The organism is Yoonia rosea, from assembly GCF_900156505.1.
Lineage (GTDB): Bacteria > Pseudomonadota > Alphaproteobacteria > Rhodobacterales > Rhodobacteraceae > Yoonia > Yoonia rosea.
Genome location: NZ_FTPR01000001.1, coordinates 2,036,654 through 2,093,143 on the forward strand (window position 1 = coordinate 2,036,654; position 56,490 = coordinate 2,093,143).

Consider the following 56,490-nt stretch of genomic DNA (forward strand, 5'->3'; position numbering starts at 1 on the left):
CGACGATTACGCGCCCGAGCACCTGACCGTGCAGGCCGAAGATCTGGATTGGTGGCTGGATCGTCTTTCCTGCTATGGCTCGCTCTTCCTCGGCGAAGAAACGACCGTGTCCTATGGCGACAAAGCCTCTGGCACGAACCACGTCCTGCCGACGTCCGGTGCGGCGTCCTATACCGGTGGTTTGTCGGTGCATAAGTACATGAAGATCGTGACATGGCAGAAGGCCACACGTGAAGGGTCCAAGCGCGTGGCCGAAGCGACAGCACGGATTTCCCGCCTTGAGGGGATGGAAGGCCATGCCCGTGCAGCGGACGTACGTCTGGCCAAATACTTCCCCGGCGAAAACTTTGACCTGACGCCAGATGAGTGATCCCCGCGATCTCTTTGACCTGACCGGTCGTGTCGCTTGCGTTACCGGCGCAAGCGCGGGCCTCGGGCAGCGCGCCGCGATTGCACTGGCTGCGGCCGGTGCAAAGGTTGTCGGCGTGGCCCGCCGCGCGGATGCGCTGAACGGCTGGGCGGCTGAGACGGGGGCAAATGCCGCAGTCGTAGCCGCCGATCTGTCAAAACGGGACCAGATTGCCGATATCGCAGCGCAGGTCGCTGCACCCTTTGGCGCGCCTGACATCGTTGTCCATGCTGCAGGCATCAACACCCGCGAGGCTGCGGATGATGTGACGGACGCGGGCTGGGACGTGACGATGAACCTCAATCTGGCCGCACCCTTCTTTCTTTCTCAGGCCCTCGTCCCTGCGATGAAGGCCAAAGGCTGGGGCCGGATCGTGAATTTCGCCTCTCTCCAGACGACACGCGCCTTTCCGGGCGGGATTGCCTATGGCGCGTCCAAGGCCGGCATCGGCCAGTTGACCCGCGCAATGGCCGAAGCCTGGTCCAAGGATGGCGTCACAGCCAATGCAATAGGTCCGGGATTTTTCCCGACCGAATTGACGGGACCCGTCTTTGCCGACCCCGAACGCGCCGCCCGCAACGCGGCGCAAACATGTGTGGGCCGCAATGGTGCTTTGTCGGATATCGACGGCCCACTCTTATTTCTTTGCTCTGATGCGTCGTCCTATGTGACGGGTCAAATCTTGATGGTCGACGGAGGTTTCACAGCGAAATGAAAGCGCTTGTTTATGACGACGTGGAAACGCTTGTTTACCGCGTGATGCCTGATCCGGTGCCAGGCGCTGGCCAAAGCCTCATCAGCATTGAGGCTTCGGGCATTTGCGGCTCTGACATGCACGCCTTTCTGGGCCACGACGAACGGCGGCCCGCCCCGCTGATACTTGGTCACGAGGCCGCTGGCGTTGTCATGGGAGGTGCATTGGACGGCACACGGGTGACAATCAATCCGCTTGCGACCTGTGGTTTGTGTCGGGCCTGCAAATCCGGCCGTGACAACCTTTGCCCTGACCGCATGATTATTTCGATGCCCCCGCGCGAGGGTGCATTTAGCGACTATGTCGTGATGGCCAACAGAAACCTTGTGACGGTGCCGGATGACGTACCGCTCACCAAGGCAGCTTTGGCCGAACCCTTGGCATGCGGCTGGCATGCGGTCCGGCTCGGGGCTGCGGCGCTCGACATGCCGCTTGCCGATGCGAAATGCGTTGTGGTCGGCGGGGGCGCGATCGGTGTGGGGGCGGCCCTTTGCCTGCGGGCATTCGGGGCGACCGATATCAAAGTCATCGAACCCAATGAACTGCGTCGTGCCACGCTTGACCTGATCGACGGCTTTGATGCGGTCCCTCCCGGTGCCGTTGAACAGGCTGACCTTGTGATTGACGGCGTCGGCTATGCCGCAACGCGCGCCGATGCCACGGCCATTACACGCCCTGGCGGCGTGATCATGCATATCGGCCTCGGTGAAGCGACGGGTGGTCTTGATATCCGCCGCATGACCTTGCAGGAAATCACCTTCATCGGCACCTACACCTATACCGCCGAGGATTTCCGCCAGACCGCTGCAGCTATTTTTGACGGGCGTCTTGGCCCGCTCGATTGGACCGAGGAACGCGCGCTTGCTGACGGGCAACAGGCCTTTGCGGATATCCGTGCTGGCGTTGTCGCCGCACCCAAGATCATTTTACGACCCTGAGACAGACAGAACCCCAAGGAGGTTTGGCATGTATAAGAACATTCTGGTCCCGATGGCCCTTGATCACGGTGTCGGCGAAAACAGCGTCGCAATCGCCCGCCGCCTGCTGTCTGACGGCGGAAAGATTACTGCGCTCCACGTTTACGAAGCCCCGGACGGCACGGTTGGCGCCTATATCGACGCAGAAGTGGTCCAGAATGCCTTTGATCGGGCCAAAGCGCGGCTGGAAGAACGTATCACCGCGATGCCTGACGTTTCATCCATGATCGTCAAGGGCCACAGCGGGCGCAGCATCATTGATACCGCCACTGCTTTGAAAGCCGATTGCATCGTTATGGGCTCCCACAAACCCGGGCTGATCGACTATTTCCTCGGGTCAACCGCGGCGCGTGTGGTGCAACACGCCCCTTGCGCTGTTCACGTGGCGCGCGACATCAATTGACCCACCCCCATCACCCACCGCCCCACAGCGGGGCGCAAACAGGAGACGTAAGACCTTGAGTATCAGCAAGAAGATCGTGGATGACTTTGTCGCCAACGATGTATCCTTCATCACCACTGTGCCGTGCAAGCAGTTGGCCGGTGTGATCGACGAAGTCGAAGCACGTCCGGAAATTTTTCACATTCCGTCCAATAAAGAGGACGAAGGCATGGGCCTTTGTGCGGGTGCCTTTATGGGCGGCAAACGCCCGGCAATCATCATGCAGAACACAGCCATCGGCGTGACCATCAACACGCTGGCAACCCTGATCCAGTATTACCGCATGCCCTTGCCGATGCTGATCAGCTATCGCGGCGAGTTGCGTGAACCGGTGGCCTGTCAGGTGGAGATGGCCGTGCATACCAAGGCACTGCTGAACCAGATGAACATCCCGACTTACCACTTCCACAAGGAAAGCGACGCGGACGAACTCGACGCGATCCTTAAATACACCTTCATGTGCAACAAACCTGTGGCGATCCTCACGGATGCGTCCTTCTGGGGAGGCTACGGCGACCAATGATCCGTTCAGAAATCCTGCGCGACATCGCGCCCATCCTTCATGACCAACTGGTCGTCTGCAACATCGGTCTGCCCAGCCAAGAGCTGCATATGATCGACGACAATGCCAAGAACTTCTACATGTTGGGCACGATGGGTCTGTCATCCTCCATCGGTCTGGGCCTTGCCTTGGCACAAGATAAAACTGTCATCTCTATTGACGGTGACGGCTCGGTCCTGACCAACCTCGGGACCCTGCCGACCATCGCCAACAACGTGGCCGACAACTTTATCCTGTTGATCATCGACAATGGCTCTTACGGTTCAACCGGCGACCAACCGACCTATGCGGGCAAGAAGACCAAGCTCGAGGCGGTCGCCAAGGCCTGTGGTTGTGAAAACGTCGTGGTGTGCCAAGACGTGGACACCGGCAAAACCCTGCAAGCGGCCATCGACAGCAAGAAGATGACCATCATCGTCAGCAAGTGTGACAGCGGCAACATCAAGCTGCCAGTGATCACAATGGACCCTGTCGTGATCCGTGACCGCTTCATGAAGGCTGTGGCCAGCTAAATGGCACCGAAGATCCATTCCAGCGAAGACGCGCGGCGTCTGGCACGCAAGCGCCTTCCCTGGATGGTCTTTGACTATATCGACGGTGCCGCCGGCACCGAGACAGGGGCCGCACGCAACCGTGCGGCCTTTGACAATCTGGAACTTCGCCCGCGCATCCTGCGCGATGTGAGAGACCGTTCGCTGTCCGTGCCTGTCTGGGACAAACAGACGAAAGCCCCCTTCGGCATCAGCCCGATGGGCATGTGCAACCTGTCCGGCCCCGGTGCCGACATGATGCTGGCGCGGCTGGCCGCCCGGGAAAACGTGCCTTTGGGTGTGTCGACCGTGGCCTCAACCGCGATGGAGCCCCTGATCGAAGCAGCCGAAGGCAACGCATGGTTCCAGCTTTACTTCTCGGGCGATGGCACCGGCACCTTCAAGCTGGTCGAACGGGCCAAGGCTGCGGGCTATGAAACCATCGTGCTGACGGTGGATGTGGCCGAGGTGGGACGCCGCCCGCGCGAACTCCGCCACGGTTTCACCATGCCGTTCAAAATCGGGCCGAAACAATTCATCGACTTTGCCCTGCACCCGCGCTGGTCGCTCACCTCGCTTTACGCGGGCAAACCGCAGATGGCGAATTTCGCGATGGACGGCTATGCGTTTGACCGCACCGAAAGCCGTGCGCGCGCGGACTGGGATACACTGACGAAACTGCGGGATATGTGGCCGGGCAAGCTGGTGGTGAAAGGCGTGTTAGACGCCGAAGACTCCGTGGCTCTGAAAGCGGCGGGTGTTGATGCGATCCAGGTCTCCAGTCACGGCTCACGGCAACTCGACAGCGCGCCGCCGCCTATCTTGAAACTGGCCGAAATCCGAGACGCTCTCGGCCCAGACTACCCGCTGTTTTACGACACTGGCCTGCGCAGCGGCGAAGACGTGGTCAAAGCCTACGCCCAAGGCGCAAATTTCGCTTTTTTCGGCCGCGTCCTGCAATTTGCCATCGCCGCCGGGGGAGAGGACGGGCTGCACGAGCTCTGGAACGTCCTGAAAAGTGAGACCAGCATCACACTTGCCCAGATTGGTAAGCGGTCCCTGATCCCAGAGACCGCCACCAAAGGCTAACTAGGCCGCAAGCGCGCCTTCGGTTGCGCCACCATCAAATGCCACCCACTTGAGGTCACCGTCATAGCGCTGCGACATCGCGCCCTTCTCGTCCAGCGTGAACAAATGCAGCCAGCTGTTGTCAAACAGCGCGCGCACATTCGGGTGCTTCTCCAAAATCGCTGTGATCGCCTCGGCAGGCGCTTCGACACAAACCGACAACCGCAGCGGATCATGGGCGTAGCCTTCGCCATCATGGACCGATTGCCAAGGCAAGCCGCCGCGCAAGATGCCACCGTTGCCTTCAACCACACCGACGCCGCCGGTGACATTGTGCAATAGCTTGTTGCCCGCCCCAAAGACGTCAGGTGCCACGACGGAGCCGTAATATTGCAGGCTGATCCAGCTTGCGACGACGACGGGGGCGGTCAGGATCAACTCAAGAACACCGAAGCCCTCGTCCTTTTGCCAGTCATAGTCATGCAGGAACGCGCGCCCCGCCAGCCCTTTGCCTTTGGTCCGCGACCGGGGTGCCGCGATGAAAGCCTTGCACCCTGCCAGCGCCCACTCGGGCCGCGTTTCCGACCAGTCACGGCTACGCTTTGCCACGTCATCGCCATTGGCGGCACGCGGCAGGCGCAACGCACGTTCTGTCCGTGCCAGCTTGCCCGCCGAGGCCAGCCAATCCTGCGCTTTGGCAAGGTGGTGCGCGTGGTTATGACCGGCAAAATCACCGTCAAAGATCGTCACGGCATCGGTCGTGGTGACATGCAATCCGCCGACGAAAAGCGTGTCGTCCGGTATCGCAATCCCGTTCTTGGCCAGCCCATCCCGCACATCTTTGTCGTTCAGGATCCCCGCCAAGAGGCGCGCGTTCACGTCACCGCTATAGCCGCCACAGGCGCCGCAATGCAGGGCACTGGCATGTGGGTTGTTCACAACATTCGCGCCATGCCCCAACAGCAGAACCAACGGCGCAAAATTGCCAGTCAGGGACATCGCGCCAAGGATCGCAGTCGCGGCCCCGATCCGGTCTTCCAGCCCAAAACTTAGATTTAGAACGGGCACCTGTTTATCCGGTCCCTTTGCGTGGTCGCGCCCCAGGGCGTCACGCAGCAGTTTGCCCATGTAGACAGGTCCGCTTGCTTCCACGAAAGCAAAGGACGAGACCGCCGCAAGCTTGAACCGCCCCCACGCCCGTCCCGCACGCGCGGCAAAGCGCGCGTTCAGATCAGCGGTGGCGTCGGCCTCACTGCCTGCTTTGCTTGTCACACCGTGGTTCAGCAAAACCGGAAGGCGCTGTTCGGCCACATCAGAGGCAAAGCTTTGGTGTGATGCAGTCAGACCAAAGAAACCCGCAAACCCCAGCGTTTGAATAGAGGGATCGACGCTTTCCAGCGCCCGCCGGAAGACCTCGGACCGCACATCGATGCAGAATGCCGCCTGCAGCGCGGGCCGGCCCTCGTTCGTTGGTAACGGCGTGCTGGACAGTGTTTCGGCCAAGGCGCGCTGTCCGGCAAACTCTGCTGAGGCCTGCAGCGCCGCATCAATCAGGTGATCGGGTGACGGGGTTGCAGGTGTGGCGTGTGCCTTCGCAATCTCCCCCCACTTCTTTTCAATGTCTTTGGCGTACTTCAAATAAAGTGCCTGCTCCCAGACCACGCGGATTGTGAGCAAATCTGTCGTCGTCAGATCCGTTCCGCCTGCAAGCTCTGCCTGCCATAACCGATACCGCGCTACCTGCGACCACCCGCCAAGCCCCAGCAGCAATTGATGAAAATATGTCTCCGTTGCCTCGGCCGACAACCCAAGCACATCAACCGCTGCAACAAGTGCCGAGCGCGTCCGTGCAGGTGTATTCGCAACCAGTTCTCCAAAGCCACCAAGACCTGCAATTTCGGGCGTCAGATCACGGCTGGCAAAATCGCGCCACGCATCAAAGGCACGCCGCCCGGGTTTGTTCTGCCAGAGCGCCTGACCTGCATCAAAGTAACCTGCAGCCCAGCTGCCGAAACGGTCATTCACGATGCCCGGCCAGTCGATGCCTGAAACCTCATAGGCAAGGTCGGCGATAGTTGGGAGCGCATGGGGCGACGGTGCGTCCTGCGCGGCTGCCGCCTTCAGCGCCGCAATATCCTTGGCTGCCTCTGGGAGTTTTGCCAGTGCCGCCGTCAGATCGGCATCATTGATTGTCCCGACTTCGATTTTCGTCCGGTACCAGTCGCGTGGCATTGTCACCGCTGTTCCAGCGACCCTGTCCAACAGCGCCGCGACCTGCGATAAACTGTTCTCTGTCTGGCCCAGAAACGGGTTCACCGCGACAGAAGACGACAGCGGCCAAAGTGGTGGAATAGCGCGGCCTGCGGCTTCGGCCTTGGCGATCACTTCCAGATGCGCGCCGGAATAGCCTGCGTATGTTTCCGCTTTCATTGTTCTGCTCCTTTGCCGGATTGTGTTTGTTTCCAACCGCCGATCATCCGGTCAGAGATTGCGTTGATGTAAAGCCCGTTGGACAAGTGCACCCGAAGGCCCTGCGCGGCGGGATGGTAAGACCACAGCGGCAATGTTGCCTGCGCAAGGGCCACCAGACCAAAGCTGACCATTGCCAGCAGGATCAGCGCCCATTCCAGTGCGCTCGCCGGCGGTGTTGCAGGAAGTGTCCCCGCAGTGAGCCATTCGGAAACGCGCTGCAAGACAAGGTAGCTGACGGTCACAGCACCCGCATAAACCGCTGTCCGTTGCGTGAGCGCGCGCGGTGCCTCATCCGCAAAACCCTGGGCCAGAAGATAGGCGACACCGAAGATCAGGATTGCACCAAGGGCGATGGCCTGCGGTGACTTCCCGCCAAAATCAAAACCCAGCCCGAGGATTGCATACACCACGCCATAGATCACCAAGGCCACCACGAACGCCCGTGCCACCGCACCAAGATCAGGCACCGCGACGGGCCCCGGCTTGCGGATGGCCGCGATATTCTGCACGGCGTTGCCCGCGGACAGGAAAGCATGGGCCTTGTAAAGCGAGTGCGCCACGATGTGCAGTAGGGCCAGCGGGAAGAGCGCCAGACCGCATTGCAGGATCATAAAGCCCATCTGCGCAATCGTAGACCACGCAAGCGAGGTTTTGACGGTCGACTGCGTGAGCATCACCAAGCCGCCAAAGAGCGCTGTAAAACCGCCGATCAACACCAGAATGGCCAGCACCAAAGGTGACAGCAGCATCACATCGGCAAAACGGATCAGAAGAAAACCACCGGCGTTGACGACTCCCGCGTGCAGCAAGGCAGAGACAGGCGTTGGTGCCTCCATCACTTCGGTCAACCAGCCATGGGTCGGGAACTGCGCCGATTTCAGGATCGCGGCAAGCCCCAGCAGTGCAGCCGCCGCCAGTGCTAGCCCGCCACCTGTTCCTTCTGCAGCCGCGCTCAGGATGACCGAGATTTGCGTCGTGCCATATGTGCTGACAAGCATGAGCATCGCACCAAGCACCGCAGTATCCCCGATCCGTGCGATGATGTATTTCTTGCGCGCCGCACGCTGGGCCGCCACGCGCTCTGGATAGAAAAGCAAGAGCTTGTGCAGGAAGGCGCTCGTTGCGACCCATGCCGCGAAGAACTGGAACAGATTGCCTGCCTGAATGAGAAAAAGAACCGCTGCAAGCGTCGCCAAGAGCCAGAATGTGAAATCATCCTGCCGCGCTTCGCCATCCAGATAGGTCCGCGCGTACCGCACCACCACCCAGCCGATGAACGTGACCAGCAGCAGCAGCACAACACTGACGATATCGAGACGGACCGACAGCCCGATCTCAAAAAAGCCGATCAAGATACTGTCGCCGCTACCATTGCTGGCCAGCACGATCGCCGAAAGGACTGCGACCAAAACCGCGCCTAGGGTCGCGTATTCCGCCAGCCACGCACCCTTTTGTGCAGATACATCTTTCAAGAAGCGCGGCGCAAAGGCGGCACTGATCAAGATCAGAGGGGCCAGTAGCGGTAATGCGTTCAGCAGCATGTCGGTCTCCATCGTGTGAATTGGTTTCACAACCGGATAGAGCATCGCATTTCTGATATAAAATACATTGTTTGTGATTTATCGTTCTATTATACAGAACATATGTCCGACATGAATTACAACCACCTGCGCTATTTCTGGGCCGTCGCCCATGAAGGAAACCTGACGCGGACGGCAGAAAAGCTGAACCTGTCGCAATCCGCGCTCTCGGTGCAGATCCGGAAATTGGAGGATCGTTTGGGTCACGCGCTGTTTGAACGGCGCGGGCGGCAGTTGCACCTGACCGAGGCGGGACGGATCACGCTGGATTACGCGGATACGATTTTTGATGCGGGCAAGGACCTTCTGGGAACCCTCAGCCAACAGGGGCGGCCACGTCAGGTGCTGCGGGTCGGCGCGCTGGCGACACTCTCGCGGAACTTCCAGATTGAATTTCTGCGCCCCCTACTTGGCCTTGCCGATGTGGAATTGGTGCTGCGCTCGGGCACCTTGGTGGAATTGCTGCAAAGCCTTGAAACGCTGAACCTTGACGTGGTGCTGACCAACCGCGCACCCGCGCATGATGCGATGTCAAAATTCACCTCACAACCGATCTCAGAACAGGCGGTGAGCTTGATCGGTACGCCGGAACGCCTGCGCGCTGACCTGCCTCTGGCAACCCTTCTGCGCGACAACCCGATCATCGTACCAACCGAAGAAAGCCCTGTGCGGGCCGGATTTGACCGGCTTTGCGCCCGCGAAGGGATCACCCCGACGCTGGCCGCCGAGGTTGATGATATGGCGCTGATGCGCCTGCTCACGCGTGAGGATATCGGGCTTGGGGTATTGCCCTCGATTGCCGTGCAGAACGAACTGCGCAACGGTATGTTGATTGAATCCCGGCACCAAATGGGCCTGACCGAAAGTTTCCATGCGGTCACGGTGCCGCGGAAATTCCCGAACCCTTTGTTGGAAACACTGCTGCACAGCGCAGTTTAGCCCGCCAGCTCCTGTCCGACCTGTTGGACGATATTGGCAATCTGGCGCAATTGTCCGGCAAGCGGATTCGTCTTGCGCCATATCATCCCCACTGTGCGCTTCGGCTGCGGCTCTGCAAAACGGCTGATCACGACAGGGGCCGAACGGGTTTCAACCGGCACAGCCATCTGCGGGATTAACGTCACCCCGATCCCTGCCCCCACCATTTGTACCAGAGTAGACAGCGAACTGCCGTCCAGCCCTTCGCGCGCAGCGGCACTTTGGAGATTGCAAAACGACAGGGCCTGATCGCGAAAGCAATGCCCCTCTTCCAGCATCAAAAGACGCATCTGGCGCAGGTCCTCGGGGCTGGGGACTGGGCGCTCCGCATCCTTGATCGGGCGCACCAGCATCAGGCTTTCGTCAAAAAGCGCCACCTCTTCAAATCCCGGCTCGAACACCGGCAACGCGACAATCGCCGTGTCAATCTGCCCGTTGGTCAGTTCTTCAATAAGGCGCGGCGTGACGGTTTCGCGGATATGCACATCAAGGTCGGCATGCGCACTGGCCAGATGTCCGATCAGGCCGGGCAGCAAATACGGGGCAATCGTGGGAATCACCCCGATCCGCAAACGCCCCACCAGCCCCGCCTGCGCCGCACGGGCCATGTCGCCCAATTCATCCACAGCGCGCAAAATATCGCGCACGCGCAGCGCCCACTCCTCGCCAAAGGCGGTCAGGCGCACCTTGCGCGGGCCCCTTTCAAACAGAGGTGTGCCAAGGCTTTGCTCCAACTCTTTAATTTGCACGGACAAGGCAGGCTGGGAAATAGCACAGACATCGGCCGCACGGCCAAAATGGCCATGACGGGAAAGGGCCTCGAAATAACGCAGCTGTTTCAATGTGAGGTTCTTCATAACTTGAAGTTATGAGTCCAATCAAAAATTGCAACTTAAAATAATTCTAAATCACTGATATTCGTCATATTGGGACCGCCGCATCTCTGCTATCTCGGCGGCATATCGCAACCAACATCGGAGAAAAGACAATGGACGGTAACAACGCCGGAAAATGCCCAGTGATGCACGGGACCGCTATTCAGAGCACCAACAGCATACGCGGCAACAAGGACTGGTGGCCAAACCAGTTGAACCTGAAAATCCTGCACCAGAACGCCCCTGCCTCCAATCCGATGGGCGCAGATTTCAACTATGCCGAAGAATTCAAAAAGCTCGACCTGCAGGCGCTGAAAAAAGACCTGCATGCGTTGATGACCGACAGCCAGGATTGGTGGCCCGCCGATTATGGCCACTACGGTGGTCTGTTCATCCGTCTGGCATGGCACGCGGCAGGCACCTATCGCACAGCCGACGGTCGCGGTGGTGCCGGTGGCGGCCAACAGCGTTTTGCCCCGCTTAACAGCTGGCCCGACAACGGCAACCTTGATAAGGGCCGCCGCCTGCTTTGGCCGATCAAGCAGAAATATGGCAACCAGATTTCCTGGGCCGACCTTTTCGTGCTCTGCGGCAACGTCGCAATGGAATCGATGGGCCTGAAGATGTTCGGCTTTGGCGGCGGTCGCGCCGACACTTGGGAACCTGAGGAAGACGTGTACTGGGGCCGCGAGGACGAATGGCTCGCCACCAGCGATCACGAACTCGCCCGCTATTCCAACGACCGCGATCTGGAAAACCCGCTGGCCGCTGTGCAGATGGGTCTGATCTACGTCAACCCCGAAGGCCCCGACGGCAACCCCGATCCGCTGGCCTCGGCCCGCGATATCCGCGAAACATTTGCCCGCATGGCGATGAACGATTACGAAACCGTTGCCCTGACCGCAGGTGGCCACACCTTCGGCAAGACCCACGGCGCAGGCCCTGTAGAGCATGTCGGCCCAGAGCCGGAAGGCGCACCGATGGAGAACATGGGCTTTGGCTGGCTGTCGACCTACAAGTCCGGCAAAGGGCGCGATGCGATCACATCCGGCCTTGAGGGTGCATGGACATCCAACCCAACACAGTGGGACATGGGCTATTTTGATGTGCTGTTCAAATACGACTGGGAGCTGACGGAAAGCCCAGCAGGTGCAAAGCAGTGGACACCAAAGGACCTTCAGGAAGAGGATATGGCCCCCGATCCCGAGGACCCGTCCAAGAAAGTGCCGATCATCATGTCCACAGCGGATATGGCGATGAAGATGGACCCCGCCTATGCGAAAATCTCCAAGCACTTCCATGAAAACCCCGAAGAGTTCGCCGATGCCTATGCGCGCGCGTGGTTCAAACTGACCCACCGCGATATGGGACCAAAGGTGCTGTATCTGGGTAACGAAGTGCCGGATGAAGATCTGATCTGGCAAGACCCGATCCCAGCCGTCGATCACCCGCTGGTGGATGACGCGGATATCGCGGATCTGAAGGCGAAAATCCTCGCATCCGGCCTGTCGCTCTCGGAATTGGTGGCGACGGCTTGGGCGTCCGCCTCAACCTTCCGTGGTTCGGACAAGCGCGGTGGTGCCAATGGTGCCCGCATCCGTCTGGCCCCACAAAAGGACTGGGCGGCAAACGATCCGACACAACTGTCCCGCGTTCTGGCGACACTTGAAGGCATCCAGACCGACTTCAACGGTGCCGCAACAGGCGGCAAGAAGGTGTCTTTGGCCGATCTGATCGTGCTGGGTGGCTGTGCCGCGGTGGAGAAGGCTGCCAAAAACGGCGGTCATGACATCGCTGTGCCGTTCACACCGGGCCGCATGGACGCAACCGAAGAGCAGACAGACGCTGCCAGCTTTGAGCCGCTTGAGCCCGAAGCCGACGGTTTCCGCAACTTCCTGAAGGCTGACTATACCGTGCCTGCCGAAGCCATGCTGGTAGACCGCGCGCAGCTGCTGACCCTTTCTGCGCCGGAAATGACGGTGCTGGTGGGTGGTCTGCGCGTGCTGGGCGCAAACACAGGCGGCAGCAAGCACGGTGTCTTCACCGACAAGACCGACGCGCTGACCAACGACTTCTTTGTCAATGTCACCGATATGGCAACGACATGGCAGAAGGGCAGCGACGAGGGCACATATGAGGGCCGCGACCGCGCCACTGGCGAGGTCAAATGGACCGGCACACGTGTCGATCTGGTCTTCGGGTCCAACTCGCAACTGCGCGCCCTGTCCGAGCTTTACGCCCAGAGCGATGCCGGTGCGAAGTTCGCCAAAGACTTCGTTGCGGCATGGTCCAAGGTGATGGACCTTGACCGCTTCGACGTGAAATAATCCCAGTGGGCGCGGCCTTTCCTCGGCCGCGCCCACCCTTTATGGCAGACTGAAACCAAATGCAGAGGTCGCCATATGCACACCCCCACATTGATTATCGGCGGCGGCCTGTCTGGTCTGTCACTGGCCTATACGCTGGAACGTGCGGGTCAGAGTTACACGCTGGTTGAAGCACGAGAGCGCTTGGGTGGCCGCATCAAATCGCTGACGGTTGAAGGCGCAAACTTCGATCTTGGCCCGTCATGGGTCTGGCCCGGTCAGCACCGTGTCGCGCAGCTTGCTGATGCGCTTGATCTACATCTCTTCGAACAATGGTCTGATGGTGCGCAACTTTTTGAACAGGCCAGCGGTGACGTGGTCCAAGGCCAAGGTTTCATGTCAATGGCAGGCAGTTTGCGGATCGCAGGTGGCAGTAGCGCACTGACCGACGCGCTGGCTGCATGTCTTGAGCCCCAAAGCATTCGACTGGGTTGCACCGTCACCGCGATTGACGACAGCCCCGCAGCACAGCTCTCTGATGGCCAGGCCATCACTGCTGACCGGATTGCGCTCTGCATTCCACCGCGCCTTGCCGCAACGCTTTGTTTTACCCCTGCCCTGCCTGACAACGCGCAGGCGGCACTGAACGCGATCCCCACGTGGATGGGCGCACACGCGAAATTCGTGGCGGTTTACCCCACCCCGTTCTGGCGCAAAAACGGCCTATCAGGCGACGCCAGCAGCAGACGCGGACCCTTAGCGGAAATCCATGACGCCAGCCCTGCGGGCGGAAGCTTTGGCGCGCTCTTCGGCTTTGTCGGTTTACCTGCAGACATGCGTGCACAGGCAGGTGATGCGGTGCAAACCGCCGCGCTTGCGCAGCTGGAAAACCTCTTTGGGCCAAAGGCGGGCACACCGATTGCAGCAACATTGATGGATTGGTCACAAGACCCCTTCACCACCACAGCAGCCGACGCGACACCACCGCCGGGCCATCCGCCCTATACAATGCCCGCGCCGCTGCGCCGCATCTGGGAGGACAAGCTGATCTTCGCAGTCACGGAAATGGCCCCCGACAACGGCGGTTTAATCGAAGGCGCACTTGCCGCCGCCGAAGCGGCAGCACGGAAGATCATCGGCTAGTTACTCGGCTGGGACCATAGTCGGATCGCGGGCTTCGAACCGCTTTGCGCGCCTCTCACCCAGCATGAGCATCGCAGGGGTCAACAGCAGGGTCAGGATCGTCGCAAAGACCAACCCGCCGGCAATGGCGCTGGATAATTCTGTCCACCACTGGGTCGATGGCGCGCCATAAACGATTTCACGGGTGAAAAAGTTGATATTCAACCCGATCACCATCGGCATCAGCCCAAGCGCTGTCGTGGCCGAAGTCAGCACCACAGGGCGCAGACGCTGGGCACCTGTCCGCAACGCAGCCTCAAGAGAAGAGAACCCTTGGGCTTTCAGCTCATTGAACGTGTCGATCAGAACAATATTGTTGTTCACCACAATCCCCGCCAGCGCGATTACCCCGATCCCGCCCATGACGACACCAAACGGGCGGCCCGTGATCATCAGACCCAACAGCACACCCGCAACCGAGAACACAATCGCAGACATCACGATCCCTGCCTGCCAGAAGCTGTTGAACTGGGTCAGCAGGATCACGAACATCAAGCCGATTGCCGACAAGAAAGCCCCGATCAGGAAGGTCATCGATTCCGCCTGATCCTCGGCCTCGCCACCGAATTCCACCCGCACGCCCGCAGGCAGATCAAGGGTTTCAATTGCGGCCTGCAGTGCCACGGTCTGGTCATTGGCCAAGACACCCTCTGCAACATCCGCCGAGATTGTCAGCACCCGCTCTTGATCAATCCGAGTAATCACACCGCTGCGGGGCGCAGGATTGAACGACACGAAATTCGAGATCGGCACAAGGCCCGCATCCGTGGGAACGCGCAGCGCTTCAAGTTCGGCCAAGGTGCGATCACCCGCAGGAAAGCGCACAACGATATCAACTTCGCCGTCGCCATCTTCGGGACGGTAATCAGCCACCACAATACCGCGTGTCAGCAATTGCACCGCCTGGCCCAAGACGGCCACATTGGCACCACTGCGCGCGGCCTCTGAGCGGTCCACAGCAATCTGCCACTCCACACCGGGGCTGGGGCGCGAATCGACCACATCAATAAAGCCACCCATACGCTCCATCTGCGCAAGAATAGCCACAACCGCTGCTTCCTGATCGGCCTGCGCATTGCCAATAACCTCGAGATTGATCGGCTTGCCGCCGCCGGGGCCCCCGCTATCGGTCAGAACCTGCACATCAATCCCGGGTATTTCCGCCATATCGACGCGGATATCTTCGGCAATCTGCGCCACGGGCCGCCGCGTATCCCATTCGGCCAGTTCCAGTTGCAACGTGCCGATCATATCGCCGCCGTCCGTGGTGCCGCCCGAACGGGAATAGACGCTGGCGATTTCGTCGTAACCAGCCAAGCGCGCCTCGACCTGACGTACCAGCGCATCCTGCTCATAAACCGAGAAATTGTCTTTGGCGCGTACTTCGACCTGCGCATAATCCGGCTCGACACTCGGAAAGAAAGTCAGACCGTTGCCAAAGCTGCCGTAAGCCACAAATGAGGCAACCAGCGCGATCATCGCAAAGCTGAGCGTCGTCCATGGCCGCAAAATCGACCATTCCAGAACGCGCACATAACCACCCATGAAGCCCGTCATCTTACGCGGATCACCGTGTTCGGCGGCATAAAGCTGGGCCTTTGCCTTGGCGGTCTGCGATTGGCGCTTGCCGATCAGCCCCCCCATGACAGGGATAAAGATCAGGGCCATGACCAGCGATGCCGCAAGGGTAAAGATCACTGTGATCGGCAAAAACTTCATGAACTCGCCAACAACACCCGACCAGAACAACAGCGGGAAGAACACGCAAAGCGTGGTCGCGGTCGAGGCGATGATCGGCCACGCCATACGCTTGGCGGCACGGGCGTAGGCCTCTTTCGGGGATTGGCCTTCGTGCAGATAGCGGTCGGCCAGTTCCACCGTCACAATCGCCCCGTCCACCAGCATCCCAACCACAAGGATCAGCGAGAAGAGCACCACGATATTCATCGTGAACCCCATGAAATAAAGCCCCGCAACACCCGTGAGAAACGCACCCGGAATAGCGAGACCGACCAAAAGCGACGACCGCAGACCAAGCGCATAGACCACCACGATCATCACAAGGATGATCGCCGCGATGACATTCGCCTCAAGATCAGAGAGCATTGATACGACGGTTTCGCTTTCATCGAGCGTATAGCGCACCTGTACGGTGTCGGGCCATTCGGCCTGCGCCATCTCGACAACGCTGCGGACCTCGGCGACAGTTTCGATAATATTGGCACCCACCCGCTTTTTGATCTCAAGCGCGAGGGCAGGCTGGCCATCAATGCGCGCAAACCCTGTTGGGTCCTCAAACGTGCGGCGCACCGTCGCCACATCAGCAAAAGTCACAACGGTCTGGCCGCGCACAAGAATGGGCAGCTCCATAACATCTTCGATGTCTTCAATCAGCCCCGGCACCTTGAGCACAAGGCGTCCTGCCTCGCTTTCAATCGCACCTGCGGCAATCAACTGGTTGTTGTTGGTGATCGAGCTGATGAGTTCATTGAACGAGATATTATAGGTCTCGAACACCGTCGGGTCGATCAGCACTTCCATCAGTTCGGTCCGCTTCCCGCCGACATCCACTTCAAGCACACCGCTGAGCGCTTCGATATCATCTTGCAGATCTTCAGCCAATGCATTCAACGTGCGTTCCGGCACGGGACCGGACAGGATGACCGTCAGGATCGGGAAAAGTGCGGTGTTGATCTCGGTCACAATCACGGTGGCATCCGAGGGCAGTTCGCTCTCAACGGTGTCGGCACCTTCGCGCACCTGATCAAGTGCCTCTGCCGCATCAAATCCCGGCTCAAAATCAAGCTGGACTGCGCCGCGCCCTTCACTGGCCGTCGCGGTCATCGATTTAAGCCCCGTCAGCGAGGCAAACTCGGTTTCCAGAGGCCCGACAAGCACATCCTCCGCGTCTTCCGGTGAGATGCCGTCAACCGATGCCGACACAAAGATGATCGGAATCGGGATTTCTGGGTTACTCTCTTTCGGGATCGACGTGTACGACAAAGAGCCTACAGCCAAGAGCAAGACCAGCATTAGCAAGACAACCTTGCTGCGTTTGAAGGCCGCATCAATCAAGGTGTTCATTGCGCGATTTCCGCATTTTGATCCGCAGCAATCGGGCGCGGATCAACCAGATCACCCGCATTCACAAAGCCCTGCCCGACAGTGATGATCCGGGCATTCTCGGGCAGGCCCGTCACCCATACACCGTCAGTCTGGGCACGCGCGATCGCGACAGGCCTGAAAGACACGGTGTTGTCATCTTCTACTATCTTTATGCCCAACTCACCGTTGGTGCCCAATGACAGGATTGCCGGCGAAATAAAGTGCCCGCGCGCCTCACCGGTGGGCAACGCGATCCGCGCGCTCAGACCGGCGGGCATCACACTATCGGGGTTATCAACGGTCACCTCGACGCGGAAAGTTCGGGTCTGCTGGTCGGCGTTGGCGCCGATGAAGCTCACAACACCGGACCGCTGTTCACCTGTGATGAAATCCACCGTCGCAGACTGACCGGTCTGAATGCGCGACAACGCCTGCTGCGGCACCTGAATGACCACCGTCAGCGGATCATTGTCGATCACCTCCGCCACGACGCTGCCATTGCTGACGAACTCGCCCTCATCAAGGGTCAGATCGTTTAAACGGCCCGCAAAGGGGGCCCGGATGATCGTATTGGCCAACTGCTCTTCGGCAGCCGTGACAGCCGCATCCGCTGCCGCCTTGGCCGCGCGGGCGCTGCTGACGCGGTCTTCGGTGGCCACGCCACGCTCTTGCAGGGCCAGCGCATTGTTCAAATCGCGTGTCGCCTGCGCTTGCTGGGTCTGTGCCTGCAAAAGCTGTGCTTCAATGGTCGCGGCATCCAGCCTGCCGATCTCCTGCCCGGCACCGACCAGATCACCACGCGCGGCAGAGACCGAGATCACCTGACCTTCGGTTTCCGCCTGCACATCTGTTGCCCGATCAGGTTCGGACTGCCCCTCGGCCGAGAGAACCAGCTGCACATCCTGCGCCTGAGAGTCCATCACCGCCACAGTAATCGCACGTTTGTCGGGGGCTGTTGCCGTCTCGTTCTCGGGGTTTTGCGAGGGCAAGATGTAGCCACTCCCCATCCAGCCGATCAAGAGCAGGGCCAGAAAAACAGCAACCCACTTGGACCGCCCAGCGCCTTTATCACCGTCAAATGTCAGTTTTCCGGCCAAATCCGGTTGCGTATCCTGTGCCATAGGGCAGTCCTTAAATGTATTTCCACGCGCGCAGCTGGGCTGCGCGCGATATTAAGGCCTAAATAGGTCTCTCACACCACAGTTACTAGGGATAGCTGACCAATCCTGATCGTCACGATAGTGTTAGCGCCTATAACACGGGCGGTTTGTGCTCCGTCAAGTGCACGACAGGTACCACAAATACACCCTCCTTAGGCAGTTTCACGTCGACTATGAACAGGCAGAGGCTATGTTTGGTGGGGCACGGCTTGAAAGGCAAAGACATGACACGCACCGTCGATCTCAATTCCGACATGGGCGAAGGCTTTGGCGATTGGCGCATGGGCGATGACGCGGCGCTGTTGGATATCGTGTCCTCTGCCAATATCGCTTGCGGGTTTCACGCAGGTGACCCTGATGTGATGGACAGGACCATGCGTCGTGCGGTCGCCAATGGTGTCGGCATCGGCGCACACCCGGGGTTTGCGGACCTGAAGGGTTTCGGGCGGCGCAAGCTGCCGCTGCCACATGACGAGATTGCAAATGCCGTGGCCTATCAGTTGGGTGCCGCCCAAGCCATGGCGCGGCGCGCGGGTGGTAAAGTGCGTCATCTGAAACTGCACGGGGCGCTGTCAAATATGGCCTCTGTTGATCCTGCATTGGCCAAAGCCTGCTATAGCGCGGCCCTCGACGTGGACCCCGATATCGTCATCATGGTGCTTGCCGCCACTGCGATGGAGGACGTCGTGCGCGATCTGGGTTGCAACTGGGCCGGTGAGATTTTCGCCGACCGCGCCTATAACGACGATGCGACATTGGTCGACCGCAGCCTACCCGGAGCTGTCCTGCATGACGCCGCCACTGCCGCACCGCGTATCCTCAAAATGCTTGAGGCAGGTGCGATCATCGCCGAGAGCGGCAAACACATCCCCTGCCAGATCGACACGATCTGCCTGCACGGTGACACGCCGGGCGCCGTCGAGATGGCACGCGGCATCCGCCAGCATCTGACCGACGCAGGCATCACCATAACCCCGCTTTAAGGACACCCCATGGAACTCAACGCCGATTTCACCAAACGCGTCTTGTTGCATACCCAAGATATTCCTTGGAAAGCATCCCCCATGCCGGGTGTTGATCGCCGGATGCTCGACCGGATCGGGGATGAGGTCGCGCGCGCGACGTCAATCGTGCGCTATGCCCCGCACAGCAAGTTTTCCGCACATACCCATACAGGCGGCGAGGAATTCATCGTGCTCGACGGCGTGTTTCAGGACGAACATGGCGATTATCCTGCAGGGACTTACGTGCGCAACCCGCCGACCACATCACACACGCCGGGCGCAGAGGAAGGTTGCACGATTTTTGTGAAACTCTGGCAATTCGACCTCGACGACCGCACCCAGTTTCGCAAAGAGATGGGGGCAGCGCTTGCCGATCTGGGCGGCGGCGTAAGTGCGCAAATCTTGCACGAGGACGCGCAGGAAACCGTCCGTTTCATCACACTGGCCCCGGAAGCGGTCTTTGCAGAAACGCCCGAAGGTGGTGCCGAACTTCTGATGATCGACGGCAACGCGACCGAAGGCGCGGACACATTGACCAAGGGCAGTTGGCTGCGCTTGCCTGACGGGGACGCGATGCAGATCACAGGCGGCCAAGACGGTGCCAAATTCTGGATCAAGACAGGCCATCTGCCTTTCGCCAAAGCGCCCGTCGTCTAGGCGCGAAAACCGTCGGGGATTTGGTCGTCCCCGTCCAGTATCAGATCAGCCATTACAGCACCCACCTTGGGCGCCATGCCAAAGCCGATCTTGAAACCGCCGTTGGCGATATACTCATCGCGCCGCAAAGGATGCGCACCCAACACAGGCGCGCGGCTTTTGCTGCGCGGACGCACGCCCGCCCAGCGTTCCAGCACCGGCGCCCCCTCGAGCACCGGAAAGGCGGCATAGGCGCGGGTCAACACGTCCTCAAGCGCGTCATCCGTGCCGTAGGGATCATCGAATTCCCGCTCGGATGTGGAGCCGATCGCCACCGTGCCATCACCATGCGGGATGATATGCAGGGCATCGGCAAACAACTGTGGCTGTCCAGCCGCGTTGAAATCTAGCAGCGCCGCCTGCCCTTTCACACCATTGCCACCGATCTCTTGCATGCCATGCCAGCCAGTGGCCCAGACCACCTTGCCCTCAACGCGCCCGTCGGCCAGAACCTCGCCGCCCAGCGCCACCACAGCATCAGCCAAAGCACGGGTCGCACGGCGCGGATGGATCAGCGCTGATAACGTATCATGCACCACCATGCCGCTTGGTGATGGCGGCATCCACGGCGCATCTGTGACTGGGATCACATCCCAGCGCGCCTTGCCCTGCCAGAGCGTCGCTGCACTTTCCGCACGCTCCTGTGCCAGATTGACCGCACGCGCGTCCGCCAAAGGTTGCAGACGACCCGACCGCGCATAGCCTACGTCTTGACCGCTCAGGGCCGCGACATCAGCCCAAAACGCCTCTGCCATGATCAGGCTTTCGAACTGAAACGCCTTTTTGGCATTCCAGTTTTCCGGCACATGCGGCGCCAGGGCCCCGACCAATCCGCCACTTGCCCCCGCCGCCACGCCATACGGGTCAATCACGCGCACCAACGCCCCGCGCCGCGCGCAGGCATAGGCAACCGACAGTCCGAAAACACCCGCTCCCATAACCGTGATATCAGCCGTTGCCATTCGCTGTCCTTCCGCTCAAAGATGTGTGCAGTGGTAAGGCAAGGGCCGATGACAGACCAGAGAGCACGGATAGAATGGCGGGATGGCGTGCCCATCGCGCAGGCCTTCGATGATCCTTATTATTCACTCGACAATGGCGTGGCCGAAACCCGGCATGTTTTTCTGGCAGGCAACGACCTTCCCGCACGCTTCGGCGGGGATTTCCTGTTAGCCGAACTTGGCTTCGGGACAGGTCTGAATCTGCTGGTCACATGGGCCGCGTGGGACAAGGCGGGGCAGCCCGGCGCGCTGTCTTTCACGTCGTTCGAGGCCTTTCCGATGGCGGCGGACGATATGGCAGCGGCACTTGGCCATTTCACGGAGTTAAAGCCATATGCCGAGGCTCTTCTGGCGGCATGGACGCCAGAGAGCGGCAAAGTTGAACTGCCCGATGGCCCGACCTTGGAAGTCATCACAGGCGACGCGCGCGTGACAGTCCCTGCATGGGACAAATGTGCCGATGCCTGGTTTCTTGACGGATTTTCCCCCGCAAAGAACCCTGAACTCTGGGAACCCGCGTTGTTGGCTGCAGTCGCAAACCACACCAAACCGGGCGGCACCGCGGCGACCTATTCGGCGGCGGGTGCGGTACGGCAAGCTCTGTCAGAAGCCGGGTTCGATGTGACCCGTGTGCCGGGCTTTGGCCGCAAACGGCATATGACCCGCGCAAGGATGCCTGATGCAAAATAACCCCCGCCTTGGCATCATGCTGATGATTGCCACGACCTTTGTCTTTGCCGTGCAGGACGGAATTTCGCGGCATCTGGCAGGCGAATACAACGTCATCATGATCGTGATGATCCGGTATTGGTTTTTTGCCGCTTTCGTCATCAGCATCGCAACCAAGCAATCAGGATCCATCCGTGCGGCCGCTGCAACCAAGCAGCCGATCCTGCAAATCACGCGCGGCACGTTGCTGGCGCTTGAAATCTGCGTGATGGTCAGCGGCTTTGTTCTGCTCGGCCTTGTCGAAAGCCACGCTGTCTTTGCCTGTTATCCCCTGCTGATCGCAGCCCTTTCAGGTCCGGTACTGGGGGAACAGGTGGGCTGGCGCCGCTGGACCGCCATCGGCATCGGTTTCGTCGGTGTCCTTGTTATCCTGCAACCCGGCTACGCGGTCTTTGCCCCTGCCGCAGTGATACCGCTGGCGGCGGCTTTCATGTTCGCGCTCTATGGTCTGCTGACACGTTATGCGGCGCGCAAAGATACCACGGCCACGTCTTTCTTCTGGACCGGCACCGCCGGTGCCGTGGTCATGACCGTGGCAGGGGTCTGGTTCTGGGAACCCATGAGCGCCGCAGACTGGCGCTGGATGGCAGCACTTTGTGTGACAGGCGCGGGCGGTCATTGGCTCTTGATCAAAACCTACGAGGTCGCCGAGGCCAGCGAGGTCCAGCCCTTCGCCTATCTGCAACTGGTTTTCGCCAGCGCGATCGGGATCTTCCTTTTGGGCGAAACCCTGCGGCCCAACGTGGCACTCGGCGCGGCGATTGTCGTCGCTGCAGGGCTGTTTACACTCTGGCGGGCAAAGAAGGCCGCTTAGGGTCGCGCAACGGGGCGGACAACATCTGAGGCCGCGTTGCTGGCAACAGGTTCTGGCCGCGCGCGCGGGCGCAAGAGCGGCTTTTTCCCGATGAGCAGTTCGGTGAAACGTACAGGGCCGGTTTGCCCTGTCAGTCGGGCCTGATAGACGGGAATGCTTTCGGTCACGCGCATCACATAGTTGCGGGTTTCCCGAAAAGGAATGTGTTCGATCCAGTCGACGACATCCATCTCAAGCAGACGCGGATCGCCGCGTTCGTCAATCCACTGGCGCGGACGGCTGGGGCCGGCATTATAACCTGCCGCAATTATCACAGGGCTGGGCCCGAACTCTTCTTCCAGATAGGCCAGATAATGCGTCCCCAAGGTTGCGTTATACTGCCAGTCATTTGTGAGCCGCCCGCGCGAATAGGGTATCCCAAGATTGCCTGACACCTCTTCTGCCGTGGCGGGCATGACCTGCATCAGACCCAATGCCCCGACAGGACTGCCGATGGTTTCGTTGAACTCGCTCTCACGCCGCGCAATCGACAAGGCCAAGGCAGGCTCTGCCGGAAGGTCCAGCGCCGCCATGTCATGGATGGGGTAATAGACCGACGGGATGAGAATGCCCCGTTCGACGGCAGCTTTACCCAGCAGCAGCGTATAGAAGGGCTCGTCAATCTCGGTCAGATAAGCACCTAGAGTCGCGATCTCGTTCGCGCTGAGCGTCCTGCCAAGCTGGGCAAAAAAGGTGAAAGCCGCACCACGTTCACCGCTCGCAAGCAGGATCAACGCCGCCTGTACGATATCATCATCAAAGACAGGGGTATCTGCCCAATCAACGGGCGTTCCCGCAAGGGACGGATCCAGCGCACGCCCCACCTTTTCAGACGCCAACAAGCCATAAAAGCTCGTCTGATGGTCAGCCCCAGCACTATAGGCCTCTGCTGCCAGATCGACATTGCCTTTCACGACATGGGTGCGGCCAATCCAATAATGCATCCGCCCGAGTGATATCGGACCGCTTGAGGCGCGCAAGCCATTCTGGAAATGGGTCAGGGCCTGTGTCGGATCGCCAAGGTAGGTCAGGGAAAGATAACCCGCCAACCATTCCAGATCTGCATAGGATTCGCCCTCGGTCAGGTAATGGCGCGACGCAAGCTGATAGGCTTGCTCGGCACGTCCTTCGCGCATCTCCCAGCGCGCCAGCACGCGGCGCCAGCCCGACCAGCGAAACGGCTCGCCCAAGGCGGCGGCACTGGTGGAACGTTCGCGCAGCATCTGAACGGCATCGGTGCGCTCGCCGCGACTGGCAAGCCAGGAATAGCGGTCATAAGCAAGGCCGGGATCCTGACGCAGAGCTGCGGGAACTGCGGCTACGCGGGCAGGCAGATCATTGGCGCGTGTCATATAGCCGATACGCGCCGCCGCCAGCGCGGCTTGATCCGCAGATAGAAGGGGCAGCATACGCGTGGCATCCTCTGCACGCGACCGCCACAAAAGGGCATCGACACGGGCCGCATGAAAGGGCCTGAGCTCTTCAGCAAACGCAGCAAGCATGACGGCCTGTCCGTCTTCGGTCAGACGCTGTGTAATCCACGTCTCACGCAGCACATCACGCGCGGCCTCGGCCTGCCCCAGCGCCAGATGGGCCTGCCCCAGACGTACCGCACCCTCGCCGGTTTGCGGCGCCTCACCTGCAAACCAGGCAACGACCTCTGCAGGCCCCATGGTATCATCAATCATCAGCTCTGCTTCAGCGCGCAAACGGTCGAGCCCCGGCCAGTCTGCGCGGCGGTTCAGAAAATCTCGGTAGGCGGCAAATGGGGCATCCCCTGCCCGCAATCGCAGCCACATCAGCGTGTCCTGCGTCACCAGCCCGACACTTTGCGCGATCTCCGCCGCCACGTCCCAATCAGTCTGGGCCGCATCAATCGCCGCAATGCTTCTGGCGTCTACCGACTGGGCCTGCACGGGGCCAGTGGCGACCATATAGGCCAGACTTAGGATGACGAATTTTCGGACGTTCACAGGACACCTCTTTGGGTGTGAAACTAGCCTGTGATGCAGCAATAACAACTCACAAACGCGGCAATGGGCGCAAATCCCCACGGGCGGTTCACCAAAACGAAGGGCTTGTAGGATTTGCCGTCTGCGCCTAGTGTCCGCGCGATTTTACTGCGGCCAATGTCGGCTGCCACAAGAAGGAAGCGTGCCATGTTCAAGGGATCACTCCCCGCCCTCGTCACGCCGTTTACGAACGGCAAAGTCGATGTGGACGCGCTGAAAAAACTTGTGAACTGGCATGTGGATCAGGGCAGCCATGGTTTGGTGCCCGTCGGGACAACAGGCGAAAGCCCCACCCTGACGCATGCGGAACACGATATGGTCGTGGAAATAGTGATTGCGGAAGCCGCCGGACGTATCCCCGTGATCGCCGGTGCAGGGTCAAACAACACAATTGAAACGGTCCGTCTGGTGCAAGCCGCGAAAAAAGCGGGCGCGGATGCGGCGCTGGTTGTAACGCCCTATTACAACAAGCCCACCCAAGCCGGTCTGATCGCGCATTTCGAGGCGGCTGCCGATTGCGGGCTGCCGATCGTGATCTACAATATTCCCGGTCGCTCAGTAGTCGATATGACACCCGCAACGATGGGTGCGCTGGCCAAACACGAGATGATCATCGGCGTCAAAGACGCCACCGGTGATCTGTCACGTGTGCCCAAGCAACGGATGACCTGTGGACCAGATTTCGTCCAGCTTTCGGGTGAGGACGCGACAGCGCTCGGGTTCAATGCCCATGGCGGCGTCGGGTGCATTTCGGTAACAGCGAACGTCGCACCTGCGCTCTGTGCCGCTTTTCAGGAAAGCACGCTCGCGGGCGATTATGCCAAAGCACTGACACAGCTGGACCAACTGATGCCATTGCACGAAGCCATCTTTACCGAGCCGGGTGTGGCGGGTGCAAAATACGGGATGTCCTTGCTGGGCATGTGCAGTGACGAGGTGCGCTTGCCGCTGGTCGGGTTGACCGATGAGACCAAGGCGAAAATGCGTGCGGCGATGCAACATGCGGGGTTGCTGTAAGGTGGGTTTTACCCACCTTACGTTTCACATCTCTACCGCGTGCTGGCAGGTGACAGCGGCTTGAACCACGCATTGTTCAACCGCCACAGCCCAAAGGCCAAGGGGATCGCGGCCAGCCCGCCGATCACATAAGCCAGTGGTTCGTCATAGAAGCTTTCAAACATCTGCGTATAGGCGTGGATGCCCGCAAAGGTCATCGCTGCGTTGAACATACCCCGACGGTTGGACATCGCAGCCCAGATGATGAGTGCGCCAAGCAACAGTGCCCAGATCATCGCATAAACCCCTTCACTGATCTCAAGTGCTTGCGCGCGGTAGACATCGCGTGCGGCGTCATAGGCCTGCCAATCGCCAGTAAAGTCACTGTAAACCGGACCCCACAGGCTTTCACCCACAACATCGCCCCAGATGCTGCCCACCAGAAAACACAGGTTGGCCACGATAAACGCCATAATCATCAAGACACCCGCTTGCCGCCCCATTTTTGCATCGCCGCGACTGATGGCCCACAAACAGGCCCCGATCAGCAAGCCCATTTGCAAAATACTGAGCGTCGTTTCAGGCGAATAGAAGACATAGGCTGCCGTGAAATAGTAGGTGCCGGTGTCCAGCATCTGGCCAAAAGGAATGATCGCCAGCGCGGTGATAAAACGTATGTCCAGTGTCAGGCCCAGCGCTGCAATGGCCGCAAAGACGTAAAAATGGATCAGCGGCATCGGCCAGCCAGAAAGCGCAAATTGATCGGCGGCACCGTAGACACCGACCACATGCAGTGCGGCGGCCATCACCAGCACAGCGCCATAGGCAAAGCGCAATTGGACCAACCCTGCCCTGAAGCGCCAGAAGAACAGCGCCGCCAGCACGGACCCAATGAGTGCAAGCAAGATGCCCGCACGGTCTGGTATCTTGTCGATCAATTCAAACGCCGTACCGGAAATCAACATCCCCGCCCCGATCAACGCACTGGCATTACCGAACATTCGGTAAAGCGCCGCACCTTTACGCAGGATCAACAAACCGGCACCCAGAAAAAGACCGCCGCAGACAGCCACGCTCGCAGCACTCGCCAAGAGAAACACCAATCCCAGCGTCGCCGCCAGAATACCTGCGATCAGCAGGCTATTGACGCAAAGCGCGATCATCGCGGACCGCGCACGCGATTTGATCTCATCCGCCTGCACCGGGTTGATGACACCGTCCGCAACCAATTGGTCTGTTTGGGCAACGTAATACATGACGCCTCCTGACTATGCTTCGCAATCGGGATACATCATTTTTGAACGTTGTTCAATATTTTATTTTACCCGCATCCAATTCTCTGTAAAGGCGATATCGTCACAGCCCCCAAAGACCGCAGCACGATCCAGCTCTCTGCGCAGCGCCGCGATGCGCCCCGCACCCATACGGACACCCGGTTCGGGCCAGAACGCCCGGACTGCAAGAACACTGCCTTCCCGTTTCATATCGATGCGGCCAATGATACGGTCGCCCTCTAGCAACGGAAAAACATAATAGCCGTATTTGCGTTGGGGGGCCGGCACGAAAATCTCGATACGGTAGAAGAAACCGAAAAGCCGCTCTGCCCGTTTGCGGTCCCGCAAAGCGGGATCAAACGGTGAGAGAATACGCACACGCGGCACAGGTGCTAATGGCAAGCTGTCCATCACATCGGGCCGCGCAAAGGACCGGCGCAATTTGCCATCCACGCCTTCCACATCAATCTCGATCAAACGACCCTCGGCCAGAGCGGTCGCGCACCAAACCTTTGCCTCGGCGGGGCTCACGTGATCCCAGAACGCGGCCAATTCGCCGCTGGTGGCAAACCCGAGCCGGTCGAGTGCGCCGGAACAGCACCAGTCGATCGTCTCGTCCGGATGATGGCGGCGGTTGAGGTGTTCGGCAGGAATCACCCGTTCGGTCAGATCATAGACCTTGGTAAACCCGTCGCGGCGGAGCACGGATATCTGGCCTGAGCGCCACAGATACTCAAGCGCCGTCTTGGAGGGATGCCAATCCCACCAGCCGCCCGACCCACGGCTTTCCCCCTCTCCCACCTGCCCTGAAGTGCAGGCCCCATGATCAGAAATCTGGCGCAGGACCGCATCGATCTTGCTGTGAAAATCATCGCGGCGCTGGTCTTGCCAGCGACTGGCCAGACGCGCCTCATCACGGGCAAAGCGCAGCCGCCAGTGGGCAAAGCTTTCGATCGGAATGATGGCGGCATCATGGGTCCAATGCTCGAACATCTGACGGTCGCGGTGCAGCAGGTGCTGCAGCCCGCGAGGCCGATATTGCTGGCGACGCGACCACAGGATGAGGTCATGGGCACGGGCAAACGTGTTGACGCTATCAAGCTGCACAAAGCCCAGCTGATCTATGACGCCCGTGAGATCGGCCCCTTTCCCTGCACCGGATGGCCGGCCCTGCAAGCCGTGCCGCGCCAGAAAAAGATGGCGGGCGGCGGAATTGCGCAACACCGGAACTGTCATGTGTCACGATCCTGGATCGCGATTTGTTGCAGGCGCAACTGGCGCAACGTCTCGACCATTGCCGCAGTCACAAGTCCGATGTTCAGCAAGCCATTCAACGCAGCCATACCGCCAAGCAGGCGCCATTCAACCGGCAAGAGGATGTCACCAAAGCCAAGGGTCGTGAAGGCGACCAGCGCGAAATAGACCGAAGTTTCCAGCGCATCAAAAACGCCCAAGGCCATGAACGTAAAGGCCCAAGTCCAGACTGCGATGGTCATCTGCAACAGGACCCAAAGCGCTGTCACACACAGAACAAGCATTAGTTTCGGCGCATGTGGTGCCCTGACCAGCCAAGGCCGCAAACGGCCCAGCCGTCTTTCCAGCACCCAAAAAGTGATCGCTGCTGTCATGATCGAAAACACAAGCAACGTGCTTCCAATGGCGATCTGAACAAACATCTTCACTCTCCTGCGCGGGCTGACCATCGGCACACCTTGTGCCACAGCGCGCCATCGCCTATTTGTGCCCAACTATGGCCAAGAAACCCGAAAACAAAAACTACAAAGTCATCGCCGACAACCGGCGTGCGCGCTATGACTATGCCATCGAGGATGATCTCGAGGTCGGGATCATTCTGACCGGTTCCGAGGTGAAATCCCTGCGCACAGGCCAATCCAATATCGCCGACAGCTATGCCAGCGTCGATGATGGCGAACTGTGGCTGACCAACGCCTATATCGCACCCTATGAGCGCGCGATGTTTACCCACGAGGAACGGCGCAAGCGCAAGCTCTTGGTGAGCAAGCGTGAATTGGCCCGCCTGTGGAACGCCACCAAGCGCGAAGGCATGACGCTTGTGCCGCTGGTGATGTATTTCAACGATCGCGGTCTGGTAAAGCTCAAGATCGCAACCGCCAAGGGTAAGAAGAACCACGACAAGCGCCAGACCGAGGCCAAGCGCGACTGGGGCCGCCAGAAGCAGCGGTTACTGCGCCACGGCGATTGATCCCCACGTGCCGGATTGCACCGGCAGGATGCCTCCGGCGGGGATACTTTCGGGCCAATAATAACATAGATGGTGCTTATCTGGTGGCTTGTCTTGCGCCGCGCTGCGCGGTAGGCCGTTTATGACTTGTGATTAAGGGGTATGCGATGACATCGGCCATGACTGACGATCCAAAAACGCTTGTCAGCACCGGATGGCTGGCGGCGCATATCAGGGATCCGGATCTGCGGATTTTTGACGCCTCATGGTATTTGCCCGATGCCGGACGCGATCCGAAGGCCGAATATGCGGCTGGCCATATCCCGGGTGCGCGGTTCTTTGATATTGATGAAATCAGCGATGCCCGCTCGGAACTGCCACACATGGCCCCGCCGGTTGAGAAATTCATGTCGCGGATGCGGGCAATGGGCGTGGGTGATGGCCATCAGGTCGTTGTTTATGACGGCATGGGTGTGTTTTCCGCCGCACGTGTCTGGTGGCTGTTCCGCCTGATGGGCCAAAAGAATATTGCCGTGCTGGACGGCGGACTGCCCAAATGGCTTGCCGACGGTTATCGGACCACCACAGCCACACCCACGATCCGTGACCGGCACATGACAGTGAAATACGAAGGTTTCCGCGTCCGTGATGTGACCGAGGTTGCGCGGGCGGCCAAGCTTGGCGATCACAGCATCATTGACGCGCGCCCACCCGGGCGGTTTCAGGGCACACAGCCCGAACCGCGTGAAGGAATGCGCTCGGGGCATATTCCGGGCGCGCAGAATGTCTTTTATCAGGACCTTCTCAACCCCGATGGCACGATGAAACCACCCGCAGCCCTGCGCGCCGTTTTCGAGGCCGCTGGCGTTGATCTGAGCAAACCTGCAATCACGACCTGTGGGTCAGGCTTGACCGCAGCAATCCTTTCACTTGCGCTTGAACGGATCGGCAAAATCGACCATGCGCTTTACGACGGGTCATGGTCCGAATGGGGCATGTACGCCGACCTTCCAATTGCGACCGGAGCAAACTGATGCTGGAAAACCTTTCCGCCCAACCCGCTGATAAAATTCTGGCCCTGATGGCCACCTACAAAGCAGACCCACGCACCGACAAGGTCGATCTTGGCGTCGGCGTCTACAAGGACGCGACAGGCAACACCCCCGTCATGCGTGCCGTAAAAGAGGCCGAGCGACGCATTATCGCGGATCAGACCACCAAAGCCTACACAGGGCTCGCGGGGGACCCGGAATTCAGCGCCGTGATGAAGGACCTGGTGCTGGGCGATAGTGTACCGAACGAACGCGTTGCGGCCATTGCAACCCCCGGCGGCACCGGTGCTATTCGTCAGGCGCTCGAACTGATCCGCCTTGCTGCACCCAAAGCTACGGTCTGGCTGTCCAACCCCACGTGGCCGAACCACCCGTCGATTATCAAATACCTTGGCATGAAAATGGCCGAGTACCGCTATTTCGACAATGACACGCGCGGTGTCGATTTCAACGGCATGATCGCGGACCTTGAAAAGGTGGCGGAAGGTGATGTCGTGCTTTTGCACGGCTGCTGTCACAACCCCACTGGCGCGAACCTCACCTATGGCCAGATGGAGCAAGTCATCGGCCTGATGCGCAAGAAAGGTGCCGTGCCTTTCGTCGACATTGCCTATCAGGGTTTTGGCGACGGGCTTGCCGATGATGCGAAGGCCACACGCCAGATTGCCAGCAGCTTTGAGAACTGCCTGATTGCGGCGAGTTGTTCAAAGAATTTCGGCATCTACCGCGAAAGGACAGGCATTTTGATGGCGGTCACCAAGGACGCCGATCAGCAGGCCCTGACGCAGCAGAACCTGTCCTTTCTGAACCGCCAAAACTATTCCTTTCCGCCGGATCACGGGGCGCGGGTGGTCACGACGATCCTGAAAGACCCTGCGCTGCGCGCCGAATGGGAAGCAGAACTGGAGCAGACCCGCAACGGGATGCTCGCCCTGCGTCAGCAGTTGGCAGATGAGCTCAAGCGCCTCACCAACAGCGACCGTTTTGATTTCCTCGCGCACCACCGCGGCATGTTCAGCCGTCTTGGTACGACACCCGAAGTGGTCGAAAAGCTACGCGCGGATCACGGCATCTACATGGTCAGTGACAGCCGTATGAATATCGCCGGTCTGAATGCCGAGACCGTGCCTGTGCTGGCCCGCGCGATTGTGGCGGCAGGCGTATAGACACCGTTCTGAATCTTGCAGGCGCAGCATGACTTGCTGCGCCTGCAAATTACGCTTGTGAGCCGCTACGCAATAATATACCGAACAGAGCAACCTTTAGGTAATATTCATTCGTCGAGGATCCGCCATGTCATTCCGCCTGCAACCCACACCGCCCGCACGTCCGAACCGCTGCCAGTTGTTCGGCCCTGGTTCGAACACCAAGCTTTTCGAAAAGATGGCGGCAAGTGCGGCGGATGTGATCAACCTTGACCTTGAGGACAGCGTGTCCCCCTCGGACAAGGACGCAGCGCGGGCCAATGTGATCAAGGCCATCAACGAGGTCGACTGGAACACAAAATACCTCTCGGTGCGGATCAACGGCCTTGATACGCCTTACTGGTACAAAGACGTCGTCGATGTGCTGGAACAGGCCGGTGACCGGCTTGACCAGATCATGATCCCGAAGGTCGGCTGTGCTGCGGATGTTTACGCCGTCGATGCACTTGTCACCGCAATCGAGGCTGCAAAGGGACGCGCCAAGCGGATCAGCTTTGAGGTGATCATCGAATCAGCGGCTGGTATCGCCCATGTTGAAGAGATTGCCGCCAGTTCGCCGCGCATGGCCGCGATGAGCCTTGGGGCCGCTGATTTTGCGGCCTCGATGGGGATGCAGACAACAGGCATTGGTGGCACACAGGAAAATTATTACATGCTCCATGGCGACACGCGGCATTATTCCGACCCGTGGCACTGGGCGCAGACGGCCATCGTCGCGGCCTGCCGCACACATGGTGTGTTGCCCGTCGATGGACCATTCGGTGATTTCAGCGATGACGAGGGCTACCGCGCACAGGCGCAGCGGTCGGCGACGCTGGGCATGGTCGGCAAATGGGCGATTCACCCCAAACAGATCGCATTGGCAAATGAAGTGTTTACGCCGTCGGACGAAGCCGTGGCCGAGGCGCGCGAAATCCTTGCCGCGATGGAAGACGCCAAAGCACGTGGTGAAGGCGCGACCGTCTATAAAGGCCGACTTGTCGATATAGCCTCGATCAAACAAGCCGAAGTGATTGTGCGCCAGTCCGAGATGATCGCGGGCTGACGCGTTTCTTTACTGCCCGGCCAGTTTCAGCTGACCTGCTTCAAAGGCGCGGCGGCAATCTGTGGCATCGCGCATGATGTCGTCTTGCAGCAGGGGTGTCGTCGTCATGCCGGGACCTTCGAAACGCATGTCATCGCATTCGTTGTCATTCGACCATTCGCCGGCATCATTCCCAAAATCAATGGTGCCGTCAGATGACACACCTGCAAGCCGCAAATTGCCGGCCTCATATGCCGTCCGACAATCTGTGGCGTCTGCCAAAACGTCCTCTTGCAAAAGAGGGGTCGAGGTCAGACCAGGACCAGTAAAGCGCCCGTCATCACATTCGCCATCATTGGCCCATTGGCTGCTGTCATCGCCAAAGTTGATTGATTGGGCCTGCGCTGGTGCAGTCAAACCAAGCAAGACGGCGGCCGTTACGGTCAAAATTCGCATTGTATATCCTCTTGTGCGACAAATTGGCACAATGATGCGATGACCCTCCGCGTATTGCAAATGGCAATATTATGGCAATCCGCTGCCGTTGCACTTGATCAAACCATGCGCCATATAACGATAACCGCATGCACAAGGCTTGGATTTCATGACGCAATACCTCGATTTTGAAAAACCGCTCGCAGAGATTGAAGGCAAAGCCGAAGAGCTGCGCGCGATGGCCCGCGAAAATCCCGAGATGGACGTCCAGAAAGAAGCCTCTGCGCTGGACAAAAAGGCCAATGACCTGCTGAAATCCCTTTATGCGGACCTGACACCATGGCGGAAATGTCAGGTCGCCCGTCACCCCGAACGGCCGCATTGCAAAGACTATATCGAGGCGCTTTTCACCGAATACACCCCGCTGGCCGGTGACCGCAACTTTGCCGACGATCTGTCCGTGATGGGCGGTTTGGCGCGTCTGAATGGCATTCCAGTCATGGTGATCGGCCATGAAAAAGGCAACGACACCAAATCACGCATCGAACGCAATTTTGGCATGGCACGCCCAGAAGGGTACCGCAAAGCGATCCGTCTGATGTCCTTGGCAGACCGTTTCGGCCTGCCTGTCATTACACTGGTCGATACCCCCGGTGCCTACCCCGGCAAAGGCGCGGAAGAACGCGGCCAGTCCGAGGCGATTGCGCGGTCAACAGAGAAGTGTCTGGAACTGAAAGTACCGCTGATCAGCGTCGTGATCGGCGAAGGCGGGTCTGGCGGTGCGGTCGCATTTGCCTCGGCCAACCGTGTCGCGATGTTGCAGCATTCGATCTACTCGGTCATCAGCCCCGAAGGCTGTGCGTCAATCCTTTGGAAAGACGCCGACAAAATGCGTGAGGCAGCCGAGGCGCTGCGCCTGACGTCCGAAGACCTGCACGAATTGGGCATCTGCGACCGGATCATCCCCGAACCTTCGGGCGGCGCGCATCGCCACCGCGATGAGGCGATTGCGGCCGTTGGCGAGGCGCTGATCACCATGCTGAACGAATTGCGCAGTCTGTCGGGCGATAAACTCCGCGCAGACCGTCGCAACAAGTACCTCGCCTTGGGTGCAAAGGGTCTTGCTGCATAAGTGGCTTTGCTGCGTGGACATTGGCAGCTTCTGGCGCTGACCGCAGCGGTGTTTGTGTTGTGGCAAACGCCGGCGGTTGTGCCTTTGAAAGTGCTGATCGTCTTTTTTCACGAGGCATCACACGCGATTGCAACGCTCCTGACCGGTGGCGATGTTGTCAGCCTCTCGGTATCGCCTGACCAAGGCGGCCTTGTGATCAGCCGAGGCGGCAACCGATTCGTCACGCTGACGGCGGGATATCTGGGTTCACTGGTCATTGGTGTTGCCCTTTTGCTGGCTGCAACGCGCACAGCGGCAGACCGTAAGGTCATGGCGCTTTGCGGCGTGGTCACGCTAGTCATCGCAGGCCTTTATGTCCGCGACCTGTTCGCACTGGCGTTTTGCGTGGGCATGGGGGCCGCCATGCTGCTGATGGCACGGTTTCTGGGCCACAATGCGAATGACCTGGCACTGCGTGTCATCGGTTTGACCAGCATGATCTACGTGCCCTACGACATCTTCAGCGATACGATTGCCCGCGCGAACCTGCGCTCTGATGCGCGGATGCTGGCAGAAGAATTCGGCGGCACCACGATGATGTGGGGCGGGCTTTGGTTGATCGTCAGTCTTGCGGTGATCGCGTGGTGTCTACGCAGAGGCTTGGGCCGCAACAGCAATCTTAAATTGCGCTGACTACCACATGGTATCAGCGGCACGTGCGGACCAGCCAGCATCATAATCCGCACCGTCAAAACCGGCTTCCTGCTCGGCCAGTAGATCGCCAACGCTGGGCAAACCCGCACTCTCATCATCCGCCGTCCACAGACGCGCACGCATCAGGGCCCGCGCGCATTGGCTATAGACCTCGGCAACAGTAATCACGACTGCGCTGCGCGGCTGGTGGGTCTTTTGGTTAAACCGGCCAATCAAGTCAGGATCAACCGAGACAACCGCCGTGCCATTCACGCGGATCACATTGTTTGAACCGGGCACCATGAACAACAGACTGATCCGTCCGTCTGCCACGATATTGCGGAGCGTATCTATCCGGTTGTTGCCGCGCCAATCCGGCAGCAACAGCGTCTTGCTGTCCAAGACCTGCACCACCGGGCCATCATCGCCACGGGGGCTGCCATCCGTGCCCTCCGGCCCGACGGTGGAAACAATGCATAGACGCGATGCCATGATCCACTTGCGATAAAGAGGGGTCAGCTGTGGGGCGACCTTGATCAGCGAGGCCTTGCCGGGTGTGCCATAGAGCGCCTCAAGTGCGGCCACATCCGCGACGACATGATCAGCCATCAAATCCGGCTTCTTTATTCAGCCGGTCAGAGGCCGTCTCGATCTCATCCTCAAGGCGGCGCATGAATTCCGCCACCTCCAACCCCGGTTCAATCCGCGGCAAAAATTCAAAGACTGCCGTCCCCTGTTTGCGCATGACCCCACGCTTGGGCCAGAACACGCCGACGTTGGTCGCAACCGGCACCACCGGTTGGCCCAATTCACGGTAGAGCGCGCCGGTCCCGATTTTGTAAGGCGCTTTCACCCCCGGGGCGATGCGCGTTCCTTGGGGGTAGATAATCAGCTGACCGGCGCGCGCACGGCCAGCCTGCACATCGGCCACCATCTGCTTGATCGCCACACCACGTTTGCCGCGGTCGACAGGAATACAGCCGATCCGCAGACCGAATTGGCCGATAATCGGTGCATATTTCAGGATGGCCTTGAAAATGAATTTGCCGCGCGGCATCGCGCCATAGATCATGAGCACATCCAGAAAAGACTGGTGCTTGGGGGCGACCATGACCTCGTCACTGGGCGGTTCACCCCTGATTTCGCATTTCAGACCGATCATCCAGCCTGCGCTCCAGCGAATGTAGCGGCAATAGGCATGACAGGCCGCGACAGCACCGTCTGCCGATATGATCGCCGCGGGTGTATAGATGACCCCGACGACCAGCATCGCCACATACATCTGAATATTGAAGATCAGCGAGCGGACCCACTGGATAGCATTGCTCATGTTTGCTCCCTCAATCTGCGGAACGCCGCCGCGCGGGTCGCAAAGAAGGCAACAATTGCAGCCAGAACAGGGATCAGCAAGGGCCAAACCCATTCAGCACCTTCAAAGCCGACACCCAGCAGAAGGCTACTGGTCGCATCGCCTTGCGGCATCAGGGACACAACGCCCAACCCGATCAGCATCCCCACCAATGCGCCCCCGGCCGCCCGCAGCGTGAAACGGCGGACAAAGGCGCGAGCGATATAGGCATCCTTGGCCCCCACCAACCGCAAAACCGCGATGATCCGCGCATTGGCAGCCAGTGCGGCTTGCGCGGCGAGGGTAATCATTGCCGCCACAGTCCCGCCGATCAGCACGATGACCGCCCAACCGATCAGCCGCACACGTGCCGCCGCATCCAGCAACGGCGCACGCCAAGCGGTATGGTCATCAAGGATTGCGCCAGGCACTTGCGCGGACAGACGCGCACGCAAACCTTCAACATCAAAGTCGTCCCTATCAGTCACGATCTCGATCAACTGTGGCACAGGCAGCGCATCAAGCGGCAGGTCGGGCCCGAACCAGGGTTCAAGCAGGGCCAGTTGTTCATCCTGCGACAAGGCCCGCACACGCCTGACCCCCGGTGTCGTCTCCAGCACATCCAGCGCCGAAAGCAAAAGCGCATCCGCCGTGGCGGGATCAGCGGGCAAACGCAACGTTGCCGACTGGGCCAGATCGGCGGCCCAGAGGCTTGCCACACGATTGGTGGTGAAAGACACAGCAAGCGTGATCACCGCAAGAAACGCCATCACCGCCGCCACGAAAACCGTCAATCGCACAGTCATGCCGGTCTGCGGCACCGCGCGGTCCGCCTGCGGATCGCCCAACATCAATTCCAGCAGGGCCTTCATAGCTCGGCCCCTGCCTGCACAAGCTGGCCATCCTTAAGACGCAATACACGTGCGCTGATATCGGACTTGGCCGCGCGGATCATCGCCAGATCATGGGTCGCAATCAGGATTGTCTTTCCCATTTTGTTGAGTTCGATCAGCAGGCTCAGCAAGCGCTGCGACATTTCCCAATCAACATTGCCCGTGGGCTCGTCCGCAATAATCACATCGGGCGACACAATCACCGCCCGCGCAAGTGCCGCGCGCTGGCGTTCTCCGCCTGAGAGCTCGGGTGGCCGCTGGTTGGCCTGTGGCCCCAACCCCACCCAATTCAATAGCTCCGGCAGGTTCTGCGCGGCTTCATGCCCACGTCCCGACACGGTCAGAGGCAATGCGATATTCTCGGCAATGCTCAGATGATCCAGAAACTGGCAGTCCTGATGCACCACGCCGATGCGCCGGCGGGACATTGCCACCTCATCACGGTTCAGGGCGCCGGCGTCTTGGCCGAAAACGCGAACTTTGCCTTTGTTTGCCCGCAAATCCGCATAGCAGAGACGCAACAATGTAGTTTTTCCCGCACCTGACGGTCCCGTCAAAAAATGGAATGAACCGGGCGCAAGTGTCAGGGATATATGGGAAAAAAGCGTCTGACCACCATATCCGTATGAGACGTTCTCTAATTCGATCACGGTTCTTCCTCTGGCACTACACAGCTCTTCTGCCCAAATCTGCAACAGGTTTCAATGACCGCGCACACCTGCATGCGCAAAACCTTTGCGTTTGGCGCAGTGGTTGATAAATTGAGGTCGGTGACAACAATAAGCTCTTAAACCACCGGGCAGGCAAAAGGAATTTAACATGAGGCTGATTTGCCCCAATTGCGAAGCGCAGTACGAGGTCTCGGATGATGCGATTCCTCCGGGCGGGCGCGATGTCCAATGTTCGAATTGCCAACTGTCGTGGTTCCAGACTGAAAAACCAACCGTGCCGGGGCGCACGCCACTGAGGCTGAGCAACGACCAAGAGCCTGAAGATGCCGCGCCCAATTCGGTGGCAGAGCCAGAACCCGAAGCGACGGCAGAAATGCCCGAAGACTACGCGCAAAGCTTTGTTGACGAAATCGCTTCGGAAGTCCCACAAACTGCGCAAGAGCCAAAGCCCGCCCCGAAAACATCGACTGCGCCGCCCGAGCCGATGCGCCGACAACTTGACAATGCTGTCGCAAATATACTGCGCGAAGAGGCGGCGCTTGGCACGGCTGCAATTGCAGCTACCCCAAAGGCGCAAAGCCCTGTCGCAAACCCGCCGGCAACCGAAACGCCCAAACCTGCGGCGCCTGTTGCAGCTGACGAAACCCGTCAGCGCATCGCCATGATGACCGCTGAAGAGGGTGGCATCCGCAGCGGAACAAAAACTAGCACGGCAAAAGGCGACACAGCGAATGCCGACGAAGCGCACCTGCGGACGGTCCCCTCGATCAACGAGATCAACGCCACTCTGCGCGCCCGTGCACAGGCAAATGATGCGTCAGGGCTGACCGAGGCAGAAAAGATCGAAGCCGTTGAGCGAAAAGGTTTCCGGCGCGGGTTCTTCTGGGTGCTACTCTTGATGATCCTCGCGATCCTGCCTTACGTCTTTGCGGATCAAATCACCGAGCACCTGCCGCAGACAACCGAGTTTATGGCATCATATGTGATGACCGTCGATCAACTGCGCCTGTCGCTTAGCGAAACGGTGGAAGGTTTTATGGCAGAGTAACCTGCCACGCCACACCTTTTATACAGATGAATGCTGGTTGCTGATCTAGAACTGATCCAGCAAACGCCGCAGATAGTCCCGTTCAATTTCGGGTCTGTCCTGCTCTGCCGAGCGGCGACGGATTTCGCCCAGCAGTTCTTCGGCGCGGCGATTGATATCGCCGTTACCCAAAAGCTCTTGATCGGTGCCAAGCTGACCTGTGTTGCCCATTTCGCGCCCCAAAGGATCACGCTGACCCGGTGTTGGCCGGCCATTCGCCTCGCCCTGTTCTGAACCCTGCCCAGGCTCTGCATTCTGGTTTTCGGCCATCGCCTGCCCCAGTTCACGCATCCCGTTGCGCAATGCATCCATCGCTTCGGCCTGCTGGTCGATCGCCTCTGCAAGATCACCTTCACGCAGTGCCTCTTCGGCGCCTTCCATCGCACCCTCTGCGCGCTCAAGGGACCGGCGGGCCTGCTCGCCCGCGTCACCGCCGAGGTTTGGAAGGCCTTCACGCTGGCGCTGCAATTCTTCGCGCAGCGCACGCTGACGTTCCGCTAGACTGCGCTGATCGCCTTCGCCACCGGCACCGCTCCCGCTTTGTTCGCCACTCTCGCTATTCTCGCCGACGCCCTGACCTTCGCCTTGCTGGCCGCCCTGGCCCGGTTCAGTGCCTTGATTGCCCTGTTGTCCAGGCTGCGCGCCGGGTTCCTGACCGTCCTGGCCCTGTTGGCCTTGCTGCCCCTGCTGGCCTTGGTCGCCCGGGTTAAACTGGTCTTGCAGATCGCTGAAACTATCGTCCGAGAGTTCCTCCTGCTCGCGCAGCGTATCAGACAGGTCTTGCATAGACTGCTCGCCCGGACTTGGCGGGCCATCACCACCCTCGCCTTGGGTCACGCGCATGTTTTCCATCATCTGGTTGAGCTGTTCCATCAGCTCTTGCGCCTCGGCCATGCGCCCCTCTTGCATCAGCTCTTCGATGCGGTCCATCAGGGCCTGCAACTCATCCATGCCCATTTGCTGGCCCTGCTGGCCACTGTCCGCCTGATCGGTCCCATCAGAAGGTTCTGATTCTTCCGCCAGCATGCGCAGATAATCATTCGTTGCCTCGCGCAACTCTTGCATCAATTCGGCGATTTCCTCGTCCGAGGCACCATTGCGCATCGCCTCGGCCAGCCGTTCTTGCGCACGGCGCAGACGTTCACGGGCGTCGGCCAGACGGCCATCCTCCAACTGGATCGCCAGATCCCACAGTGCTTCGACGATCTCTGCCTGCCCCTCATCGGTCAGGCCGGTTTCGGCAAAACTATCCAGCCTGCGAATGATGGTCCGCAGGCGCAGATATGTTGTCTCGTTCGAGAAAAGCCCTTCGGGGCGATGCGACACAGCACGCAAGATCTGGTTCACGCGGCGCGCATTGGCCTTGGACCACATCAGGTCACGCCGCTGTTCAATCACGGCACGGGCAAAAGGCTGAAAGAACCGCCGCCCGGGCATGATCATGGGTTCCGGCGCGGTTGTTCCGGTCTGCTCTGCGGCGTCGGTCACCTCAAGCGTGAGAGTGACCGGCAGGTTTGCCAAAGGATGCTCGCTCAGGTTATCGACCAGAAATTCGTCAAAGTCAGCGCGGTCGCCGGTGAAAGGCATTGGCAAATCCAAGACCAAAGGATCGATAGGGTCGGGATCAATCGTCAGACCGTGCTGGCGCACGACCTCTGTGAGATCAAGGGTGAAGGTGGCTGTGCCAAACTCGACGCCATAGTCATCCACCGCACTGAACGGCTGGGATAATTCGCCCATTGCATCCACTTCGATCGGCCCTAACAGATCGACGGTCGGTGCCTGATCTTCAATCGCGGTGATTTCCCACGTCGTTTCCCTGCCGCCAAGGATTGAAAGGGTGCCGGATTGGGCCACCGTGAACTGCTGCTGCGCCGCAGCCGCCGAGCCCAAATCCTCAACGCGCCCCGAGACCGTCTCGGCAACCGTCAGTGCGCCCACTTCGCCATAAAGGCGCAGCGTCACCTGACTGCCCACTGCCACCCGCAACGGACCGGCGGGCACGTCATTGAGATAGATTGACGGTTTACCCGTATAAGCGGGCGCTTCGACCCAACCCTCCCAGACAGGACCGGTCGCCAAACTCTGCTCGCCGCGCGTGACCATGTCACCCACCGAACCGACGCGCAGGAATGATCCGAATAGCAAAGCCGCAACAAAGAACAACAGCGCAATAAACCGCAGACCATAGGGATCGCGATCCGAGATGCGTAAATCAGGCTCAATCGCCCGTGCCTCTTTCGTGCGCGCGGACATACGTTCCATATGTGCACGCCACACCGCCTCAGAGGCTGCATCCCCGCTGCCAATCGCCTGCGTATCTGCTATCGCAGCAATTGGCCTGCCCGGTATGGCCGCATCGACACGGCGCAGCGCCTCGGCCGCGGATGGCATGCGGAAACGCCAAATACCCCAAACCAGTGTTGCAACAAACGCGATAACGGCAACAACGGCACCGCCCCAGATTACCTCGAGTGGCAGCACATCCTGCCAGCCCATCATCAAGGGCGCGAGGATCAGAAAGACAGCAGTCCAGAACGGCCAGAACGCGCGCACAACCTGTTCGGCCACCATACCCAGCCGGGTGGCGGCAACCGGAAAGCGCAGGTGGCGCATCGGGTCGTTGTGATCTTTCAGCGGGCCTCTCCCTTTCTCGTGACGCGCGGCGGGAGGCTCTGATTCATTCAAGCCATGCCGGAACGTTATCGCGTGCAATCATATCTTCATAGGTAGGGCGTGGACGGATAACTGCAAATTGATCACCATCCACCAGAACCTCGGGGATCAGTGGACGCGAATTATATTCAGACGACATCACCGCACCATAAGCCCCGGCCGAACGGAAGGCGACCAGATCATCGGCTTTTACGGGGGGCATCTCACGGCCTTTTGCAAAGGTATCACCGCTTTCACAGACCGGACCCACGATATCGTATCTTGCTGGGGAAGTGCCCGCAGGTGCTTCATTTACAGGGATAATATCGTGCCATGCATCATACATCGCCGGACGGATCAGATCGTTCATCGCACCGTCAAGGATCAGGAATTCACGATCTTCGCCGGATTTGACGTAGATCACCTTGGACACCATCAAGCCGGCATTGCCCGAAATCAGACGCCCCGGTTCGATCTCGATCTCGCAGCCCAGATGGCCAACGGTGCGCTGAATGAGCGCACCATAATCGGTCGGCAATGGCGGCGCTTCGTTCGACCGCGCATAGGGAATGCCCAGGCCACCGCCCAGATCAAGGCGGGTGATCTCATGGCCATCTGCGCGCAGCTGTTCGGTCAGTTCGGCCACCTTGTTATAGGCTGCCTCGAACGGCGCCAGTTCGGTCAGCTGTGACCCGATATGCACGTCGATCCCGATAACCTTCAGGCCCGGCATCTTCGCGGCCATCGCATAAACCTCGCGGGCGCGGCTGATCGGGATTCCGAATTTGTTCTCTGACTTGCCTGTGGCGATCTTGGCATGGGTCTTGGCGTCAACATCCGGATTCACGCGGATCGTGATCGGGGCCACGGCCCCCAGCGACTGGGCCACCTGATCCAGCACGATCATCTCGGGCTCGCTTTCGACGTTGAACTGGCGGATGCCCCCCTCAATCGCGAGGCGCATTTCATCGGCGGTTTTACCGACACCGGAAAACACGATGCGATCCCCGGGCACACCCGCCGCTTTCGCGCGCAGGTATTCACCGCCCGACACCACATCCATGCCTGCACCGGCATTGCCCAAAAGCTTGATCACCGCCTGATTGGACAGCGATTTCATTGCAAAGCAGACGAGGTGGTCACCCCAAGCCAAGGCATCATCAAAAAGCTGAAAATGCCGCTTTAGCGTGGCTGTCGAATACACGTAAAACGGCGTGCCAACAGCCGCCGCGATTTCCGAAACAGGCACATCTTCTGCGTAGAGCGCGCCATCACGATAGAGAAAATGATCCAAGCCTGAGATCCTTGTCCAAAACTAGGCCTTGGACATAGCAGATCACAGGCAAAGACCAACCCTGATTTACGCCACTTAAACGCGAACTTTATGTTTGTCGCGGCGATAAACGATCCGGTCCCGCAGATAGAGATAGAGCGGCAAACCACAGCTCACCCCGATGCAATAGGTGGCGGGAATCGCCAGCAGGCTGAGCCAGTTCTTCCTCTTGATTGCCTCGGCAATAATCCAGACCGTCAGCGAAATCGCAGCAATCGTCAAATCCCAGACAAGCCCGCTGGTCGCCGCATTCACATGCCACGCGTCCACCATCGCCATGATGCTCCACCCTTCGGCCTGAAACCACGAGATGAAGTAATACATCGGATGTATCGCACCCCAGATCGCAAGCACAAGAAAGATATTTCGCATTAGAAACCAACCCCTACTGAAAACGTGCCGTTTGATGCGCCGACACTCGCACCCGTGCTGACGCCATCACTTCCCACGCTCAGGCCGACAGCGGCCGAGGGCTTCATCGGTGGGCCATCGGCCCCACATGCGGCCAGCATGGCGACGGTCAAAATCAATGAAATCCGCTTCATTTCAAAACCTCTTTCCCCAAGACCTCTTTCCAGTGCGCCACCTGCGCGCGGACCTGTACGGGCGCGGTGCCACCAAAGCTGGTGCGCGACGCAACCGAGTTTTCAACACCCAGCACATCAAAGACATCTGCACGGATGCCATCGTGAACCGCTTGCATGTCGGCCAGCGTCAGATCAGGCAGATCACAGCCTTTTCCTTCCGCCAACGCCACGAGCGAGCCAGTCACATGATGCGCCTCACGGAAGGGTAACCCAAGTTCACGCACCAGCCAATCGGCCAGATCGGTCGCGGTCGAAAATCCGCTTGATGCGGCAGCCTTCAGATTGTCCCGCTGCGCGGTCATATCGCCGACCATGCCCGTCATCGCAGCCAAGGCCAGCATCAGGTTATCAGCGGCATCAAAGGTCTGTTCCTTGTCTTCTTGCATGTCCTTGGAATAGGCTAGCGGCAGCCCCTTCATCACCGTCATAAGCGCAACATTCGCGCCAAAAATCCGGCCAATCTTGGCACGGATCAATTCCGCCGCATCAGGATTGCGCTTTTGTGGCATGATCGATGAACCCGTCGACCATTTGTCCGACATCTTCACAAAGCGGAACTGGGCCGAGGACCAGATCACGAGCTCTTCAGCCAAACGGCTCAGGTGCATGGCGCAGATGCTGGCAGATGCCAGAAACTCGAGCGCGAAATCACGGTCTGATACCGCATCAAGCGAATTGGCCATCGGGCGGTCAAAGCCCAGTGCCTTGGCCGTCATATCGCGGTCAATCGGAAAGGATGTACCCGCAAGTGCGGCAGCGCCCAAAGGTGAGGTATTCATCCGCTTGCGTGCATCCGCAAAGCGCGACCGGTCGCGCGCAAACATTTCCACATAGGCCAGCATATGGTGCCCCCATGTGACAGGCTGGGCTGTCTGCAAATGGGTAAACCCGGGCATCACCCAATCGGCCCCGGCCTCGGCCTGCCCCAAGAGGGCTGCTTGCAACGCGGCCAAAGCCTCATCCGCCTGATCGCATTGATCACGCACCCAAAGGCGGAAATCGACCGCCACCTGATCGTTACGCGACCGTGCCGTGTGCAAACGTCCTGCGGCCTCGCCAATGGTATCGCGCAAACGCGCCTCGACATTCATGTGAATGTCTTCAAGCGCGGCCGAAAAAGGAAAATCCCCCGTTTCAATCTCTGACAATACGGTGAGCAGGCCTTCCCGTATCGCCTCGGCATCGGTATCTATAATGATGCCTGTGGCGGCCAACATGGCGGCATGGGCGCGTGAACCTGCGATGTCTTGCGGTGCAAGTCGGCGGTCATACCCGATTGAGGCATTGATCGCCTCCATAATCGCGTCTGGTCCGGCGGCGAAACGCCCGCCCCACATTGTGTTTGCAGATTTGGTCATAAAGGAAGTCGCCCGTGCGCAAGTTGATATCAGCCCTGCTTTATACGGCCCTTATGGGTCTTGCAAACACTGGCCATGCCGATGTGGCCATGGCAGAGGCCTTGCGGGAAGGCGATATGCGCAAACTGAACTTTCACAGCACCCCTGTTGCAGCGTCAGATGTGCCGTTTACGGGTGCCGATGGCAGCGAAATGACACTGGCGGATTTCAGTGGGAAATATGTGGTCCTCAACTTCTGGGCCACATGGTGCGCGCCCTGCCGCGTAGAGATGCCCCATCTGTCAGCGCTGCAGACCGCGATGGGCGGTGACCGGATGGAAGTCGTCACCATTGCCACAGGTCGGAACCCTCTGCCTGTCATGCAGCGGTTCTTCGAGGAGATAGACGTCGACAATCTGCCACTTCATACCGATCCGCGCCAAAGCCTTGCCCGCGGGATGGGCGTTTTGGGTCTGCCGGTCACCGTCATCCTTGATCCTGACGGCTATGAAGTCGCGCGGATGCAGGGCGAGGCGGACTGGTCCAGTGAAAACGCGATGGCGATCATGCAGGCCTTGATCGGGCCGGAGAGCTGAACAGAGCTACATCCATCCAGCCTCGCTAGGCCCGTCCGGCTGTCGCCGACAATAGCAACGGGTCAACCCCCAGCAACTTCAGCGCCGCCGCCCATTTGCCGGCATTGTCGGCCCCAAAGAGGATCTCATCAGTGGGCGCACAGGTCAGCCAGCCATTCTGGCGGATTTCGTATTCCAACTGCCCCGGCCCCCAACCGGCATAGCCCAGCGCCATCATCGCGACATCAGGGCCTTCGCCTTTTGCCAGATCTTCCAGCACCTCAAGCGTTGCTGTCATGCGGTAGTTATCATCAACGTCCAGCGTGCCGGTATCCGATGCATAATCACTCGAGTGCAGGACGAACCCGCGCTGATAATCCACAGGCCCACCGTAATGCACGCGCAAATCACGCGCGTTGGAAGACACGGGAATTTCCATCTGCGCAAGGAGTTTGGAGAAACGAATACCCTTTTCCGGCTTGTTGACGATCAACCCCATGCCGCCTTCTTCGGAATGGGCGCACATATAAACCACGGTCTTTGCAAAACGCGGGTCCGACATATCGGGCATCGCGATCAAAAGCTTACCGACAAGGGACGAATCTGGGCGGGTCATGGCCATAAGATGTGAAACCATGCCCTGTGACGCAAGCGCCATCATTGCAAACGCTGATGTAATCGTGACTTCCCATTGCAGCCGTGATGCATAAGTAAGGATTCATGCGCAAAAACCTGCTTACTGCCCTCGCCCTTGCCACCTTGCCGACCCTCGCGGTCGCCGAGAGCTATAGCGATATGGCCAGCATCGAAATCCTGCCGGGCTGGCGCACAGCCTCGGGCGATCATGTTGCAGCTATCAAGATCACGCTCGAACCCGGATGGATCACCTATTGGCGTGCGCCGGGCGAGGCCGGAATTCCACCGTATTTCCGTTTTGCCAGCCACAGCACCATCAACAGCATCACGCAGCATTGGCCGGTCCCAGAGGTCTTTGATGACGCGGGGCTGTTGTCGATCGGATATCATGACAGCGTGATCTTTCCCCTCACCATCTCCGCCCCAGAGGCGGCTGGTGAAATGGCAATATCCGGCGAACTGACCATTGGTGTCTGCGAGGAAATCTGCATCCCCGTTACTTTCACATTTGACACGCTCTTGCCTGAAGTCGGCGCCCGTGATGAAAACATCGTCGCGGCCATCGCGGATGCGCCCCTGAGTGCTGATGCGGCAAATGTCGGGTCTGTGACCTGCACAATTGACCCAATTCCGGACGGTCTGCGCATGACCTCAAAGATCAATGTGGCTCAAGTCAGCGGGTCAGAGTTTGTCGTGGTCGAACCAAGCGATCCGCAAATCTGGGTCTCTCAGGCAGACGTCAGCCGTGTGGGTGATACGCTGAGCGCGACCGTCGATATGGTCCACCCCAGCGGTCAGCCCTTTGCGTTTGATCGTTCTGCTGTGCGAATCACCATCTTGGGCGACAACGGGCAGGCTATTGACCTGCGTGGCTGTACCGGCGGTTAGCGCCGCGCGCCGCGCCACCCCTGACCGAACACTGCAGCGACATAGATCGTCAAAAACATCGCCATCAGACCCAAGATATAAAGACCCATCGCAGCCCCGACGCCGCCGTTCAATAGCGGCAGGATTGCCGCCATCGCGGGTAAAGGCGCGCCCGTCAGCAGAACCGGTGCAACGGTCAGCGCAAACAGCCCCACCGCCAAAACGGCCCCCAGACCCGCAGGAATAAACATCGCAGCCCGACGCCCGCGCAAGGCGCGTTTCGCAGACTGGATTTGTCGCTGCACATCAGCCTGCATCGCCATGACCGACGGCACAACCAGAAGCACAAGCACCATGCCGAAGGCCAAGCCGAAAACAAGCGTCACGACGGTGGGCTTCAAAAACTCGGCCTGATTGGACCCTTCATAAAGCAGCGGGGCGAGACCCAGCACTGTCGTCAAAGTCGTCAACATCACAGGGCGCAAGCGGTCCACTGTGCCGTCAATGATGGCGGGCACCAGCCCGCGATCCTGCGCGTATTCATCGACTGTCGTGACCAGAACAATACTGTCATTGATAATGATCCCCACCATCCCGATCAGGCCCACAACGGTAAACATGCTCATCGGAATGTCCCAAACGTGGTGGCCAAAAATCGTCCCTACCAGCGCAAAAGGAATGATCGACATCACGACAATCGGCCGCGTCCAACTGCTGAAAATCCACGACAGTGTCAGGTAAATCCCCAGCAAGACCAGAATCAGACCCGTCCTTGCATCGCTCAGGAAACGGTCTTCCTGCTCGCTCTGCCCCGAAAGCTGTGTTTCGATCCCGAAATCACTCTCGATGCGAGGCAGGATATCCTCGTCGATGATCTGCTGGATTTCGGTTGCCCGCGCTGCATCCTCGCCATCCAGATCACCGATTACCGAGATCAACTGGATGCCGTTTTCTCGGCGCACGGTGGAAAACCCGGTCCGGCTCTGCACTGTCACAACATCCGCCAGCGGCAGATAGAAGCCCTCCGCAGTCCTGATCTGTGTCCGGTCAAGGAAGTCTGATGATAACTCATTGGGCGGCAATTCCACGCGGATCGTCGCAGACCGCGACCCGTCAGGGAAACTCGCCGCCTCGATCCCGCCCAGCCGGTTGCGCAGCACGCGACCCAGACCATCAATGCTCAGCCCCAGCGCCTCACCCTGCGGGGTTAGTTCAAGGATCAGCTCTTCCTTGTCATAGGCCAATGTATCTTCAAGCCCCGAGATTTCGGGAAACCGCGCCAGTTCGGTTTTCAATGCCTCGGCGGCAGCTTTGAGCGTATCGCTATCAGCACCAAACATCTGCACATCCAGACTATCCCCACCGGGGCCTGAGCCCCACCGGCGGAAGCTGACGGTCTCGGCCATCGGGTGCTGCACGATGGCGTCTTGCAGGGCACTCACAAAGGCAAAGCTGGTATAAGGGCGGCTGTCGGCATCAATCAATTCAATCGTGATTGCGCCCAACTGGTCTGCATCCTTGGTATCCGATCCGGCAATCGCACGGCCCGAATTTCCGCCAATCTCGGCCACCACATAGTTCAGCGGGTTCACGCCATACTCGGCCTCATATTCCGCACCCAGCGCCTCGGTCGCACGCTGCATTTCGCGCATCATCTCAAGCGTGTCGTCACGCGTGGCCCCCGGCAACATAGCGAAATTACCGGTGACCTGGCTTTGCTCTGGCGAGTTGAAGAAGCGCCAACTGACGTCGCCTTTGATGAAAAGTGCAATCTGGCTGGCCAGCAGCACCAACGCCATTGCAAAGACCGGATAGCGCGCCTTGATCACGAGCGCCATAAACGGCCGGAACAGCGTTTCCTTGAACCAGTCAAAGCCGCGGTTCACGGTGCGCGATGGCCAGTCATACCAGTGATCCTTGGCCGAATGGGCAATGGCATGGGACAGGTGGTTTGGCAGAATGAGGAAGCATTCGACCAGACTGGCTGCCAGCACAACGATCACCGTGAATGGAATATCCGAGATCAGATCGCCAAAACGCCCGCCGATAATGACAAGCCCGAAGAAGGCGATGATCGTCGTCAGCGTCGCCGAAAACACCGGGCTGAACATCCGCTTCGCCGCCCGCTCTGCTGCAACTGTGGGGTCCTCGCCCAGATGCCTGACGCGGTAATCTGCGTGTTCGCCCACCACAATCGCATCATCCACAACGATCCCCAGCGTGATGATCAGCGCAAAAAGCGAGATCATGTTGATGGTGATCCCGACCGCGTACATCAGGGCAATCGCAGCCAGCATCGCCACCGGAATTCCAAAAGCGACCCAGAACGCCGTCCGCGCATTCAGGAACAGGAACAGCAATGCAACGACAAGCATGAGCCCCGTCAGACCATTATCAAGCAGGATATCCAAACGCGCCTGGATCAACTCGGCCCGCCCGTTCGTCAGCGAAATCGACACACCTGCAGGCAAAGACGCGGTCAGTTCTTGTGCCACCTCTTCCACTGTGGCCTGCATGCCGATTGCATCACCTGTGGCCGACCGTGCGACACGTACCTTAATCGCCGGATCGTCGCCTACGAAATAGGCGCGTTCACGGTCAGCACCTTCCACACGTACCGTGGCAACATCCGCAATCGTCAACTGCGATCCGTCGGGGTTGGAACGCAGGACAATCGCGCCGATCTCTTCGGCGCTGCGTTTTGCAACACCGGTGCGCACCCGCGCGTTGGCCGAGACCTCGCCTGCGGGATCGGCGGCGGCTTCTTCGGCGATGCGCGCAGAGATATCGGCAAGGCCGATGTCATACTGCACCAGCGAAATCGACGGCACCTCGACAATGGTCGAAGGTGCCGCAACACCTTGCACGGTCACGCTGGTGACACCCTGCGCGAAAAGCCGCGTTGAGAACTCATCGGCAAAGCGGCCCAACTGATCCACGCCCACAGGGCCGGTGATGATCACATCAGTGACACGATCCGACCAGCCGCCACGTCGCACGTTGGGCTCTTCGGCGTCTTCCGGCAGGCTGTTGACGCCATCCACGGCCAGTTGCACATCTTCGGTACCGCGTTCGATATCATAGCCCGGCTCGAATTCAATGCGGATCGACGCACTCCCCTCACGGGATGTCGATGAAGACGAGGTGACGCCTTCAACCCCGAGCAATACAGGCTCCAGCACCTGCACAATGGCGGCGTCCACATCTTCTGCCCCAGCCCCCTGCCATGCGACAGAGACGGTCAGATCATCAACCACCACATCGGGAAAGAACTGCGCCCGCATATTGGGAAACGCGAGCAGGCCCGCCGTGAGCATCAGCACCAAAAGCAGGTTCGCGGCGGTACGGTGGCGTGTGAAATAGGACAGAATACCGCCTGCGCCCGCATTCAGCCTTTCACCACCCGTGACCATCAGCTGCCCATCCGTGCTTCGAGCCGTGTAACGGTTTCGGACGAGACTTCATCCGCCTCAAGCTGGCTGATAATCCGCGCTTTGACGTCATCGGGCATTCTGCCTTCGGTGACGAATGCGATCAGTTTCGCGCGACGGTTCTCATCCAGAGTGATCATTTCGGGCGCTGCAGCCTGTTCAACACCGCCGGGCGCGATCGGTCGCACCTTGATGCCGGCACCCAGCAAAGGTGAGCGTTCAGCAACAATCACCGCCCCTGCATTGTCACCCACATCAATAATCACATCATCGCCCTGTCGGCGTAACAGGGAAACTTGCGCCACGCGCAAACGCTCTTCCTCACCCACAACCAGCACCGTCTGGTCCGGTGCGACAGCCGTCGCAGGCACCAGTGCCACATTGTTCAACGCAGGTTCGTTGATCCGCACCGTCACGAAATCACCGGGGCGAAATCCGGCAGAGGCGTCCAGTTCTGCAAACAGCAAACGTCCTGTCTGTCCCGCGCCGACGGCAGCACCTTCACGCATGATCTGACCCGTTGCGCGCAGGTTTACGCCGGACACGTCCAGCGTCACGGCCAAAGGTGCTTTGATGAGCACACCGTTTTCGTCCAAGAGCCGCGCATATTGCGAGGTCGAGACACGGAAAGACACCTCGAGACGGGTCGGATCAATCAGTTGCGCAAAGCGTTCGTTGGCCGTGACACGCCCGCCGGGGCTGATTGTCACCTCCGTCAAAGTGCCGTCAAAAGCCGCCACTACCTCCGTATCCACAACAGCCCGCTGTGCCTCGGAAAGGTTGATTTGCTGGCGCGCCAGCCGTGTTGTTGCCTGATCAATCCGTGCCTGCGCTGAAGCCACGGACTGTCTGCGGGTCAGCACCGACGCCTGCGCGGATGATGCTGCCAATTCCGCCGTTTCCACCGCTGCCGCCGTGCCCACACCGCGCGTGGCGAGGTCGCGCGCACGCGCAAGCGCCTGATCGCGCAGCGCTTCTTGGGCGCGCGCTGCACTCAACTCATCCTCGGCCAGAACCAGGGCACGCTCTGCGTCGCGCAGTTCCGCCTGCGCATCATGCAAATCGGCACGCACGCGGGCCAGTGCCGCCTCTGCCTCGACCGGATCAATGCGCAGCAACAGGTCACCTTGCCGCACCGTGCCGCCTTCAACCAATGCATCGCTGGCGGACAAGACCGTCCCGCCAATCGCACTGCGTAAATCCAGCGTCCGCTGGCTGCGCAATTCTCCGAACACTGTCAGTTCGGGGACGATGGTCTGCGGTTCCAGTGTCAGGACATTGACCGCCAAAATTCGCTCGCGTTGGGGGAAGCTCCGTGGCTCTTCGTTCATGCGCGCCACGACAGCGCCGCGCACCATCTCACCCGCCCAAGCAACAAGCGCCAGCGTCACCGCCAACAAAAACACACCTGTCAGGCTTCGGCGTAGAAACCGCATGTCAAATATCCTCAATTCGCCCGTTGGAGGTAGCTGGAAAAGCATCCCTTTCCAGTGAAACGCACAAAGCCGTTACTTCCGTCGCAGATGTTCATCCAGACGCGGCATGATTTCAACAAAATTACAGGGGCGGTGCCGGTAGTCGAGTTGCTTGAGCAGAATTTCATCCCATGCGTCCTTGCACGCACCCGGCGATCCGGGCAGCGCAAAGAGGTACGTGCCATGGGCCACACCGGCTGTGGCACGGCTTTGCACCGCACTCGTTCCGATTTTCTGCATGCTGACGATTGTGAAAATGGTGCCGAAGGCATCAATCTCTTTTTCATAGACATCGCGGTGCGCTTCTACGGTGACATCCCGCCCTGTCAGGCCTGTCCCGCCGGTGGAGATGATAACATCCACTGCCTCGTCTGCGCACCAATCGCGCAACTGTTGCGCAATCTGATCACGTTCATCCGCCACAATTTTCCGATCCGCCAGCACATGCCCCGCCTGCGCAATCCGGTCGACCAGCGTCTGACCGGATTTATCGTCCGCCAACTGGCGCGTGTCACTCACGGTCAGCACCGCAATACGGACCGGCACAAAATCTTTGCTCTCATCAATACGGCTCATGGCGTCTCACTTCTTTGAAATTACCCGCGCAAACGCGCCTTTAGGGACAAAAGATCATCCCAAGCCTCGCGTTTCGCAATTGGATTGCGCAACAAATAGGCCGGGTGGAACATCGGCAGGCAGGGTTTGCCCAGTACCTCGACCCAGTCACCACGCATGCGGGTGATGCCGGTCCGCCCCAGCAAAGCCTGACAGGGGGTATTGCCCATCAGGACAATGATCTCGGGATCAGCCAGCGCGATATGGCGTTCCAGAAACGGCAGCATCATGGCGATTTCGGCGGCATCCGGCGTGCGGTTCGAGGGCGGACGCCATGGCAGCACGTTGGTAATATAAACAGCTTGGGCCGCATTATCGGCAGCACGGCCCATCTGGATCGCTTCAAGCATCCTGTCCAGCAACTGACCAGCACGACCCACAAATGGACGCCCTGCGCGATCCTCTTCGCGCCCGGGCGCTTCGCCCACGATCATCACGCGGGCCGCTGGGTTCCCGTCACTAAAGACAAAACTGCGTGCGCCTTTTTTCAGCTCGCAGTGTTCGAACGCCTGCATCGCGCCACTGAGCGCATCTAGATCAGCAGCCGTTTGTGCGGCAGTGCGCGCAAGCGCCGCCGCATCCACTTCTGGCACTTTTACGATCTCGGGCGCGGCCACAGGCTTCTCAGGCGTGGCCGCCTTCGGCGCAGGCTTCACCGTCTCGAGCGCATAGCGGTCAACGGGCGCGTCCAGAATGGCGTCTGTCACACCCAATTCCACCTGCCATTCCAGCAATGCGCGATCGGTCCAATATGTATTCTGCGAATCCATGACAGGCACGATATGCCGGATTGCATCGCTTGCGTAGTGCTTGCGGCATTGATGCGCACGACGGGGGTGCCTATAAGGCGGGGAACCACTGCTAAGAGGGCCTCATGACATTTCGCGCCAAGCATCTTTTGGGCATCGAACCTCTGCACCCCACCGAAATCACCACTTTGCTGGATTTGGCCGATAGCTATGCCGAGCATAACCGGCGCGGCATCGCGCACCGCGACGTGCTCGCGGGGCTGACGCAGATCAACATGTTCTTTGAAAACTCGACCCGGACACAAGCCAGTTTTGAATTGGCCGGCAAGCGTCTGGGTGCGGATGTGATGAACATGGGCATGCAGGCGTCGTCAGTCAAAAAAGGCGAGACCCTGATTGATACGGCCCTGACGCTGAACGCCATGCGCCCCGATCTTCTGGTTGTGCGGCACCCGCATTCCGGCGCGGTCGATCTTTTGGCGCAAAAGGTCAATTGCGCGGTTCTCAACGCGGGCGACGGCAAGCATGAACACCCCACGCAGGCGCTGCTTGATGCGCTGACCATCCGGCGCGCCAAGGGCCGGCTTCACCGGCTGTCCATCGCGATTTGCGGTGATATCGCCCATAGTCGCGTGGCGCGGTCCAACATCATGCTGTTGGGTAAGATGGAAAACCGCATCCGCCTGATCGCACCGCCCACGCTGATGCCGTCGGGCGTTGCGGATTTCGGAGTCGAGGTGTTCGAGAACATGGAAGAGGGCCTAAAAGACGTCGATGTTGTCATGATGCTCCGGCTGCAAAAGGAACGCATGGATGGCGGATTTATCCCGTCAGAGCGGGAGTATTTCCACCGCTACGGGCTGGATGCGGCCAAGCTGGCGCACGCAAAACCCGACGCGATTGTCATGCACCCCGGCCCGATGAATCGCGGCGTGGAAATTGACGGGAACATCGCCGACGACATCAACCGTTCCGTCATTCAGGAGCAGGTGGAAATGGGCGTCGCTGTGCGCATGGCCGCGATGGATCTTTTGGCACAAAACCTGCGCGCGGCCCGTGGCCCGCAAGAGGTCATGGTATGAGCGAGACCTTTCAAGTCAGTGCGACCGAGCACGGTGTCATCCGGATTTTCATGGTCAATCTGAGCGCAGATGAGGCCACCCGCTTTGCCGAAAATACTGACGGGGCCACCCCCGCGCCCATCAGCCGCGCTTTGGGTGTGGACGAACTTGACCACACCTATGTCGAACTCTTTGCGCTGAATAGCCTCGACGGTGTCGGGCTCGCTGGATATCTCGTTGAGGGGTTGGGCGTAGCCGAGGCCGATGTCGCCCCTTACCGGTCACGGCTGAACGGCATATCGGGCCATGTGTTGATCGTGCTGTCAAAAGCCTTCGGCGGGCGCGCGGCGACAATTACGCCTGTGGCACCCCTCAAATGGATCGGGACATATACCGAAGAAGGCGCATCGGTAAAATTCGAACCGCTCCCGTCTAAAGGTGCCGAAGGCAACGTCGTAAGCGCGCCCACTAAAGCGCCGAAATCCGACGCCCGCGTCGGCGGTATGATCGCAATGTATGCGCTGATCGCGATGTTCGCCCTGGTGGGCCTGATGATCTGGGTGGCAGGATAGAAATGACAGAGAACAAAATGACCGCCACGTTTTTTGCAAACGCCCGCCTGATTGATCCAGTGGCGCTGACCGACAGCCTTGGTGCGATCCTGATTGAGGACGGTGTGATCAAGGCGGTCTATGACAGCCCGACCGCCGCCCCCAAATCTGCCAATGTCGTGGATTGCGGCGGCATGTGCCTTGCCCCCGGGATCATCGATATTGGCGTCAAAGTGTCCGAACCGGGCGAGCGGCACAAGGAAAGCTTCCGCTCTGCGGGGCGGGCGGCAGCCGCAGGCGGGGTGACAACAATCGTTACACGGCCCGACACCAGCCCCGCAATCGACACGCCGGAAACGCTCGAATTTGTGGAACGGCGCGCGCAACAGGACGCGCCTGTGCATGTCCTGCCGATGGCCGCCCTGACCAAAGGGCGCCAAGGGCGCGAGATGACCGAGATCGGGTTTCTACAGGATGCAGGCGCCGTTGCCTTTACTGATTGCGACCGTGTCGTGACCAGCACCAAGGTTTTCAGCCGCGCGCTTACCTATGCACGTTCGCTGGACGCGCTTGTGATCGGGCACATCCAGGACCCGGGATTGTCGGAAGGGGCCGCTGTCACATCCGGTAAATTCGCCTCGCTACGCGGTTTGCCAGGGGTCAGCCCGATGGCCGAACGCATGGCGCTGGACCGCGATATCAGCCTGCTCGAAATGACCGGCGCGCGCTATCATGTAGACCAGATCACGACCGCCCGCGCCCTGCCCGCGCTGGAACGGGCCAAGCGCAACGGTCTGAAAATCACCGCCGGTATCGGGGTGCATCACCTGACGCTGAACGAACTGGATGTCGCGGACTACCGCACGTTCTTTAAGCTCAAACCGCCGCTGCGCAGTGAAGAAGACCGCATCGCTGTTGTGCAAGCCGTATCAGAGGGGCTGATCGATATCATCTGTTCGATGCACACGCCGCAGGACGAAGAAAGCAAACGTCTGCCCTTTGAAGAGGCCGCAAGCGGTGCCGTGGGCCTCGAGACCCTTCTGCCCGCAGCCTTGCGCCTTTATCATGCGGAAATGATCACGCTGCCAAAACTCTTCCGCGCGATGGCGCTGAACCCTGCGCGCCTTTTGGGACTGCCGGCAGGCAGGCTGATCGCCGATGCCCCTGCCGATCTGATCCTCTTTGATCCGGACGCACCATTCCAGCTTGACCGCGCCACCTTGTTGTCAAAATCCAAGAATACACCTTTTGACGGTGCACGGCTGCAAGGCCGCGTGCTGGGCACATGGGTCAGCGGCCACCGCGTTTGGGAGAAATCATAATGCCAACAATCGAAAGCGCCTATGTCGTTCTCTTGCTCTGGGCTGTCATCGGCTATCTTCTGGGGTCAATCCCGGGGGGTATGATCTTTGCCAAGCTGATGAACCTCGGCAACCTGCGCGACATCGGGTCGGGCAATATCGGGGCCACGAATGTACTGCGCACCGGCAACAAGAAAGCCGCCGCCCTGACACTGATCTTCGATGCCGCCAAGGGGGCGATCGTCGTTCTGGCTGCCCGCCAGCTGGCCGGCGAGGACGCGGCCCAGCTTGGTGCGCTGATGGCTTTTCTCGGGCATTGCTTTCCGGTGTGGCTGCGCTTCAAAGGGGGCAAAGGCGTTGCCACTTATTTCGGTATTCTGCTGGCAGTCGACTGGCAGATCGGCCTGATCGCCTGCGCAATCTGGCTCGTTGTGGCCGCCGTATCGCGCTATTCCTCGCTCGCCGCTTTGGTCACCGCTGGATGGATTCCGCTCGTTGTTGGTTTCATCACACCGGGCGAGATGTTCGTACTCACAGCGATCTTGTGTTTCCTGATCTACGTCCGCCACTGGGCCAACATCCAGCGACTACGCAAAGGCACCGAGACGAAAATCGGGAAGAAAGCACAAG

Annotated in this window: 53 protein-coding genes (2 of these 53 only partly in view); 28 read left to right on the forward strand and 25 right to left on the reverse strand. The window is 59.4% G+C overall.

Annotated features, from left to right (window positions below; translation table 11 throughout):
• The 7 genes in view from hisD to B0B09_RS10190 are tightly spaced (at most 55 nt apart) and all read left to right on the forward strand, a layout consistent with a single transcriptional unit that may run on beyond the window.
• Positions 1 to 370, forward strand: partial view of a histidinol dehydrogenase gene (gene hisD / locus B0B09_RS10160; protein ID WP_076659447.1) — the 3' portion only. The gene continues 938 nt to the left of window position 1, outside the view; the window shows 370 of its 1,308 coding nt (coding positions 939–1,308); the start codon falls outside the window, past its left edge; its stop codon occupies positions 368 to 370.
• The gene (locus B0B09_RS10165) at positions 363 to 1,124 is read left to right on the forward strand and encodes an SDR family NAD(P)-dependent oxidoreductase (RefSeq protein ID WP_076659448.1); all 762 of its coding nucleotides are present in this window, start codon (positions 363 to 365) and stop codon (positions 1,122 to 1,124) included. The genes hisD and B0B09_RS10165 overlap by 8 nt, the downstream gene beginning before the upstream one ends.
• On the forward strand, positions 1,121 to 2,101 hold the full coding sequence (locus tag B0B09_RS10170; RefSeq protein WP_076659449.1) for an alcohol dehydrogenase catalytic domain-containing protein: 981 nt from the start codon (positions 1,121 to 1,123) through the stop codon (positions 2,099 to 2,101). Before B0B09_RS10165 ends, B0B09_RS10170 begins: the two co-directional genes overlap by 4 nt.
• A gap of 28 nt (positions 2,102 to 2,129) precedes the next feature.
• A complete protein-coding gene (locus B0B09_RS10175) occupies positions 2,130 to 2,543 on the forward strand; it encodes a universal stress protein (protein ID WP_076659450.1) in 414 nt (137 codons plus the stop codon).
• Between the two features lie 55 nt (positions 2,544 to 2,598).
• Positions 2,599 to 3,105, forward strand: coding sequence for a decarboxylase (locus B0B09_RS10180; RefSeq protein ID WP_055293711.1), 507 nt, complete (start codon positions 2,599 to 2,601; stop codon positions 3,103 to 3,105).
• On the forward strand, positions 3,102 to 3,656 hold the full coding sequence (gene comE, locus B0B09_RS10185) for a sulfopyruvate decarboxylase subunit beta (RefSeq protein ID WP_076659451.1): 555 nt from the start codon (positions 3,102 to 3,104) through the stop codon (positions 3,654 to 3,656). The genes B0B09_RS10180 and comE overlap by 4 nt, the downstream gene beginning before the upstream one ends.
• Positions 3,657 to 4,763 (forward strand): alpha-hydroxy acid oxidase, encoded by a 1,107-nt coding sequence (locus B0B09_RS10190; RefSeq protein ID WP_076659452.1) that lies wholly within the window; start codon positions 3,657 to 3,659, stop codon positions 4,761 to 4,763.
• Here B0B09_RS10190 and B0B09_RS10195 read toward each other — a convergent pair whose 3' ends face one another.
• Both B0B09_RS10195 and B0B09_RS10200 read right to left on the reverse strand, forming a co-directional pair.
• Positions 4,764 to 7,172 carry a YbcC family protein gene (locus B0B09_RS10195; RefSeq protein WP_076659453.1) on the reverse strand — a complete coding sequence of 803 codons (2,409 nt, stop codon included), beginning with the start codon at positions 7,170 to 7,172 and terminating at the stop codon, positions 4,764 to 4,766.
• Complete coding sequence (locus B0B09_RS10200) at positions 7,169 to 8,755, reverse strand: proton-conducting transporter transmembrane domain-containing protein (protein WP_076659900.1); 1,587 nt, start codon at positions 8,753 to 8,755, stop codon at positions 7,169 to 7,171. Before B0B09_RS10200 ends, B0B09_RS10195 begins: the two co-directional genes overlap by 4 nt.
• A gap of 102 nt (positions 8,756 to 8,857) precedes the next feature.
• Between B0B09_RS10200 and B0B09_RS10205 the strand changes: the two genes are divergently transcribed.
• Complete coding sequence (locus B0B09_RS10205) at positions 8,858 to 9,733, forward strand: LysR family transcriptional regulator (RefSeq protein WP_076659454.1); 876 nt, start codon at positions 8,858 to 8,860, stop codon at positions 9,731 to 9,733.
• Here B0B09_RS10205 and B0B09_RS10210 read toward each other — a convergent pair.
• The gene (locus tag B0B09_RS10210; protein WP_076659455.1) at positions 9,730 to 10,629 is read right to left on the reverse strand and encodes a hydrogen peroxide-inducible genes activator; all 900 of its coding nucleotides are present in this window, start codon (positions 10,627 to 10,629) and stop codon (positions 9,730 to 9,732) included. The genes B0B09_RS10205 and B0B09_RS10210 overlap by 4 nt on opposite strands.
• Positions 10,630 to 10,760: 131 nt before the next feature.
• On the opposite strand from B0B09_RS10210, the gene katG reads away from it, so the two are divergent.
• Together katG and B0B09_RS10220 are read left to right on the forward strand one after the other, a co-directional pair.
• A complete protein-coding gene (gene katG / locus B0B09_RS10215) occupies positions 10,761 to 12,974 on the forward strand; it encodes a catalase/peroxidase HPI (RefSeq protein WP_076659456.1) in 2,214 nt (737 codons plus the stop codon).
• 75 nt (positions 12,975 to 13,049) lie between these two features.
• Positions 13,050 to 14,096, forward strand: coding sequence for a flavin monoamine oxidase family protein (locus B0B09_RS10220; protein ID WP_076659457.1), 1,047 nt, complete (start codon positions 13,050 to 13,052; stop codon positions 14,094 to 14,096).
• Here B0B09_RS10220 and B0B09_RS10225 read toward each other — a convergent pair whose 3' ends face one another.
• Both B0B09_RS10225 and B0B09_RS10230 read right to left on the reverse strand, forming a co-directional pair.
• Positions 14,097 to 17,219 carry an efflux RND transporter permease subunit gene (locus B0B09_RS10225; RefSeq protein WP_076659459.1) on the reverse strand — a complete coding sequence of 1,041 codons (3,123 nt, stop codon included), beginning with the start codon at positions 17,217 to 17,219 and terminating at the stop codon, positions 14,097 to 14,099.
• Complete coding sequence (locus B0B09_RS10230; RefSeq protein WP_076659461.1) at positions 17,216 to 18,361, reverse strand: efflux RND transporter periplasmic adaptor subunit; 1,146 nt, start codon at positions 18,359 to 18,361, stop codon at positions 17,216 to 17,218. Before B0B09_RS10230 ends, B0B09_RS10225 begins: the two co-directional genes overlap by 4 nt.
• A 263-nt stretch (positions 18,362 to 18,624) precedes the next feature.
• On the opposite strand from B0B09_RS10230, the gene B0B09_RS10235 reads away from it, so the two are divergent.
• The gene (locus tag B0B09_RS10235) at positions 18,625 to 19,383 is read left to right on the forward strand and encodes a LamB/YcsF family protein (protein ID WP_076659462.1); all 759 of its coding nucleotides are present in this window, start codon (positions 18,625 to 18,627) and stop codon (positions 19,381 to 19,383) included.
• A 9-nt stretch (positions 19,384 to 19,392) separates the two neighbouring features.
• Positions 19,393 to 20,061 (forward strand): cupin domain-containing protein, encoded by a 669-nt coding sequence (locus B0B09_RS10240; protein ID WP_076659463.1) that lies wholly within the window; start codon positions 19,393 to 19,395, stop codon positions 20,059 to 20,061.
• On the opposite strand, the gene B0B09_RS10245 is transcribed toward B0B09_RS10240, so the two are convergent.
• The gene (locus tag B0B09_RS10245; RefSeq protein WP_076659464.1) at positions 20,058 to 21,062 is read right to left on the reverse strand and encodes an NAD(P)/FAD-dependent oxidoreductase; all 1,005 of its coding nucleotides are present in this window, start codon (positions 21,060 to 21,062) and stop codon (positions 20,058 to 20,060) included. The two genes, B0B09_RS10240 and B0B09_RS10245, sit on opposite strands and share 4 nt — an antisense overlap.
• Before the next feature lie 48 nt (positions 21,063 to 21,110).
• Between B0B09_RS10245 and mnmC2 the strand changes: the two genes are divergently transcribed.
• Together mnmC2 and B0B09_RS10255 are read left to right on the forward strand one after the other, a co-directional pair.
• Positions 21,111 to 21,791, forward strand: a complete 681-nt coding sequence (mnmC2, locus tag B0B09_RS10250; protein ID WP_076659465.1) for a tRNA (5-methylaminomethyl-2-thiouridine)(34)-methyltransferase MnmC2 — start codon at positions 21,111 to 21,113, stop codon at positions 21,789 to 21,791.
• The gene (locus B0B09_RS10255; protein ID WP_076659466.1) at positions 21,781 to 22,644 is read left to right on the forward strand and encodes a DMT family transporter; all 864 of its coding nucleotides are present in this window, start codon (positions 21,781 to 21,783) and stop codon (positions 22,642 to 22,644) included. Before mnmC2 ends, B0B09_RS10255 begins: the two co-directional genes overlap by 11 nt.
• Here the strand turns inward: B0B09_RS10255 and B0B09_RS10260 are convergent.
• Complete coding sequence (locus B0B09_RS10260) at positions 22,641 to 24,656, reverse strand: lytic transglycosylase domain-containing protein (protein ID WP_242654373.1); 2,016 nt, start codon at positions 24,654 to 24,656, stop codon at positions 22,641 to 22,643. The genes B0B09_RS10255 and B0B09_RS10260 overlap by 4 nt on opposite strands.
• A 186-nt stretch (positions 24,657 to 24,842) precedes the next feature.
• Between B0B09_RS10260 and dapA the strand changes: the two genes are divergently transcribed.
• Positions 24,843 to 25,712: a 4-hydroxy-tetrahydrodipicolinate synthase gene (dapA, locus tag B0B09_RS10265; RefSeq protein ID WP_076659467.1), complete on the forward strand. Its 870-nt coding sequence runs from the start codon at positions 24,843 to 24,845 to the stop codon at positions 25,710 to 25,712.
• A 32-nt stretch (positions 25,713 to 25,744) separates the two neighbouring features.
• Here dapA and B0B09_RS10270 read toward each other — a convergent pair whose 3' ends face one another.
• From B0B09_RS10270 to B0B09_RS10280, 3 genes are read right to left on the reverse strand one after another with little or no spacing between them, the layout of a single operon-like run.
• Positions 25,745 to 26,947, reverse strand: a complete 1,203-nt coding sequence (locus B0B09_RS10270; RefSeq protein ID WP_076659468.1) for a hypothetical protein — start codon at positions 26,945 to 26,947, stop codon at positions 25,745 to 25,747.
• A gap of 60 nt (positions 26,948 to 27,007) precedes the next feature.
• The gene (locus B0B09_RS10275; protein ID WP_076659470.1) at positions 27,008 to 28,201 is read right to left on the reverse strand and encodes a winged helix-turn-helix domain-containing protein; all 1,194 of its coding nucleotides are present in this window, start codon (positions 28,199 to 28,201) and stop codon (positions 27,008 to 27,010) included.
• Positions 28,198 to 28,641, reverse strand: a complete 444-nt coding sequence (locus tag B0B09_RS10280; RefSeq protein WP_076659471.1) for an ion channel — start codon at positions 28,639 to 28,641, stop codon at positions 28,198 to 28,200. The genes B0B09_RS10275 and B0B09_RS10280 overlap by 4 nt, the downstream gene beginning before the upstream one ends.
• Positions 28,642 to 28,715: 74 nt before the next feature.
• Between B0B09_RS10280 and smpB the strand changes: the two genes are divergently transcribed.
• The 4 genes from smpB to B0B09_RS10300 all read left to right on the forward strand — a co-directional run bounded on the left by smpB (position 28,716) and on the right by B0B09_RS10300 (position 32,470).
• Positions 28,716 to 29,189 carry an SsrA-binding protein SmpB gene (smpB, locus tag B0B09_RS10285; protein WP_055686848.1) on the forward strand — a complete coding sequence of 158 codons (474 nt, stop codon included), beginning with the start codon at positions 28,716 to 28,718 and terminating at the stop codon, positions 29,187 to 29,189.
• Between the two features lie 158 nt (positions 29,190 to 29,347).
• Positions 29,348 to 30,202 carry a 3-mercaptopyruvate sulfurtransferase gene (gene sseA, locus B0B09_RS10290; RefSeq protein WP_076659901.1) on the forward strand — a complete coding sequence of 285 codons (855 nt, stop codon included), beginning with the start codon at positions 29,348 to 29,350 and terminating at the stop codon, positions 30,200 to 30,202.
• The gene (locus tag B0B09_RS10295) at positions 30,202 to 31,386 is read left to right on the forward strand and encodes an amino acid aminotransferase (protein ID WP_076659473.1); all 1,185 of its coding nucleotides are present in this window, start codon (positions 30,202 to 30,204) and stop codon (positions 31,384 to 31,386) included. The genes sseA and B0B09_RS10295 overlap by 1 nt, the downstream gene beginning before the upstream one ends.
• A 127-nt stretch (positions 31,387 to 31,513) precedes the next feature.
• Positions 31,514 to 32,470 carry an L-malyl-CoA/beta-methylmalyl-CoA lyase gene (locus B0B09_RS10300; RefSeq protein ID WP_076659474.1) on the forward strand — a complete coding sequence of 319 codons (957 nt, stop codon included), beginning with the start codon at positions 31,514 to 31,516 and terminating at the stop codon, positions 32,468 to 32,470.
• Between the two features lie 9 nt (positions 32,471 to 32,479).
• Here B0B09_RS10300 and B0B09_RS10305 read toward each other — a convergent pair whose 3' ends face one another.
• Positions 32,480 to 32,905 carry a hypothetical protein gene (locus B0B09_RS10305; protein ID WP_055293664.1) on the reverse strand — a complete coding sequence of 142 codons (426 nt, stop codon included), beginning with the start codon at positions 32,903 to 32,905 and terminating at the stop codon, positions 32,480 to 32,482.
• Positions 32,906 to 33,053: 148 nt separating this feature from the next.
• Here B0B09_RS10305 and B0B09_RS10310 point away from each other — a divergent pair, with 148 nt between their 5' ends.
• Both B0B09_RS10310 and B0B09_RS10315 read left to right on the forward strand, forming a co-directional pair.
• Entirely contained in the window at positions 33,054 to 34,016 is a 963-nt protein-coding gene (locus B0B09_RS10310) for an acetyl-CoA carboxylase carboxyltransferase subunit alpha (RefSeq protein ID WP_076659475.1), read from the forward strand.
• Entirely contained in the window at positions 34,017 to 34,688 is a 672-nt protein-coding gene (locus B0B09_RS10315; RefSeq protein ID WP_076659477.1) for a M50 family metallopeptidase, read from the forward strand. It abuts the gene before it with no gap.
• Here B0B09_RS10315 and B0B09_RS10320 read toward each other — a convergent pair whose 3' ends face one another.
• From B0B09_RS10320 to B0B09_RS10335, 4 genes are read right to left on the reverse strand one after another with little or no spacing between them, the layout of a single operon-like run.
• The gene (locus tag B0B09_RS10320) at positions 34,689 to 35,297 is read right to left on the reverse strand and encodes a pyridoxamine 5'-phosphate oxidase family protein (RefSeq protein ID WP_076659478.1); all 609 of its coding nucleotides are present in this window, start codon (positions 35,295 to 35,297) and stop codon (positions 34,689 to 34,691) included.
• Positions 35,290 to 36,018, reverse strand: a complete 729-nt coding sequence (locus tag B0B09_RS10325) for a lysophospholipid acyltransferase family protein (RefSeq protein ID WP_076659479.1) — start codon at positions 36,016 to 36,018, stop codon at positions 35,290 to 35,292. Before B0B09_RS10325 ends, B0B09_RS10320 begins: the two co-directional genes overlap by 8 nt.
• Positions 36,015 to 36,908 carry a cell division protein FtsX gene (locus B0B09_RS10330; protein WP_076659481.1) on the reverse strand — a complete coding sequence of 298 codons (894 nt, stop codon included), beginning with the start codon at positions 36,906 to 36,908 and terminating at the stop codon, positions 36,015 to 36,017. The genes B0B09_RS10325 and B0B09_RS10330 overlap by 4 nt, the downstream gene beginning before the upstream one ends.
• Positions 36,905 to 37,579 (reverse strand): cell division ATP-binding protein FtsE, encoded by a 675-nt coding sequence (locus tag B0B09_RS10335; RefSeq protein ID WP_076659482.1) that lies wholly within the window; start codon positions 37,577 to 37,579, stop codon positions 36,905 to 36,907. The genes B0B09_RS10330 and B0B09_RS10335 overlap by 4 nt, the downstream gene beginning before the upstream one ends.
• A 169-nt stretch (positions 37,580 to 37,748) precedes the next feature.
• Here B0B09_RS10335 and B0B09_RS10340 point away from each other — a divergent pair, with 169 nt between their 5' ends.
• Positions 37,749 to 38,648, forward strand: a complete 900-nt coding sequence (locus B0B09_RS10340; protein WP_076659483.1) for a zinc-ribbon domain-containing protein — start codon at positions 37,749 to 37,751, stop codon at positions 38,646 to 38,648.
• A gap of 45 nt (positions 38,649 to 38,693) precedes the next feature.
• Here B0B09_RS10340 and B0B09_RS10345 read toward each other — a convergent pair whose 3' ends face one another.
• From B0B09_RS10345 to argH, 5 genes are all read right to left on the reverse strand, one after another.
• Positions 38,694 to 41,303, reverse strand: coding sequence for a TIGR02302 family protein (locus tag B0B09_RS10345; protein ID WP_076659485.1), 2,610 nt, complete (start codon positions 41,301 to 41,303; stop codon positions 38,694 to 38,696).
• Positions 41,304 to 41,367: 64 nt separating this feature from the next.
• Positions 41,368 to 42,636: a diaminopimelate decarboxylase gene (gene lysA / locus B0B09_RS10350; protein WP_076659486.1), complete on the reverse strand. Its 1,269-nt coding sequence runs from the start codon at positions 42,634 to 42,636 to the stop codon at positions 41,368 to 41,370.
• Between the two features lie 75 nt (positions 42,637 to 42,711).
• Entirely contained in the window at positions 42,712 to 43,047 is a 336-nt protein-coding gene (locus B0B09_RS10355; protein WP_076659488.1) for a DUF2834 domain-containing protein, read from the reverse strand.
• On the reverse strand, positions 43,047 to 43,220 hold the full coding sequence (locus B0B09_RS17965) for a hypothetical protein (RefSeq protein WP_165689317.1): 174 nt from the start codon (positions 43,218 to 43,220) through the stop codon (positions 43,047 to 43,049). The genes B0B09_RS10355 and B0B09_RS17965 overlap by 1 nt, the downstream gene beginning before the upstream one ends.
• Entirely contained in the window at positions 43,217 to 44,620 is a 1,404-nt protein-coding gene (gene argH / locus B0B09_RS10360; protein WP_076659489.1) for an argininosuccinate lyase, read from the reverse strand. The genes B0B09_RS17965 and argH overlap by 4 nt, the downstream gene beginning before the upstream one ends.
• 14 nt (positions 44,621 to 44,634) lie before the next feature.
• Between argH and B0B09_RS10365 the strand changes: the two genes are divergently transcribed.
• Entirely contained in the window at positions 44,635 to 45,195 is a 561-nt protein-coding gene (locus tag B0B09_RS10365; RefSeq protein ID WP_076659491.1) for a TlpA family protein disulfide reductase, read from the forward strand.
• Between the two features lie 25 nt (positions 45,196 to 45,220).
• Here B0B09_RS10365 and B0B09_RS10370 read toward each other — a convergent pair whose 3' ends face one another.
• A complete protein-coding gene (locus tag B0B09_RS10370; protein ID WP_055294661.1) occupies positions 45,221 to 45,790 on the reverse strand; it encodes a YqgE/AlgH family protein in 570 nt (189 codons plus the stop codon).
• A 104-nt stretch (positions 45,791 to 45,894) separates the two neighbouring features.
• Here B0B09_RS10370 and B0B09_RS10375 point away from each other — a divergent pair, with 104 nt between their 5' ends.
• On the forward strand, positions 45,895 to 46,698 hold the full coding sequence (locus tag B0B09_RS10375) for a protein-disulfide reductase DsbD domain-containing protein (protein ID WP_076659492.1): 804 nt from the start codon (positions 45,895 to 45,897) through the stop codon (positions 46,696 to 46,698).
• Here B0B09_RS10375 and B0B09_RS10380 read toward each other — a convergent pair.
• The 4 genes from B0B09_RS10380 to B0B09_RS10395 form a co-directional block, all read right to left on the reverse strand.
• Positions 46,695 to 50,090 (reverse strand): efflux RND transporter permease subunit, encoded by a 3,396-nt coding sequence (locus B0B09_RS10380; protein ID WP_076659493.1) that lies wholly within the window; start codon positions 50,088 to 50,090, stop codon positions 46,695 to 46,697. The genes B0B09_RS10375 and B0B09_RS10380 overlap by 4 nt on opposite strands.
• Positions 50,090 to 51,544 (reverse strand): efflux RND transporter periplasmic adaptor subunit, encoded by a 1,455-nt coding sequence (locus B0B09_RS10385; protein WP_076659494.1) that lies wholly within the window; start codon positions 51,542 to 51,544, stop codon positions 50,090 to 50,092. Before B0B09_RS10385 ends, B0B09_RS10380 begins: the two co-directional genes overlap by 1 nt.
• Before the next feature lie 72 nt (positions 51,545 to 51,616).
• Complete coding sequence (moaB, locus tag B0B09_RS10390; protein ID WP_076659496.1) at positions 51,617 to 52,159, reverse strand: molybdenum cofactor biosynthesis protein B; 543 nt, start codon at positions 52,157 to 52,159, stop codon at positions 51,617 to 51,619.
• 20 nt (positions 52,160 to 52,179) lie between these two features.
• Positions 52,180 to 52,968 (reverse strand): uracil-DNA glycosylase, encoded by a 789-nt coding sequence (locus tag B0B09_RS10395; RefSeq protein ID WP_076659497.1) that lies wholly within the window; start codon positions 52,966 to 52,968, stop codon positions 52,180 to 52,182.
• Positions 52,969 to 53,072: 104 nt separating this feature from the next.
• Here B0B09_RS10395 and B0B09_RS10400 point away from each other — a divergent pair, with 104 nt between their 5' ends.
• The 4 genes in view from B0B09_RS10400 to plsY are tightly spaced (at most 17 nt apart) and all read left to right on the forward strand, a layout consistent with a single transcriptional unit that may run on beyond the window.
• Complete coding sequence (locus B0B09_RS10400; protein WP_055293629.1) at positions 53,073 to 54,029, forward strand: aspartate carbamoyltransferase catalytic subunit; 957 nt, start codon at positions 53,073 to 53,075, stop codon at positions 54,027 to 54,029.
• Complete coding sequence (locus B0B09_RS10405) at positions 54,026 to 54,580, forward strand: hypothetical protein (RefSeq protein WP_076659498.1); 555 nt, start codon at positions 54,026 to 54,028, stop codon at positions 54,578 to 54,580. Before B0B09_RS10400 ends, B0B09_RS10405 begins: the two co-directional genes overlap by 4 nt.
• A gap of 17 nt (positions 54,581 to 54,597) precedes the next feature.
• A complete protein-coding gene (gene pyrC, locus B0B09_RS10410) occupies positions 54,598 to 55,881 on the forward strand; it encodes a dihydroorotase (protein WP_055294659.1) in 1,284 nt (427 codons plus the stop codon).
• Positions 55,881 to 56,490, forward strand: the 5' portion of a protein-coding gene (gene plsY, locus B0B09_RS10415) for a glycerol-3-phosphate 1-O-acyltransferase PlsY (protein WP_076659499.1). 5 nt of this gene lie beyond the right edge of the window; the window shows 610 of its 615 coding nt (coding positions 1–610); its start codon is at positions 55,881 to 55,883; its stop codon lies beyond the right edge, outside the window. The genes pyrC and plsY overlap by 1 nt, the downstream gene beginning before the upstream one ends.

Excerpts from the sequence above, each read along its gene's own strand:
- B0B09_RS10330 (WP_076659481.1), bottom strand. The coding sequence starts at position 36,908 with ATGAAGGCCCTGCTGGAATTGATGTTGGGCGATCCGCAGGCGGACCGC.
- B0B09_RS10385 (WP_076659494.1), bottom strand. The coding sequence starts at position 51,544 with ATGCGGTTTCTACGCCGAAGCCTGACAGGTGTGTTTTTGTTGGCGGTG.
- B0B09_RS10325 (WP_076659479.1), bottom strand. The coding sequence starts at position 36,018 with ATGAGCAATGCTATCCAGTGGGTCCGCTCGCTGATCTTCAATATTCAG.
- katG (WP_076659456.1), top strand. The coding sequence starts at position 10,761 with ATGGACGGTAACAACGCCGGAAAATGCCCAGTGATGCACGGGACCGCT.
- B0B09_RS10310 (WP_076659475.1), top strand. The coding sequence starts at position 33,054 with ATGACGCAATACCTCGATTTTGAAAAACCGCTCGCAGAGATTGAAGGC.
- B0B09_RS10320 (WP_076659478.1), bottom strand. The coding sequence starts at position 35,297 with ATGGCTGATCATGTCGTCGCGGATGTGGCCGCACTTGAGGCGCTCTAT.
- B0B09_RS10200 (WP_076659900.1), bottom strand. The coding sequence starts at position 8,755 with ATGCTGCTGAACGCATTACCGCTACTGGCCCCTCTGATCTTGATCAGT.
- B0B09_RS10375 (WP_076659492.1), top strand. The coding sequence starts at position 45,895 with ATGCGCAAAAACCTGCTTACTGCCCTCGCCCTTGCCACCTTGCCGACC.
- mnmC2 (WP_076659465.1), top strand. The coding sequence starts at position 21,111 with ATGACAGACCAGAGAGCACGGATAGAATGGCGGGATGGCGTGCCCATC.
- dapA (WP_076659467.1), top strand. The coding sequence starts at position 24,843 with ATGTTCAAGGGATCACTCCCCGCCCTCGTCACGCCGTTTACGAACGGC.
- B0B09_RS10230 (WP_076659461.1), bottom strand. The coding sequence starts at position 18,361 with ATGGCACAGGATACGCAACCGGATTTGGCCGGAAAACTGACATTTGAC.
- B0B09_RS10275 (WP_076659470.1), bottom strand. The coding sequence starts at position 28,201 with ATGACAGTTCCGGTGTTGCGCAATTCCGCCGCCCGCCATCTTTTTCTG.
- B0B09_RS10280 (WP_076659471.1), bottom strand. The coding sequence starts at position 28,641 with ATGTTTGTTCAGATCGCCATTGGAAGCACGTTGCTTGTGTTTTCGATC.
- B0B09_RS10370 (WP_055294661.1), bottom strand. The coding sequence starts at position 45,790 with ATGACCCGCCCAGATTCGTCCCTTGTCGGTAAGCTTTTGATCGCGATG.
- B0B09_RS10295 (WP_076659473.1), top strand. The coding sequence starts at position 30,202 with ATGCTGGAAAACCTTTCCGCCCAACCCGCTGATAAAATTCTGGCCCTG.
- B0B09_RS10240 (WP_076659463.1), top strand. The coding sequence starts at position 19,393 with ATGGAACTCAACGCCGATTTCACCAAACGCGTCTTGTTGCATACCCAA.
- B0B09_RS10305 (WP_055293664.1), bottom strand. The coding sequence starts at position 32,905 with ATGCGAATTTTGACCGTAACGGCCGCCGTCTTGCTTGGTTTGACTGCA.
- B0B09_RS10345 (WP_076659485.1), bottom strand. The coding sequence starts at position 41,303 with ATGCGCCACCTGCGCTTTCCGGTTGCCGCCACCCGGCTGGGTATGGTG.
- B0B09_RS10395 (WP_076659497.1), bottom strand. The coding sequence starts at position 52,968 with ATGGATTCGCAGAATACATATTGGACCGATCGCGCATTGCTGGAATGG.
- B0B09_RS10225 (WP_076659459.1), bottom strand. The coding sequence starts at position 17,219 with ATGAACACCTTGATTGATGCGGCCTTCAAACGCAGCAAGGTTGTCTTG.
- B0B09_RS10245 (WP_076659464.1), bottom strand. The coding sequence starts at position 21,062 with ATGGCAACGGCTGATATCACGGTTATGGGAGCGGGTGTTTTCGGACTG.
- B0B09_RS10340 (WP_076659483.1), top strand. The coding sequence starts at position 37,749 with ATGAGGCTGATTTGCCCCAATTGCGAAGCGCAGTACGAGGTCTCGGAT.
- B0B09_RS10355 (WP_076659488.1), bottom strand. The coding sequence starts at position 43,047 with ATGCGAAATATCTTTCTTGTGCTTGCGATCTGGGGTGCGATACATCCG.
- B0B09_RS10170 (WP_076659449.1), top strand. The coding sequence starts at position 1,121 with ATGAAAGCGCTTGTTTATGACGACGTGGAAACGCTTGTTTACCGCGTG.
- B0B09_RS10255 (WP_076659466.1), top strand. The coding sequence starts at position 21,781 with ATGCAAAATAACCCCCGCCTTGGCATCATGCTGATGATTGCCACGACC.
- B0B09_RS10190 (WP_076659452.1), top strand. The coding sequence starts at position 3,657 with ATGGCACCGAAGATCCATTCCAGCGAAGACGCGCGGCGTCTGGCACGC.
- B0B09_RS10400 (WP_055293629.1), top strand. The coding sequence starts at position 53,073 with ATGACATTTCGCGCCAAGCATCTTTTGGGCATCGAACCTCTGCACCCC.
- B0B09_RS10405 (WP_076659498.1), top strand. The coding sequence starts at position 54,026 with ATGAGCGAGACCTTTCAAGTCAGTGCGACCGAGCACGGTGTCATCCGG.
- B0B09_RS10195 (WP_076659453.1), bottom strand. The coding sequence starts at position 7,172 with ATGAAAGCGGAAACATACGCAGGCTATTCCGGCGCGCATCTGGAAGTG.
- B0B09_RS10220 (WP_076659457.1), top strand. The coding sequence starts at position 13,050 with ATGCACACCCCCACATTGATTATCGGCGGCGGCCTGTCTGGTCTGTCA.
- pyrC (WP_055294659.1), top strand. The coding sequence starts at position 54,598 with ATGACCGCCACGTTTTTTGCAAACGCCCGCCTGATTGATCCAGTGGCG.
- B0B09_RS10175 (WP_076659450.1), top strand. The coding sequence starts at position 2,130 with ATGTATAAGAACATTCTGGTCCCGATGGCCCTTGATCACGGTGTCGGC.
- argH (WP_076659489.1), bottom strand. The coding sequence starts at position 44,620 with ATGACCAAATCTGCAAACACAATGTGGGGCGGGCGTTTCGCCGCCGGA.
- B0B09_RS10380 (WP_076659493.1), bottom strand. The coding sequence starts at position 50,090 with ATGGTCACGGGTGGTGAAAGGCTGAATGCGGGCGCAGGCGGTATTCTG.
- B0B09_RS10165 (WP_076659448.1), top strand. The coding sequence starts at position 363 with ATGAGTGATCCCCGCGATCTCTTTGACCTGACCGGTCGTGTCGCTTGC.
- B0B09_RS10300 (WP_076659474.1), top strand. The coding sequence starts at position 31,514 with ATGTCATTCCGCCTGCAACCCACACCGCCCGCACGTCCGAACCGCTGC.
- sseA (WP_076659901.1), top strand. The coding sequence starts at position 29,348 with ATGACTGACGATCCAAAAACGCTTGTCAGCACCGGATGGCTGGCGGCG.
- B0B09_RS10205 (WP_076659454.1), top strand. The coding sequence starts at position 8,858 with ATGTCCGACATGAATTACAACCACCTGCGCTATTTCTGGGCCGTCGCC.
- B0B09_RS10210 (WP_076659455.1), bottom strand. The coding sequence starts at position 10,629 with ATGAAGAACCTCACATTGAAACAGCTGCGTTATTTCGAGGCCCTTTCC.
- moaB (WP_076659496.1), bottom strand. The coding sequence starts at position 52,159 with ATGAGCCGTATTGATGAGAGCAAAGATTTTGTGCCGGTCCGTATTGCG.
- B0B09_RS10270 (WP_076659468.1), bottom strand. The coding sequence starts at position 26,947 with ATGTATTACGTTGCCCAAACAGACCAATTGGTTGCGGACGGTGTCATC.
- smpB (WP_055686848.1), top strand. The coding sequence starts at position 28,716 with ATGGCCAAGAAACCCGAAAACAAAAACTACAAAGTCATCGCCGACAAC.
- B0B09_RS10235 (WP_076659462.1), top strand. The coding sequence starts at position 18,625 with ATGACACGCACCGTCGATCTCAATTCCGACATGGGCGAAGGCTTTGGC.
- comE (WP_076659451.1), top strand. The coding sequence starts at position 3,102 with ATGATCCGTTCAGAAATCCTGCGCGACATCGCGCCCATCCTTCATGAC.
- B0B09_RS17965 (WP_165689317.1), bottom strand. The coding sequence starts at position 43,220 with ATGAAGCGGATTTCATTGATTTTGACCGTCGCCATGCTGGCCGCATGT.